Below are 54,764 nucleotides of genomic sequence, written 5' to 3' on the forward strand. Positions count from 1 at the left end.
TCCCGTCGGTGGAGCAGCCCCCGGCCTCCTGACACCGGTCCGCTCCGCACCCTTGACCCCGGGCCGCCGCTGTCCTCATATGAGAGCGGGTCCCGCACCGTACGGCGTTTTTCCGTCTCGTACCGGACGGGGCCGCGAGGAGCTTCGGGACGCGTCGGGGTGCTCAGGGGGTGAGGCGCGGTGCGTGATCGGCGGCTGTCCCACGGTGCCCGCCGGGCCCGGGAGTTCGAGGCGTTCGTCGCGGGCGCGGCCGGACGCCTGCTGCACACCGCCACGCTGCTCACCGCGGAGCCGCCGGACGCCAACCCGCGCGCGCGGCGCCTGCTGGCCCTGTCCCTCGCCCACACCTACGCCGACTGGGACCGGCGGTCGGGTGAGGATCCCTACGACGACGCCCGCCAGTACCTGGCGACGCGTTTCGCGCGCGCGATCTGGTACCGGTACGGCGGCGCTCCGGGCCGCGTCCGGCCGCCGGACCCCCGGCACCCGCTCGCCGAACTCACGCCCCAGGAACGGCTGATCGTCGTACTGCGGCTGTACGAGGGAGTGGCCGAGGAACAGGCCGCAGCCCTGCTCGGGCTGCCCGCGGAACGCGTGCGCGCCATCTGCGCCCGCGCGGTGTCCACGCTGCTGCACCCGGCCCACCGGGCCGCCCCGCGCGGGGCGGGAGGCACGGGCCCGGTCAGCGGCGCCGGTGCGAAGGCGGCAACGCCGTGAGAGGGGGGTCACGGGGTATCGGCGTCGTGAGACGGGGGGTACGGGGTGCCAGCGCCGCGATACGGGGGCTGAGGGGTGCCAGCGCCATGAGACGGCTCGCGCCGGGCGCGGAACCACGGCCCGCGTGGGGTCCGCGGCGAGCGGGCGGGGCGCGGTGAACCGGGCCGAGCGTGAGGGGGCGGTACGGCGGCTCATGGAGCGGGTGTCGCCGCCGGTGCCCCTGGACGTGTACCCGGAGGCGGTACGGCGCGGCGAGCGCCTCTTGCGACGCCGGCGCCTCGCCCGCCGGGTGCTGTGGCTGCTGGCCTGCGCGGCGGTCGTGGCGTTCACGGTGTGGGCGGCGCGGACGCATCCCTGGGTGGAGCCGCCTTCGCAGACGACCCCACCGCTCGACGGCTGGTGAGCCTGCGGCCGGCTAGCCGAGGGCCTGCTGCAGATCCTCCAGCAGGTCGTCGGCGTTCTCGATGCCGACGGACAGCCGCACCAGGTCGGCCGGCACCTCCAGCGCCGAACCGGCCACGGAGGCGTGCGTCATCCGGCCCGGGTGCTCGATCAGGGACTCGACGCCGCCGAGCGACTCACCGAGGGTGAACACCTTGGCGCGGTTGCACACCTCGACGGCCGCCTCCTCGCCGCCCTCGACCCGGAACGACACCATGCCGCCGAACGCCCGCATCTGCTTGGCGGCGACCTCGTGACCGGGGTGCTCGGGCAGGCCCGGGTACAGCACGCTCGTCACGCGCGCGTGCCGGGTCAGCATGTCGGCGACCTTCGTGGCGTTCTCGCTGTGCCGGTCCATGCGCACCGCGAGGGTCTTGGTGCCGCGCAGCACCAGCCAGGAGTCGAACGGCCCGGCGACCGCGCCCATCGCGTTCTGGTGGTAGGCCAGCTCCTCGCCGAGCGTCTGGTCGGAGACGATCAGCGCGCCGCCGACGACGTCCGAGTGACCGCCCATGTACTTGGTCAGGGAGTGCACGACGACGTCCGCCCCGAGCGACAGCGGCTGCTGGAGGTAGGGCGTGGCGAAGGTGTTGTCCACCACGAGCTTGGCGCCCGCGGCGTGGGCGACCTGGGCGAGGGCCGCGATGTCGGTGATGCCGAGCAGCGGGTTGGAGGGGGTCTCCACCCAGACGGCCTTGGTGCGCGGGGTGAGCGCGGCCCGCACCGCGGCCGGGTCGCTGGTGTCGGCGACCGACCACTCCACGCCCCAGCGGGTGGCGACCTTGGCGAAGAGGCGGAAGGTGCCGCCGTAGGCGTCGTTCGGGATGACGACATGGTCGCCGGGGGTGAGGAGCGTCCGCAACAGCGTGTCCTCGGCGGCCAGGCCGGACGCGAAGGCGAGACCTCGGCGGCCGCCCTCCAGCGCGGCGAGGTTCTCCTCCAGGGCGGTACGGGTCGGGTTGGCGCTGCGGCTGTACTCGTAGCCGCCGCGCAGCCCGCCGACGCCGTCCTGCTTGTAGGTCGAGACCTGGTAGATCGGCGGGACGACCGCGCCGGTGAGGGGATCCGCGGTGTTGCCCGCGTGGATCGCGAGGGTCTCGAAGTGCTGACTGATGTGCCTGTCGCTCATGGGCACCGAGCGTAATGCGCCCGGCCGGATGCTGACGTCCCCCCGAGGCCGACAGGCACGGGCCGAAGGGATTTCCCTACGCGGACGGGCACCGTCATTGCCAAGGCCTTGGACCCCGTCCTGTCATGACCAGATCCGGAGTTTTCCACAGGTCGGCGGAGGGTTGGCCAAGTGTCGGCGATGTCTGGTTCGCTTGGGGCATGGCGATTCTCTGGCTGCTGATGGCGCTGCTCATGCTGAGCTTCGTCCTGCTCCCCTTCCTGCGGCGCAGGCGCGGGGCGATCGGGCTGGTCCACCCCGGCCACCCGGACGCCGCCGACCCGGCGGACTACGGCTTCGTGCGCCAGGAGGAGCTGGACCTACGCGTGCCGGGCCCGGACAAGGACCTGATGGACGTCCTGGAGCTGGTACAGCGCACAGGGGACCACCGGGCCGCGGCCCAGTTGCTGGCCGGCACCGAGGCCGAGGGCGAGCAGCGCTGGCAGCGGGTGCAGGCCTTCGCGGGCGCCGCGTCGCTGGAGCTGGCGCAGCGCCCCGGCGGGATACACGAGACACCGGGCGGCCAGTGGCTGCGCGTCTGGCGGGCCGAGCAGCCCAAGGATCCGGGCGGCGCCGCCGTCCACGCCGAGTTCCTGGTGCAGCAGGCCTGGCGTACGTCGACACCGGGCACGGACGACTTCCGGATCATCATGGAGGAGGCCCGCGACGCCTGCGCCCAGGCCGGGCTGCTGGCGCCGGGCGATCCGGTGCCGTGCGTCGTGGAGCTGTCCATCGCCCGCGGACTGTCCTACCCGCAGGCCGAGTTCGAGCAGCTCTGGCTGAAGATCCTGGACCGGGCCCCGCACCACATGGGCGCCCACCTCGCCGCGCTGCACTACTGGTGCGAGAAGTGGCACGGCTCCCGTACCCAGGCGTACGCCTTCGCCGAGGCCGCCGCGGCCCGCGCCCCGCAGGGCTCGCTGCTGGCCGCGCTGCCGCTGTTCGCGGTCTTCGAGCACCTGCCGGAAGTGAACCTGGTCACGGGTTTCTACCAGAGCGAGGTGGTCACCAAGGCGATACACGGCGCACTGCACGCGGTGCACGCGGCCCGGCCCGACGACCCGATGCTCGCGCACGTACGGCACCTGCTGGTCTTCTTCCTGGTGCGCGCCGAGCGCTGGGCGGAGGCCATGCAGCAGCTGGTCCACGTCGACGGCCATGTGGGCGCCCTGCCCTGGACCCTGTCGGCCGACCCGGCCGCCGAGTTCGCCGTCTACCGCGCGCTGGCCGTCGCCGGCTACGAGGCCAACGGCGGCAACCCGGCGACCCTCCCCGGCTGAGCGGGCCGCACGACCGGCGCCGGTACGACAGTGGAGGGCGGCGGGCGGCGCTAGCCCAACGGCAGGGCGTCCTGGTAGCCGTTGGTCGGCCGGTGGACCTTGGTGACGGTGCGGGCATCGAGCGCGACCGGCGCGGTCCTGGTGCCGAGCTTGCCGCCCGGGTGCCAGGCTCCCGTCACCGCCACCCAGGTGTCGGCGGGCAGGGCCGGGCCGCCGTAGACCCGTACCTTCACCGACTGGGCGTCGGCCGCGCAGCAGTTGATGATGATGCGGGTCAGGTCCCAGCCGCCGCCGGCGCCCTTGCCGCGGGGCGTGACGATGCCGGTCATGCGGATGACGCGGCCCTTGAGGGACTGCGCGCGGTCCTGCTGGACCCGGCTGGTGAAGTCGGAGAGGGTCATCGGCAGCGGCGAGGTGCGCGGCAGCGGATCGAAGTCGCTGCGCGCGGCGACGGGCTTGGGCGGCTGCCGGGCGGCGGTGTAGGCGCCGAGGGCGGGCGGGGCGTAGCAGAGCAGGCTGAGCGCGGGCAGCAGGAGCAGCCAGGCGACGCGGGGCACGGCGGAGTGGTCGTGCCCGTGGCCTCCGGTCCCCTCCGTGCCGTGACCGTCGTCTCCGCTCCCCTCCTCGCCGTGGCCGTGCCCCTCGCTCCCGTGCTCCCCGTGGCCGTGGTCCCGTCGTCCCCGGTCGATGACGGCGCCGGCCAGCCCCAGCAGGAGCAGGACGGCACCGGAGGCGATCAGCAGCGGCCGCATGCCCTCCTTGACGTAGCGCAGGCACAGGTCCGTGAAGAGGGAGACGTGCAGCAGCCCCAGACCGCACAGCACGAGCAGCCCCGCCTGAAGGATCCGCTTCACAGCAGCACACCACCGATCAGCGAGGCGGACGCGATGGCGACGACGACGGTGGCGGCGGAGAACCGTACGGCGAAGGCCCGTCCGAACGTACCCGCCTGGAGGGCGATCAGCTTCAGGTCCACCATGGGCCCGACCACCATGAACGCCAGCCGGGCGACGGGCGGGAACCCGGTCAGCGAGGCGGCGAGGAAGGCGTCGGCCTCGGAGCACACGGCGAGCAGGACGGCGAGCGCGGCCAGGAAGAGCACGGCCAGCCAGGGCGCGCCGGCGAAGGTGTCGAGCACGGAGCGGGGGACGACGACGTTGAAGGTGGCCGCGGCCATCGCGCCGAGGACGAGGTATCCGCCGGCGTGCAGGAAGTCGTGCTGGAAGGCGAGCCGGAACTCGTCCAGGCGGCTCCCGCCGTGCCGGTGCCCGGTGTGCCGTACGGCGGGCCGCAGCCACTCGGCCCGGCCGAACCGCAGCCACAGCCAGCCCATGACGACGGCGGTGGCGAGGGAGGCGAGCAGCCGGGCCAGCACCATCGCGGGGTCGCCGGGGAAGGCGATGGCGGTCGCGGTGAGCACGACCGGGTTGATCGCCGGGGCGGACAGCAGGAAGGCGAAGGCGGCGGCCGGGGCGACCCCGCGCCCGATGAGACTGCTCGCGACCGGCACGGAGGCGCACTCGCAGCCGGGCAGGACGACCCCGGCGACCCCGGCCACGGGCACGGCGAGCGCGGGCCGGCGCGGCAGCACGCGCGTGAACACCCGTTCCGGCACGAAGGCGTTGATCGCGCCGGACAGGGCCGTGCCGAGCAGCAGGAACGGCAGCGCCTGCACGGTCACCGCGAGGCACACGGTCCGCCACGCCTGCACGGCCGGGGCGTCCCCCCACCGCCCGAGCAGCACGACGGCCGTGCCGGGCACGACGGCGGCACCGATGAGCAGCAGCGGCCAGTGCCGGGGCGGTTCCGCGCGCGGGGCGTCCGCTTCCGGTCGGGCGCCGACCAGCTCACGCGTCTCGCGCGTCTCCAGCATGCCGACTCCCCTGTCGAGGTCCGGCAGCCCGGACCGAAGCGATGGCCCCGAAGATATCGGCCGCCGCTGTGAGCCCGTGCGGGCCCCCGGGGGCTCTCTCACTTTTGTCAGCGCCCGGCAGTACGGTGTCCCCCATGCGCCCCGACACGCCTGCCGAGAACGTCGACCACGCCAACGAGGCGGCACGCCTGGAGCGGACCGCCGGACTGTACCCCGAGGACGCCGAGGCCCTGCTGCTGCGCGCGGCGGCCCACCGGGAACTCGCCGGCGACCGCCCCGCGGCCACCGCGCTCTACGACCGGCTGCTCTCGTCCGCCGAGGGCCTGGACAACCCGCCCCTGATCCGCGCCCTGAAGGCGTCGAACCTGTGGGAGTACGGCCACGAGGCGGAAGCGCGGGCGATCATCGACGGCGTCCGCGCGACCGCGCCCCGCGACCCGGCGCCCTGGGTGATCGTGGCGGAGGCCCTGGAGTCGCACGACGAGCTGGAGGCGGCGGCGGAGACCTTCACGGAGGCCGCTCGCCTGCTGCTGGCCGACGGCACCGAGCCCCCGGCCGCCACCCACCCCCTCCTCTACGGCCGTCACCGCGTCCGCCGCCTGCAGGGCCTGCCGCACGACGACTGGGACACCCTCGCCGACACCCTCCACGCCTCCCCGGTCTCCCTGGACGAACTCCACGACCCGAAGCGGGTGTGGTCACTGGGCTCGGAGAACCCGGCGGAACTCCAGGCCGAGATCGCCCGCCTGCACGCGGAACTGGGCGCCTACCGAGAGGCCCTCTCCCGCCCCTTCCCGGTGGCGGTCCTGCACTGGCCGGCCCCGGAACTGACCGAACTCCTCACGGCGTATCCGGCCCTGTCCGCGGAGTACCCCTCCCACGAGGAGCACCTGTCGACCATAGAGTCCTCCCTCCGCGAACTCGCCACCTCCGGCACCCCCAACCTCGGCATCGTCACCGGCACGGTCCCGTCCTACGAGGCCTTCGCCGCCTCGGAATCCACACCCCCCACCGACCCGACCCTCCTCCCCCAGTACGCGACGACCCTGGCGGCCCGGGGACGCGCGGTGGCTTGGCCTCCGGAGCGGGGGGCGGGGTGTTGGTGTGGGATGGGGGAGGCGTACGCGGAGTGTCACGGCGCTGTCTCGCCGTACAGCTGAAATTCCCGGTGTCAGCGGTGGTTAATGCGTCCCCGGGCTTTGCGGCAGACCGTCGGTGTCTGGGCGTCCAGCCGCAACGCTAGGCTCGGGAACGTGCCTGAAGACGAAGCTCCCGAGTGGACAGCACCAGAGGGATCATGGGCCTCCTCCGCTGCCCGCCGCCGGAACATGCAGGCGATTCGTAGCCGCGATACAAAGCCCGAGTGGCTAATCCGCCGTCTGGTACACGCTCAGGGTCTGCGCTACCGCGTCGCGGCGCGGCCACTGCCCGACCTGCGCCGTACGGCGGACATGGTGTTCCGTACGGCGAAGGTCGCGGTGTTCGTCGACGGCTGCTACTGGCATGGCTGCCCTGAACACTACGTCCCACCGAAAACCAACTCGGGATACTGGTCAGAGAAAGTCGTTCGCAACGTCAAGCGCGACCGGGATACCGACAGAAGACTCACGGAAGCCGGGTGGCTCGTGCTCCGCTTCTGGGAGCACGAGCTGTCATCCGCGTGTGCCGACGTAATTGCCGCGACGGTCCTTGCGCGCCGCACGGGCTTGGGGAGGACTTGAGACGGGCAAAATCATCTGCTCAGGTCCACCCTGAACAGACCCATTGCCCTCGCAGTCCATTTCGTAGTCCGAAAGGAGGTCCTCGCGCATTTCCGGTCGCAGCACCGCAGCAATCGCCCTGCCAACTGCCTCAGCAACCGGAGGCGGAAAGGCATTCCCCACCTGCCGATATTGAGCTGTTTTGCCTCCCTGGAACCTCCACTTTTCCGGGAAACCCTGAATGATTGCCGCTTGTTCAACTGTCAGCATGGGGCCGGTTTTACGGAAGAGGTCCCGCTCTGGATCACAGTCAGCTGGGTCATTGGCGACCCCCATAGCGTCAACGCCCAGATCGGCCCAGGCACGCTTGGCTCTGGTCGGCCCCAGATCGGCTCCACCATGCTTCCTCGAACCGCCCACCAGGGTCGGCGCGATGCGCTTCCCGGCAGCTGCGGCTTGCGAGGCCTTGTGGTGCCAGTCGTGGTAGATGTCCTTGCCAGTCCGTTCACCAGGAGCCGCTGGCTCCCCCTTGTAGTTCTTGTTCCAGAACTGCTTGCAACGCCTTAGCATGGTGGGGTTGAGCTGGTCTACGACCGTCACTTCCTGGGTACCCTTGAGCCGGCTAGGCCAGACGAACTCGGCACCGCTCTCCTCAAGAATATCTTTGCGAATAGCCACAAGGATCGCGCGCGGTCGCAGCTGAGGCACACCGTAATCACTCGCGTCAAGCCTTCGCCAAACGGCCCTCATTGCCAGGTCCTGCTTTTCCGGCAGCCAGTGGTCCTCGACGGCCGGCACCTCGTAACCGAGGTCGTGCAGATTGTTCAGGATGTCCCGGCGGTAGTCAATGAAAACCTCGGGCGGCTCAAGAATGCCCCGGACATTCTCGATCATGACGGCTTTAGGCCTGAGCACCTTCACGATATCGAGTGCGGCAGGAAACAGGTCACGTTCGTCGTCCTTCCCCAGCCGCTTTCCGGCCAGGGAGAACGGCGGGCAGGGGACCCCGCCTGCGAGCAGGTCGAGATCCCCTTCTCCCAGGTCAAGGCCAGCAAGGGTCTGTGAGGCGAGGAAGTCCTTCACGTCCATCGGCCGAAGCGCTTCTGCACGCGCCTTGTTCCACTCAGGCCACCCCCCGACGTTCTTGCTGAGAGTCCGCACGGCGTGCGCGTCCCACTCAACAAGGGCCAGGTGATCGAACCCGGCATAGTGCAGACCGACGGCTTGGCCGCCCGCGCCCGCACAGATCTCTACCGAGGTCAGCGGCGGGGTGAACTGCGGACGTGCTCGGCCGCTGGGGCGCATGGCGCTCCTTCCGGGATGACTGAAAAGCTGTGTCATGTTACAGAGGCGATGGTCGGCCACCGCCCCTTAGTCACATCAGTCTCCCACTACCACAGCCTTGCGTGCCCGAGGGCTCTCGCCGAGCAGCGAAACTAGCGGCTCCCCATGTGACGCAGCAGCGCCTCAATGTCCGCGGGCGCCAGACCAGCAGCCACTGACGGCTCCTCCTGCAGGTCGGCAAGCTGCTGAACCGTGGGGTCGTCAAGGATCTTTCCCATGAACTCCAGCTTCTGGTCCAGCCGCGCTGCCACGACTTCGTCAATGGTGTTCCGGACCCCCAGAACCGTGACTCGCGTGTCGGTCCCGGGCGCGAGGCCAAGGCGGTGGATCCTGTCGAGGCTCTGCAGGAACCGGCCTGCCATGAAGTCCCGGTCCACGTATACGGCGTCGTGGCATACGTGATGAAGGCTGATTCCCTCACCCAGTGTCGCCGGATTGGAGATCAGCACCATGCAGCCCGGATCCTCGCGGAAGCGGCGGAGCTGCTCCTCGCGATCGGGCGTCCCCCCGTAGACAACGGCCGGGCTGTACTTCCCGAGCATCTGCTCCAGAGTCGTGAGGCTACGGACGAAGGTCGTCCATACGAGCGTCTTACGGCCTCGCGCCGCGTTCTCGGCGATGATCGCCACCGCTTCCTTGAACTTCGGTGACAGCTCGTAGTCCGGCAGGTTCTGCATCAGCGAGTACAGGGAACTGCCCTGCGGGATGTCCAGCGGTGGCAACTGGTAGGCGAGCGGCTCGTAGCGGCTTCCGCCCTCCAGGAGCAGAGCAGGGCTCGTAGCCGCCATGAGCAGCCGAAGGGCTGTTTTGCCGAGCGAGCTGAGATCTTCCCGCCCAGCTCCCCTGCTCATGCCGCCCACCAGCGAGCTGTAGATCTCATTGTGCAGCGGCGGCATGTCCACGTAGCGCATCTTGAGCTGCACGGGCGGCAGACCCAGTTCCTGCTTGGTCGTACGGCTGAACAGGGGACGCAGCACGGAACTGGCGTAGCTGAGATCGCCACCGGCCACTGCCTGGACGACAGTGCGCTGACCGTGCCCAGGCCACACGAAACCCAGAAGGTTCTCCAAGTCCTTTGAACCGTTAGGTGCAGGTGTACCCGTGAGAATCATGCGCCGCTCGGCTAGCGGGCCAAGCGCCATGCAGGCAGCACCGTATGTACCGCGTGCACCGAGCTTCATCCGGTGGGCCTCATCCAGGATGATCATCGACGGCCCGGCTTTCAGCCAGCTGGCCAGCGTGGCCAGAGAGCGGTCCAGCCGCTCATAGTTGACGATGAGCACCTCAGCCCACTGGTCCATTGACCCGTCGAGGACGTGGGTGCGAAGTGGATAGCTGAAGCACACCGCTGTCTCGTGACGCCAGGACTCGTATGCCGACTTGGGACACACCACCAGGACCCGGCTCACTCGCCCCTGGCTCCTTTGGGCGGCATAGACCGCCAGAGCCACTCGGGTTTTGCCGGCGCCGGGAACACTGAAGTTCGCGCCATGCTGAAGCGACAGCAGCTTGGCGATGTCACGGAGCTGGAACGTGCTGAGCTCTCCGGTCCAGGAATCGCCCAGCATGCCAGGCACGTCACTGGCCGAGACCTCGCCCTGCGGCTGCCCACCGCTGAGCCGCTCCTTGACCGTATTGGCGTCTTTGACCACCCCCGCAACAAGATTGCGCAGTTCCGGGGCCCATTCCACGCCCTCGCGGTGGGGCCAGCTGCTGAGGACGGTGAGACCGGCGAGCAGTTCATCCAAGGCGATGGACGCGGTCAGCGGGCCGAGTTGGCCGCCCGTACGGAAACGGGCGGCCAACTGGACAAGATCCTGCTGGTAGGCGCTGGTGGTCCGCAGCACAACGCGCGTGCGCGTCTCATCGAACCCCAGATGCAGGGAGGCCCCGGTCGCGGCGTCAGTCACCGAGAACCCTCCGTGGCAGCGGCTTCCAGCAGCCAGGACACACCATCGCCCGGGTTCGGGAGGCCCCGGCCGGCTTGCTGCGCAAGCTTCCGGAGGCTGCTGCGCAACTTCATGACGGCTTCGTCGAAGGCCTCTTCGTCGAGGCTGTGCGAGGTGCGTGCCTGGACCACATCCATGACGCACTGGTCAATGCTGGCGCAGGCCTCGGCCAGCCGCGCCGGCGCCAACTGCTTGCGCTTGCGCAGGCGGGCACTGCGGCCGGCGGCTTCAATAGCCGCATCAAAAGCCTTCTTGGCACCGTCAAGCACGGCCTGTTCCTGTGCCATGTCGCTATCGGCCAGTTCCGGCTTCTTGCTGCGCACGGCAGCACTCGCGCGCAGGATCTGGTCGTTCAGTGCCCGCGCCTCCGAGACAGCCGAGGGCGCTGCCGGAACCGAGAGATCGAGGCCCGGGATAAGCACCTCGTCCGGCTGCTGCGGTCCCGGACCACTGCCGGCCAGAGCGGGGGGAAGGGCCTGGCTGAGCTGGCCGTCCTTCAGGAACTCCTCGTCAATGTGCCGCACGTCCGTCTTGGAGAAGTCCAGAAGGATCGCGGCAAGACGCCACTCCTTCAGTACCTCGGCCTGGTCACGGTCGACGGTCTCCAGCTTGGTGTAGAGCCGGTGGAGTTCCTTCAGACGCTCCTGCGCGCCCTCCCAGTCGACGAGCCTGAGTGCAACGCCTCCACCGCTCTTGCTGCGGTCGATCAGTTCACGGATGGTACTGAGGATCCACCGCTCCTGGTGGTAGGTCTTCACCTGGATACGGAACTCCTTGGCGATCTGCTCAGGCGTGCGTCCGAGCGATGCCTGCTCCTCCATCGCCAGGAGCCGGTTGATGTACGAGTAGTCCCGGCGATGGTCCTTGCGGAGCTGCAGGGTCAGCTCCACGGCGTTGACGTCCGCCCAGGTGAACGACTCGGGCAGAACACCGACGCGCATCGACTGCGCCCCCAGTTCCCGCAGGGCGGCAGCGCGCGTGTTCCCGTTCACCAGCACACCGTGGTGCGTCACGAGACCGGGATCATTCTGGCCGAACTGATCCAGGCTCTCCTTCAGCTTGTCGAACTCTGGGTCGCGCACGTTCGGATCGGTCGGGGATGCCTGGAGCAGGAATTTCAGGTAGTCCTGGCTCTCCCCGCTCCACGGGTCCTTCTCAAGCGCCTCATCGCGGGTGGCGTTGTGGGTACGCTGGGCACGGATGCGGTGAGTGCCGGGATTGAAGTACAGCCCGCTGATCGGCAGGTCGATGACTTCTACGTTGGTCTGCTGGTCGTTCCAGTCGACCTTGACCGTCTCCCTCGTGCCTCCGCCGGCCCTTACCTCCTCAACCTTCTTCTTGATCTGTTCGCTGAACTCGGCCGCCCGCGGCGGCGGCGGGAACTCCCGCAGCATGATGTGTCTCCGTTCCCGTACTTCGCCTAGTCGTCAATCTCGTCGAGGGCCTGAGCGACAGCCTTCCGGGAGTCTTCCGGGAGGGTGCGGATCATTCCCCACAGCTTGTCCAGCGGGCTGAGCGTGCGCTGGTCGGCAGCCAGCCAGCCGGCCAGCGTCTTACGTTCGATGACCGACAGGTTCTCCACCATCTCCAGCACCACTTCCTGGTCGACCTCGCGCTCGGAGCTTCCCGCGATGCACCGCGTGCACTCGGTGATGAACTGGTACTCGGTGTCTCCGCTGGGAAGGATCACCTTGCGGCGGGCCACGTTCAGCTGTGCCTGCTCGACGCCATCCCCGTACTCCTCGCCCGACCCGATCCCGCACGTACGGCACAGGAAGTTGTCCGCCTGGAAAATTTTCGTGCGCTGGGCGGCCGTCAGGCTGTTCTTGTGCTTGGGAGCCTTCGCCTGTCCCGGAATCCAGACCTCGGCTCCCCTGGTCACGAACCGCTGCTCTTCCTGCTTCAGCGAAGCGTCCTCGCGGCTCGTGAGAATGCCCCAGCCGTGCGTCCGGAGTTCGCGGATCCGCCGGTCGATCTGCGACACGTCTGGGAAGGCTTCACGCAGCTCGGCCTTGGTGAAGATGCCGTCCTCGCCCACCTTGGCCACCAGCCAGAGCGCGGCCCGCGCCTTGCTCCCCAGCTTCTTGTCCTGCCACGACGGCAGCGTCATGTAGCGCCTCCGGTCAACTCATGCGGCGGGCATGCCGCATACCGTCGCCATGAGGGGGAAACCCCCATAAACGACATACACCGCCCCCCGTTTGTCGGGCGGTCCAACTTCCCCTAGTCGACACCAGCACCGAATGAAAGTCCACCACTGGAACACTTGCTCCAGAATTAGCAAGAACTCCAACTCTCATCCCGTCATGCACAATTGGCTGACCAGCAGGTACTTCAAAGCTAGCGGGGGTTATGGACATGAGCACGACAATTGAGGCGGCACCAGCCAACCGGAGCTGGATAAACAAGCAATTCCGCAGTGACGTTCCTCCTGCCAAGCGAGCCCTGGCCGTCGCCCTGCAGGAGGTATGTCGCCACATCACTCCGGATAAATCATCAAGAAACCGGATCACTCAGGCGACGGCGGCTGCGCACCTGGGCTGTAGTGAGAGTTCCCTGTCCCGCTTCCTCAGCGGGCAGTCACTCCCGGCTCTGCCGCTGGTGGAGAACTTCTACAAGCGCGCTTGCGCGGACGCTGGCGGCACAGAACTTATTGGGGTGACCCTTGCTGAGCTGCGAGAACTTCACAGCGAGGCGGAGGCCGAGAAGTGCTATGCCTGTGTCGGACTGACCACAGAAGTCGCCCTGCTCAAGCAGCAGCTGCAGGTGGCGGAGGCCGAGTGCAGTGCTCTCCGCGAGGAGGTCGCCCAGGTGGAGCCGTTGAGGCGGGATCTGGCCAGTCAGCGAGCCATCGTCGCGAAGTTGAAGGCGGCCAAAGCCGGCTTGGAAGCGCCTCTCGCCCTCCACGCACCTTCAGCTCCGCTGCCGGTCCCCCGCCGACGGGGGGACCGGCAGCGGACGCAGAACGATGTGTCGGCGGCACGCCAGCTGGCGAAGCAGGCCGGAGACCTCAGCCGAACCGAAGGCCCCAATGTGGCGCTGACGCTCCTGCGCCAGAACACCGGTGGTCTCAGTCCGCAGGAGATGGCGGCACTGCTGCTCCTGCTCCGGCGGCAGCGCGACGATCAGCTCGCCGACGACGTCATCCACATCTACGGCCGCGATCAGAAGAACGAGGACATCCTGCACGCGACCCTGGCACTCCATGAGCGTGGGGCGACCGATGACGCCGGCGCCATGCTCAGGGCAGCGCTGCGATGACGCCGGCGTCCGCACAGCGGCAGCACGGATGCGCGTCACGGGCGAGCAGTCATGGCGACGGGCGCCCGCCGTGGAACCGGGGGGCGCCCGCTGGAAACTGCGCTGGGAAGGGTTCAGCCCGCAGCCATCAACTCCCCCCGCCCGAACAGCAACGCATACCCCCGCGGAAGCCCAGCCAGTACACGTGTCGTCAGCGGTTCGCCGATGTGGGCTGCCAAGGTGCTGAGGACCGAGCTGACGTGCCAGCGGGCCGTGGGTGGGGTGGGGCTGCCGAGGGAGGTGGCGGTCGAGTTGACGAACTCGCGGGCCGTCAGTGGGTGGGTGGCCGGGATCTGGGAGGCGATCAGGTGGCCGGCCTCCTGGGGGAGGGCCTGGGCCAGGGCCACGCGTTCGTCGCCGGTGACGTGGGTGCCCAGGGCCGACAGGACGGCCCGGGTGACGCGTTCCGCCTCTGCCCTCGTCGGGTACTGGCCCGCCTCGCGGACCGCCTCGGTCAGTCGCAGCCAGCCGGTGTCCTCGGCGCGCGGTGACAGGGGCACCGTGGGGATGGTCGTTCTCGGCTGCGGGGTCGTCACCGTCATCGTGCTGGCTCCTCCTGCGGGGCTCTTCGGGGCACCCGATGCCCGGTGCCCCGTAACCGGGTGAGCATGGGCGGGAGTTGGGGGCACTTGGCCGAGGCGTCCCGCGTCCGTCTTCGTGCGTCTTCGTGCGCGGACGCGGGACGTCTCGGTAGTGCCAGCCGGTGTCAGGCGGTGTCAGCCGCTGATCTGCCTGCGGTCGCTGCCGCCCGCGATCCGGATGCGGCGGGGCTTGGCCTGTTCGGCCACCGGGATGCGCAGGGTCAGGACGCCGACCTCGTACGACGCGTCGATGCGCTCCGTGTCGAGGGAGTCGCCGAGGAAGAGCTGGCGGGTGAAGGTGCCCGCGGGGCGTTCGGCGACGAGGACCTCGGCGCCCTCCGGTGCGGGGGTGCGGCGCTCGGCGCGGACGTTGAGGACGTTGCGCTCGACGTCCAGCTCGATCGTCTCGGGGTCGACGCCCGGCAGGTCGAAGTGGACGAGGAAGTCGTCACCCGACCGGTACGCGTCCATCGGCATCGCCGACGTCCGGGCGGTACCTCCGAAGACCTGCTGCGCGAGACGGTCGAATTCGCGGAACGGGTCGGTACGCATGAGCATCACTGTCATCTCCTCACTTCTGGAACTGGGTGCGATGCCCTACGACTTCTTATATAGCTCGCTGCCGGAAAATTGACAAGCCTCGACTCAGGTTCGCCCCACCGGTCCTGGCTGTCGTTAGCCTTCGACTCGACCTCGGGGTTGGCACACGGGACACAGGAGGCAGTCATGGCCAGGGTTCCCAGCGCGGTCGTCGCCGCGACCGGGCTCGTCGGCGGTTACGGCGTCGCCCGCTGGACGAAGAAGCGGCAGCTGGGCGGGGCCGTCCTGGCCGTCGCCGGGGCCGCCGCGGCGCGGCAGTGGCGGGCCCGGGCCGGCGGGAAGGCCGCGGGCGCGCTGGCCGCCGCCTACGTCGCCGGGTTCGCCGGCTCCCACCCGCTCGCCAAGAAGGTCGGCGCCTGGCCGTCCGTCCTCGGCGTCGCCGGCGCCGTCGCCCTCGCCTCCTGGGTCGTCGCCGACCGCCGCGAGGCCTGACGGGGCTGCGGAAAGACGGGAAGACGGGGCGGCAGACGCGGAAAGCGCCGTCCGCATTACTTCCGTCCACCAACCTCCCTTACGACACCCCCGCCCGGAACGACCGTCGATACGCCTGTGGGCTCGTCCCCACCACCCTCCGGAAGCGTTCCCGGAACGCCGTCGGGGAGCCGAAGCCGGCCTGGGCGGCGATGCGTTCGACCGGGTGCGCCGTGGTCTCCAGGAGGTGCTGGGCCCGCCGTACCCGAGCCCGGTGCAGCCATTGCAGGGGCGTCGTACCGGTCTGTTCCCGGAAGCGGCGGTTGAGGGTGCGCGCGCTCATGCCCGCCCGCGCCGCGATCTCGTCCAGGGCGAGGTCGCGGTCGCAGTGGTCCTCCAGCCAGCGCAACAGCGGCTCCAGGGCCGCGCCCGCCGGGGCCGGCGGCAGGTCGTGGACGATGAACTGGGCCTGTCCGCCCTCCCGTTCCAGCGGCATCACCGCCATCCGGGCCGCGTGCGCGGCGACCGCGGAGCCGAAGTCCCCGCGGATCATGTGCAGGCACATGTCCAGCGCCGCCGCCGCGCCGGCCGAGGTGAGGAACTGGCCGTTGTCGACGTAGAGCACGTTCGGGTCGACGGTCACCTCCGGGTGGCGCTCGGCCAGGTCCGGGGCGGCGGCCCAGTGGGTCGTCGCGCGCAGGCCGTCCAGCAGGCCGGTAGCCGCGAGGAGGAACGCGCCGACACAGACCGAGGCGATGCGCGTCCCGTTCGCCGCCGCCGCGCGCAGCGCCCGCGTGACCTCCGGCGGCAGCGTCCTCGGCGGCTCGACAACCCCCGGCAGGATGATCGTGTCCGCCTCCGCGAGCGCCTCCAGGCCGTACGGCGCCCGGACCGTGAAGGCGCCCGCGCTCACCTCGTCCCGGACCGAGCAGACCCGTACCCGGTACGGCGCCCGGCCGTCCGGCAGCCGCGCCCAGCCGAACGTGTCGACGGGGGCGGAGAGGTCGAGGGGGATGACGCCGTCCAGCGCCAGTACGGCCACCATGTGCATGGCCAGAACCTACGCTCCCGACGAGTTCTCGCCAACCGTGTCATACGCAGGTCCGTCAGGGCTCATGGTGGCTGTGGTGGCTACGGCCGTCTGGCGGGAATCCGTTGGGGACTGGCAAACCCGCCACTTCTCCCCCGTCTTCCCCGCCCCTACCGTCTCCGCCGTGACCAAGTTCCTCCTCGCCGTCCACGTCCTCGCCGCGATCGTCGCCGTCGGGCCCGTCACCGTCGCCGCGAGCATGTTCCCGGCCGCCGGCCGCCGCGTCCGAGAAGACGGCAACCCGGCGGCCGACACTCCCGCGGCCATCGCCCCTGCGACCGGCACCCTCCACCTGCTCCACCGCATCTGCCGCGTCTACGCCGTCGTCGGCGTCGTCGTCCCCGTTTTCGGGTTCGCCGTGGCGAAGGAAATGGGCGTGCTCGGCAGTGCCTGGCTGATCGTGTCGATCGGGCTGACGGTGCTCGCCGCGGTCGTTCTCGGTGCGCTGGTGCTGCCCGGGCAGGCCGTGTTCCTGGAGGGTGGCGGCACGGTCCGGCGGGCGGCGCGGCTCGCCATGGTGACGGGGGTGTTCAACCTGCTGTGGGCCGCCGTGACGGTGCTGATGATCGTCCGGCCGGGGTCCACCACCGGGGCGTGAACCGAACCGGCCGGACCACCGCGTCAGGGCCTGCTCGCCGCCGGCGGTGCCGGCGGGTTCTGGGACGGGCCCATGTTCTTCGTCGCCGCCTTCGCCCGGCTCGCCGCCGCCGTCAGCGGGCGGGCGATGTCCTCCAGGGAGCGGCGTTCGGCGTTCACCGCGAGGAAGGCCGCGACCAGGCCCGCCGCGCACATCAGCGCCGCGCCGATGGAGAAGGCCAGGACCGTGTCGCCGACCTTGCCGGTGCCGGTGAGGTCGGCGAAGAGCACCGGGCCGCTGATGCCGCCGGCGGCGGTGCCGAGGGCGTAGAAGAAGGCGATCGACATCGCCCGTGTCTCCATCGGGAAGATCTCGGAGACCGTGAGGTAGGCGCTGGAGGCGCCCGCCGAGGCGAAGAACAGCACCGCGCACCAGCAGGCCGTCAGGGTGGCCGCGCTCAGTGTGCCCCGGTCGAACAGCCAGGCCGTGCCGAACAGCAGCAGGCCCGAGAGCAGGTAGGTCGAGGAGATCATCACCCGGCGGCCGACCGTGTCGAACAGCTTGCCCAGCAGCAGCGGGCCGCAGAAGTTGCCGACCGCGATCACCGCGAAGTAGTACCCGGTGTGGTTGGCGGGCACGTCGTAGAACTTGGTGAGGATGGCGCCGAAGCCGAAGGTGATCGCGTTGTAGAGGAACGCCTGGCCGATGAAGAGGGAGAAGCCGAGCACCGCGCGCCGGGTGTACGTGCCGAAGACGGTCCGGGCGATCTCCAGGAAGCTCACGCTCTTGCGCTGGTGGATCTCCAGCTCGCCCTGCGGCTCCGCCAGCGCGGCACCGGTCTCCCGCTCCACCTCGCGCTCGATGCCGGTGACGATCTCCTCGGCCTCCTCGTCCCGCCCGTGGATCAGCAGCCAGCGCGGGCTCTCCGGGACGTGCCGTCGGACCAGCAGGATGACCAGGGCGAGTACGGCGCCCAGGGCGAAGGTCAGCCGCCAGCCGACGTCGGCGGCCAGCAGGGAGGTGTCGAGCGCGACGATGGAGAGCAGGGAGCCGCCGACCGCGCCGAGCCAGAAGCTGCCGTTGATGAGCAGGTCGACCCGGCCCCGGTAGTTCGCCGGGATCAGCTCGTCGATCGCGGAGTTGATCGCCGCGTACTCACCGCCGATGCCGAAGCCGGTGAGGAAGCGGAACAGGAAGAACCACCAGGCCTCCCAGGAGACCGCCGTCAGCGCCGTGGCCGCGAGATAGACCATCAGGGTGATCATGAACAGCTTCTTGCGGCCGAAGCGGTCCGTCAGGCGGCCCCAGAACAGGGCGCCGCTGCACGCGCCGGCCACGTACAGGGCGGCGGCGGTGCCGGTGACCTGCCCGGAGCTGATCGACAGGCCGCTGCCGGACTCGGACAGCCGGCCCGCGATGTTGCCGACGACCGTGACCTCCAGGCCGTCGAGGATCCACACGGTGCCCAGGCCGATCACGATCGTCCAGTGCCAGCGGGACCAGGGCAGTCGGTCGAGCCGGGCGGGGATGTTCGTGGTGATGGTCCGGCCGGTTCCCGGCGACGGTGCCTCGGCAGTGGTCATGGGCTCCCTCCTCGTCGAAGGACGTCCCCCCAGGCGCGGGGACGGCTGAACGGGTGCCCCTGTCCTGCGGTTTCAGGCCGGGCGGGCGGACGTACCGGCCCTGAGCGCCGGGAAGCCGTGGCGCGAGGTGCCGTCAGGCGCCCACCGCCCGTGACACCACGTGGATCAGCAGTCCCGCCAGTGATCCCACCACCGTGCCATTGATCCGGATGAACTGCAGATCGCGGCCGATGTGCGCCTCGATCTTGCGGGTGGTGTGCTCGGCGTCCCAGCCGGCCACGGTGTCGGTGATCAGGGAGGTGATCTCCGCGCGGTAGGTGGTCACGACGTGCACCGCCGCGCCCTCCACCCAGCTGTCGACCTTGTTCTGCATCTTCGGCTCGGTCGCCATCCGGGTGCCCAGGGAGAGCAGCGCGGCCCGCACCCGCTGCCGCAGCTCGCTGCGCTCGTCCTCGGCCGCCGCGACGATCATGGACCGTACGGCCGTCCAGGTGGACGCGATGAGGTCCTGCACCTCGCCGCGGCCCAGCACCTCGCTCTTCAGGCGCTCCACCCGCGCCCGGGTCTCGGTGTCGGACTGGAGGTCGGAGGCGAAGTCGGTGAGGAACCGGTCGAGCGCCCCGCGCGCCGGGTGGGAGGGCATGTCCCGCATCTCGGTGACGAACCGCAGCAGCTCCTTGTAGACCCGCTCGCCGACCCTGCGGTCCACGAACCGCGGGGTCCAGCCGGGCGCGCCGCCCTCGACGGCGACCATCACGTCGGCCCGGTGCAGTTCCAGCCAGTCGTGGGCGCGGGCCACCACCAGGTCGACCGCGCGCCGGTGCCCGCCGTCGGCGACGATCCTTTCCAGCAGCTTGCCGATGCCCGGCGCGATCTCCCGGGCGCTCGCCCGCCGGGTGATGGCCTCGCCGACGACGGCCTGCACGTCGGCGTCGCGCAGCACGGTCAGGGCGCCGCGCAGCGCGTTCCCCAGTTCGGCCGTCACCCGGTCGGCGTGCTCGGGCTCGGCCAGCCAGGCGCCGAGCCGGCTGCCGATGCCGACGGCGCGCAGCCGCTGCCGTACGACGTCCCGGGAGAGGAAGTTCTCGCCGACGAACTCGCCCAGCGAGACGCCGAGCTGGTCCTTCTTGGTGGGGATGATCGCGGTGTGCGGGATGGGCAGCCCGAGCGGGTGCCGGAACAGCGCGGTGACCGCGAACCAGTCCGCGAGCGCGCCGACCATGCCGGCCTCGGCCGCCGCCGAGACGTACTCCGCCCAGGCGCCGGCGCCGTGGTGGGCGGCCACCTCGGCGAGGGCGTAGACCACCGCGACGAACAGCAGCAGCCCGGTCGCGGTGAGCTTCATGCGCCGTACCCCGGCCCGGCGTTCCTCGTCGGCCGGGGTGAAGGCGGTCATGGTGCGGTACGACGCCGCGCGCGCCGGCGCCGCGTCCGTCCGCGCTGTTCGCGTCTCGGTAGGTTCCATCAGCTCCACCCGTCGGTGATCCCGCACACAATTGTCCCTTCCTGACCGACTCCCGGAACAGAACGAGAGTTCCCGGCGTCTGTCTGTACGGGGGCTGCCGGGCAGGGCCCTGTCGGACCGCCCCCTGTCACACCTCCCCCGCCCATGCCGCATCATGGGTTCATCGGATCGGAGCCCGAGGCTCCCATCTACCGAGGAGAACAACACAAGCGTGACCAAGCGTCATGACGGTGGCGCGGGACCTTCCCGTGCCCGCTACGGTGCGATGATCGCCGCCCTCGTCGCCCTCGTCGTCACGGTGTCCGCCGGCCTCTACGTCACCACGACGGCCGGCGACGACACCTCCCGCGGCACCCTCTCCGACAGCCGTCCCCACCGGGACCCCGCCGCCGCGCCCGCCTCCACGGGCAGCTGGGTGGGCTCCTGGGCCACCGCGCCCGTGGCCGGCGAACCGGGCACGGAGACGACCGGCCTCGCGGGCCGTTCGGTGCGCAACGTGGTCCACGCGGCCATCGGTGGCACGGGTGCCCGCATCACGCTGTCCAACCTCTACGGCCAGTCCCCGCTGACCGTCACGCACGCCTCCCTCGCCCTCGCGGCGGGCGACGGCGGCGCGGCGGCCGACGCGACGACGATGCGGCGGCTCACCTTCGACGGCGCCACCGGCGTGGTCATACCCACCGGCCGACAGGTCGTCAGCGACGCGGTGCGCGTGGTCGTGCCGCGCGGCGCCGACGTGCTGGTCACCACCTACTCCCCCACCGCGTCCGGGCCGGTCACCTACCACCCGCACGCCCGGCAGGTCTCCTACGTCGCCGCCGGTGACCGCACCGAGGACGCGACCGGGACGCCGTACACCCAACAGACCCCGTACTGGCGGTATCTGACGGGCCTGGACGTGCTGAGCAACGAGGCCGACGGCACTGTCGTCGTCTTCGGCGACTCCATCACCGACGGCATCACCGCGACCGTGGGCGCCAACCGGCGCTGGCCCGACGTGCTGTCCGGGCGGCTGCGCGGGGCGCTCCGGCAGGGCGACCGGCTGCCGCGCTACAGCGTGGTCAACGAGGGCATCAGCGGCAACCAGGTACTGGCCGACGGGCTCGGCCGGCCCGCGGAGAACCAGAGCGGGATCGGCCGGTTCGAGCGGGACGCGCTGTCCCGCACCAACGTCAAGGTCGTCGTCATCGACCTCGGCGTCAACGACATCCTGCGCAACCCGAGGCTCGCCGACCCGAAGCGCGTCACGGACGGCCTGCGCACCCTGGTCCGCCAGGCGCACGCCCGCGGTCTGAAGGTCATCGGCGCCACCCTGATGCCCTTCGAGGGGCACCGCGGCTACACCCCGGCCCGGGAGGCGGTACGGCAGCAGGTCAACGCGGAGATCCGGGCGGGCGGGGTGTACGACGCGGTGGTCGACTTCGACCGCGCGCTGCGCGACCCGTACGACCCGCGCCGGCTGCGCGCCATGTACGACTCCGGCGACCATCTGCACCCCAGCGACCTCGGCTTCGCCAAGATGGCCGAGACGTTCGACCTGAACACCCTCAAGGGCGCGGGCCAGGCCGAGCTGTAGCCGACGGCACCTGCCGGCCGGGACAGTACCGGGCGGCAGGAATACTGGGGGCATGACTCGCTTGATCCTCGCCACCCGTAACGTCGGCAAGCTCACCGAACTGCGGGCGATCCTCGCCGAGGCCGGTCTCGCGCACGAGCTGGTCGGTGCCGACGCCTTCCCTGAGGTCCCCGACGTCAAGGAGACCGGTGTCACCTTCGCCGAGAACGCCCTGCTCAAGGCGCACGCTCTCGCCCAGGCCACCGGTCTGCCCGCCGTCGCCGACGACTCGGGCCTGTGCGTGGACGTCCTGAACGGCGCCCCGGGCATTTTCTCCGCCCGCTGGGCGGGCCGGCACGGCGACGACCAGGCCAACCTGGACCTGCTGCTCGCCCAGCTCTCCGACATCGCCGACGAGCACCGGGGCGCCCACTTCGCCTGCGCCGCCGCGCTCGCGCTGCCGGACGGCACGGAGCGGGTGGTGGAGGGACAGCTGCGCGGCACCCTGCGGCAGGCCCCGGCCGGCACGAACGGCTTCGGCTACGACCCGGTGCTCCAGCCGGAGGGCGAGGACCGGACCTGCGCGGAGCTGAGCCCCGCCGAGAAGAACGCGATCAGCCACCGGGGCAAGGCGTTCCGGGCGCTGGTGCCGGTGGTGCGGGACCTGCTCGGCTGAAGCCGGTCGGGGCCCACGGGTCGAACTCTGGTGCGGCCGGAGGGACTCGAACCCTCACGGGAGTTACCCCACTGGGACCTAAACCCAGCGTGACTGCCAATTCCACCACGGCCGCCTGGTGCTGCCCGGCCATGCTAGCGGCCGGGCAGCGGGTTCAGATGCCCAGATCCTTGATGATCTTGGCCACGTGGCCGGTCGCCCGGACGTTGTACAGCGCCCGCTCGACGTTGCCCTCCTCGTCCACGACGATCGTGGAGCGGATGACGCCCAGGTAGGTCTTGCCGTAGTTCTTCTTCTCGCCGAAGGCGCCGTAGGCCTCGGTGACCTTCTTGTCCGGGTCGGCCAGCAGCGTGACCTTCAGGGACTCCTTCTCGCGGAACTTCGCCAGCTTCTCCGGCTCGTCCGGGGAGATGCCGATGACGTCGTAGCCGGCGCCGGCCAGCACGTCGAGGTTGTCCGTGAAGTCGCAGGCCTGCTTGGTGCAGCCCGGGGTAAGGGCGGCGGGGTAGAAGTAGACGATGACCTTGCGGCCCTTGTGGTCCGCCAGGGACACCTCGTGGCCGTCGGCGTCGGGGAGGGTGAAGGCGGGGGCCACGTCCCCCGGCTGGAGTCGCTCGCTCATCGGGCCAGCGTAACCGGGGGGCCTTGCGGTGCGGCGGGGCCATGAGCTGACAGACTGTCCGGAACAGCATCACAAGACTTCGGAGGCCGTACGGTGGCGGACACCTCGGACACGAGAACCCCGGCGCAGATCGAGGCGGACATCAGGCGCCGCCGCGAGGTGCTGGCCGAGACGCTCGACGAGATCGGGGTGCGGGTGCACCCGAAGACGATCGTCGGTGATGCCAGAGCGAAGGTCGTCGCCAACCTCGACCACACGGTCGGCCGGGCGTATGTGCAGGTCAACCGGATGGTGACCGAGGTCAGGGGGCAGTTCGTGAACCAGGAGGGCGCGCTGCGGCTGGAGCGGGTCGTGCCGGTCGCGCTGCTCGCCGTCGGCGTCGTCGGGCTGCTCACCGTGGGCGGCAGGCGGCGCAAGGGCTGACCCGGACGGGCACGGGCCGGGCGAGGACAGGTAGGTTCAGGGCGTGAGCGCCAAGAGAAACGAGCACAGCACCCCCCACCACGACAAGCTCCCCATCCGGATGCTGCACGACCGTGTGCTGGTCAAGCAGGAGACGGGCGAGGGCGAGCGGCGGTCGGGCGGGGGCATCCTGATCCCCGCCACCGCGGCGGTCGGGCGGCGGCTGGCCTGGGCCGAGGTCGTCGCCGTCGGCCAGAACGTACGGACCGTGGAACCGGGCGACCGCGTCCTGTTCGACCCGGAGGACCGGGCCGAGGTCGAGGTGCGGGGCGTGGCGTACGTGCTCATGCGGGAACGCGACCTGCACGCCGTGGCGGCGGACCGCTTCGAGGGGTCGGAGGACTCCACGGGCCTGTACTTGTAGACCTGTAGGCAGAGAGGGGCCGGTGACGATCGTCACCGGCCCCTCTCGCGCGCTTGTTGCTATGTTCGGAAGGAAGCCCGACGAGACGCGCCGTACCGGGACGCAGGCAAAGACGACGCACCGGAGAAGACCGGAGAAGAGCCGTCACGTCTCGGAGGTGCCTGTCATGGCCTGGGTTCTGCTGATCGTCGCCGGACTGCTGGAAGTCGGCTGGTCGGTCGGGATGAAGTACAGCGAGGGTTTCACCCGCCCCGTCCCCAGTCTGCTCACCGGCGCCGGCATCGTCGCCAGCATGCTGCTGCTGTCGTACGCCGCGAAGACCCTGCCCATCGGTACCGCCTACGGCGTCTGGGTGGGCATCGGGGCGGCCGGGGCGGCGGTGCTCGGCATGCTGGTGCTGGGTGAGCCGGTCACCGCCGCCCGGGTGTTCTTCGTGTGCCTGCTGCTGGTCGCCGTGGTGGGGCTGAAGGCGACCAGCGGGCACTGACGTCCCGCGTCCTCCCGCGCGGGCGTCCTGCTTCCTACGGCTACTGCACGGGGCGCCGGCCGGTGAGCTGCGTGCCGCCGACGCCGCCGCCGGGGAGGCCGCCGCCGTCCGCGGCACCGCCGTCGGCGCCGCCGGCGTTCGCGCCGCCATCGTTCGCGCCGCCGCCGTTCGCACCCCCGTCCGCCGCACCGCCGCCGTCGGCCGCTCCGCCGCCGTCGACGGCACCGCCCGCGGCGCCGCCGTCGGTGGGCGTGGTGCCGCCGTCCGCGGCACCGCCGCCGTCCGCCGCACCGCCGGCGTCGCCGGGAGTGCCGGTGGCCGCGCCGCCGTCGGTGGGCGTGCTGGTGGCGCCGCCGTCGTTCTGGCCGCCGCCGGTGGCGGTGGCGGTGCCGCCGTCCTGGCCACCCGTGCCGGGCTCGGTCGTGCCGGAGGCCGGGGGCTGCTGGATCTTGTCGGCGCCCTGCTGCAGCTGGAGGTCGAAGTCCGCGACCGGCTTGCCCTTGAGCGCGCCGCGCGTGTACTGGGCCCAGATCTGGGTCGGCGGGCCACCGCCGTTCATCCGCGCCTGCCCGAGGGCGCCGTACAGCGGCTTGTGGCCGGCCGTGACCGGGTCCTGGCCCATGACGGAGACGACCGTGGCCAGGTCCGGGGTGTAGCCGGCGAACCAGGCGGCGGTGTCGTTCTCGGCGGTGCCGGTCTTGCCGGCCGCCGGACGGCCCGCGGCCTGGGCGGCGGTGGCGGTGCCGTTGTCGACGACGCTGCGCAGGATCGACGTGGTGGTGTCGGCGGCCTCCCGGCTGACGGCCTGCTTGACCCCACGGTCGGGCAGCTCGACGTCGTCCGTGTTGTCCTTGGTGATCTTCTTGATCATCGTGTACGTGCCGTGCTTGCCGTGGTTGGCGAGCGTCGCGTAGGCCTCCGCCATGTCCAGCACGCTGGCGTTGGCGGTGCCGAGGGCGATGGACGGGTACGGCTGGAGGTCCTTGGTGTCCTCGGGGATGCCGAGGTCGACCGCGGTCTGCTTGACCTTGGCGGGGCCGACGTCGACGGCCATCTGCGCGTACACCGAGTTCACCGACAGGTCGGTGGCCTTGGTGACGGTGATCTGGCCGTACGACTTCTGGTCCTCGTTCTCCGGGGCGTACGCGCCGCCGCTCCAGCCCTGCACGGGACGGGTGTTGGTGCCGTCGTACACCGTGTTCGGGGTGATGGTGCGGCCGTCCTGGGTGGTCGAGCCGTTCTGCACCGCCGAGGTGAACACGAAGGGCTTGAACGTCGAGCCGACCTGGAAGTCACCCCGGGTCGCGCCGTTGGTGTACTGCTTGACGTAGTCGATGCCGCCGTACATCGCGACGACCTCGCCGGTCTTCGGGTCGACGGAGGCGCCGCCCGCGCGGACGTAGCTGTCGGCCTTGCGGTTCTTCTTGTCCAGCTTGGAGATCAGCTGGTCATTGACCGCCTTGACGAAGGCGTCCTGCCGGGGCTTCCGGATGGTGGTGGTGATCCGGTAGCCGCCCGCCTCCAGCTGGTCGGCCGTGATGATCTTGTTGCTGATCAGGTAGTGCTTGACCGCCTCGACGAGATAGCCGCGCTGACCGGACAGGCCGGTGGAGACCGTCTGCTCCTTCGGCATGGGGAACTTCAGACCGGTCCGCTCGGACTGGGCGAGCCAGCCCTTGCTGACCATGCCGTCCAGCACGTAGTTCCAGCGGGCGAGTGCGGCGTTCTTGTTCTCGGGGTGGGCGACGACGTCGTACTCGCTGGGCGCGTTGACGAGCGCGGCGAGGTAGGCGGCGCGGGCCGGGTCGAGGTCGTCGGCGTCGCGGCCGTAGTAGGCCTGGGCGGCGGCCTGGATGCCGTAGGCGTTGCGGCCGAAGTAGCTCGTGTTGAGGTAGCCCCCCAGGATCTCGCTCTTCGACTTCTGCTGGTCCAGCTTGATCGAGATGAAGAACTCCTTGGCCTTGCGGGTGACCGTCTGTTCCTGGGCCAGGTAGTAGTTCTTCACGTACTGCTGGGTGATCGTGGAGCCGGACTGCTTGCCCTTGCCGGTGGCGGTGTTCCACCCGGCGCGGAGCATCGCCTTCGGGTCGACGGCGGACTCGGTGTAGAAGTCGCGGTCCTCGGCGGCGAGTACGGCGTGCTGGGCGGCCTTGGAGACCTGGGAGAGGTTGACGTTCTCGCGGTTGATGTCGCCGTCGCGGGCGAGCTGGGAGCCGTCGGCGTAGAGGTAGACGTTGCCCTGCTTCATCGCGAGCGCGTTGGCCGGCGGGATGTTCACCAGCGAGTAGCCGAGGAAGAACAGGCCGATCAGCAGGAGTATGCCGACGACGAAGGTGCCGAGCACCATGCGCCAGGTGGGGAAGATCCGCCGCCATCCGGTGCGCTTGGGCCGCTTGCCCTTCTTGCCCTTCCCGTCTTTCTCGCCCTTCTCGCCGGAGGCGGGTGCGGCGGCTTCGGTGGCGGTGGCGGCGAGTGCGGTGGTCTCGGCCTCGGCGCCGATCGCGGGCCCCGTGCCGGTCGCGGAGGCGGTACGTCCCCGGGGGCCGCCGGCCGCGGCCGCGGCTCCGGCTCCCGCGGCGCCGGGGATCCGGGTGGTGCGGTCGTCGTCGCCCTGGCGGGGGGCCGGGGTGCGCGGCGTACGGCCGGCTCCCGTCGCGGGGGATCCCGTGGCGCTCTCACCGGCGCGGGGTGCGTTCACGCGCCGCAGCACCTGCGTGGTCTCGGGCGCGCCCGTCCCGGCCGCCTTGCCGGTGCCCTCGGCCGGGGACGACGACTGCGGCGTCCGGGGCGGGGTGATCCGGCGCAGCACCTGGGTGCTCTCGGCGGGCCGGGTCTTCTCGGAGTCGGCGCCCTCCGACTTCCGGGCAGCGGCGTCGCCGGCGCTCGCGGGCGCCGCGTCCTTGCCGCCGGTGTGGGCGGTGCGGGCGGCCTGACGTGCCCGCGCGATGGACGCCGTACGGTCCTGAGCGGAGCCGTCGGCAGCACCGGCCGCCCCCTTGGCCGCGCCGGCCTTCCCGGCGCCGGGCTTCTCCGCCCCCTGAGCGGCGCCCGGCTTCCCGGTGCCCGCGGCGCGGTCCTCCGTCCGAGCGCCCTCCGGCCGAGCCGCCTTCGCGGCACCCTCGGCCGGCCCGGACGCCCCGGACGCTCCGGACGCCCCGGTGTTCTTCGTCCCTGCCGTCCCCGTCCGGTCGGCGGCTTTGTTCGGCGCGGCCTTGGGATCGCCGGGGCGGCCGGTCGCCCGGTTCTTCGGGCCGGCCGGCCGGTTCGCCCCCGGTGTGCCGGGTCCTTCAGCCGGCAGCGGCTTCTGCGGCGGCTCGCCTTCGTTCGGCTGCTGCGGCTGCGGCTCGTCGCTCATGTCGTGCACGGACTCCTGTTTCGCGTCGTACGTTCCCGTACGCCTCGTACGCCATCTGCGCCCCCGAGTGAAGACTCTCGCACCGGGCGTTCCGTTCCCGGATTCCGGCACGCTTCCGACGGAAAACGCGTGGCCGCCCGCCGGGCCTTCGCACTAGGCTCCTGCGCTTCGGTGTCGAGCGGTTCGAGGAGGTCGACTGTCGTGGGCGCGGGACGGTTGTACGTGGCCGTCGCAGTAGGGGGATTCAGACGGTACGCGACCTATCGGGCCGCCACTGCGGCAGGGGTGTTCACGAACACCGTCTTCGGGCTCATCCTGGTCTCCACCTACCGGGCGTTGTGGGACGAGCGGCCGCATCTCGGCGGCTGGGACCAGTCGCAGGTCGTGACCTACGTGTGGCTCGGGCAGGCCTTCCTGTCCACGCTCGCGATCGGCGGGGGCGGGGTCGAGGGCGAGCTGATGGAACGCATCCGTACGGGGGACGTCGCGATCGACCTGTACCGCCCCGCCGACCTGCAGCTGTGGTGGCTGGCGGCGGACCTGGGCCGGGGCTTCTTCCAGTTCCTCGGGCGGGGCCTGGTGCCGTTCGTCTTCGGCGCCCTGTGCTTCCCGGTGTACCTGCCGGCCGACGCCGGCACCTGGCTGGCCTTCCTGGTCGCCGTCCTGCTGGCGATGCTGGTCGGCTTCGGCATCCGGTACCTGCTGGCGCTCAGCGCGTTCTGGCTGCTGGACGGCACGGGCGTGACGCAGATCTCCTGGCTCGCCGGCTACTTCTGCTCGGGCATGCTGCTCCCGCTGAACGTCTTCCCGGGCGCGCTCGGCGAGGTCGTACGCGCCCTGCCGTGGTCCGCGCTGCTCCAGGCGCCGGCCGAGATCCTGCTCGACGACGCGGACCCGTTCGGCACGTATCTCTTCCAGGGGGCCTGGGCGGTGCTGCTGCTGGGCGCCGGGCGGCTGCTCCAGTCGGCGGCGACGCGGCGGGTGGTGGTGCAGGGTGGGTGAGGGCGGGCGGCTGCGCGAGGGCGTCCGGACGTATCTGATGATCGCCGGGATGTGGGTGCGCTCCACGATGGCATACCGCGCCTCGTTCGCGATGACCACGTTCGGGAACTTCGCGGCGACCTTCTTCGACTTCGTCGCGATCATGCTGATGTTCTCCCGGGTGGACATGCTGGCCGGCTGGACGCTGCCCGAGGTGGCGTTCCTGTACGGCCTGTCCGGCACCGCGTTCGGGCTGGCCGACCTGGTGATCGGCTCGATGGAGCGGCTCGGCCGGCGGGTGCGGGACGGCACGCTGGACACGTTGCTGGTGCGGCCCGCGCCGGTGCTGGCGCAGGTGGCCGCCGACCAGTTCGCGCTGCGCCGGCTGGGCCGGGTGACGCAGGGCGCGCTGGTGCTCGGCTGGGCGGTGAGCCGCCTCGACGTCGACTGGACGCTGCCGAAGCTGCTGCTGATGCCGGTGGCGGTGCTGAGCGGCTGCGGGATCTTCTGCGCGGTGTTCGTCACGGGCGCGGCCTTCCAGTTCCTCGCGCAGGACGCGGCGGAGGTGCAGAACGCCTTCACCTACGGCGGTACGACCCTCCTCCAGTACCCGCCGTCGGTGTTCGCGAAGGAGCTGGTCCGCGGGGTGACCTTCGTACTGCCCCTGGCCTTCGTCAACTGGCTGCCCGCGTCCTGGATCCTGGGCCGGCCCTACCCACTGGACCTCCCCGACTGGCTGGCGTTCACGCCGCCGCTGGTGGCGGTGGGCTGCTGCGCGCTGGCGGGGCTGGCTTGGCGGGCGGGGCTTCGGTCGTATCGGAGTACGGGGAGCTAGGTGTGTTGTCCCGGCAGGTTGGTGACGCGGCCGGCTGGTGAGGGCTTCGTCCACTCGGTGACCCGGCCGCGCTTCAGGCGGTCCCGTCGATGAAACGCACCTCTGGATACCTGGGCGACGGTCCGTCGAGTATCCGGGTGCGGCGGTTGTGCAGGTGGAGGTCGAAGTAGGCGAGGAGGAAGCGCCGCTGGATGGCCAGGGCTCGGGTCGCGTCGAGCGGGCCTGTGAACTCGACCAGTTGTTCGTCGGTTGCTCCCAGTCGCGCGGCGACCTGCGGCATGAACGACTCGTAGTCCGTGTAAGAGAAGTGCCGGGTACCGGTCAGCCGGAGCCAGCGGCGCCACCCGCGCAGTCGGGGCCAGATTTCGGGCCAGCTCGGTTTGTTGTCCGCGTCCTCGCTCATCAGGAGGAAGGGCTTGCGCAATCCCCCGGTCACGACCGGGCCGAAGAGACTGCCGTCGAGATTCGCGCCCGCCGCGATCGGCGCCCCGGCCGCCATCGCCGAGGCTGCGGTGGCGCCACCCAGGGAGTGGCCGAACATGGCGGTCCTGGACAGGTCGAGCAGGGCGGCGAGGGCGTGCGGAAGTGGGTGGTGGTGCCCGTGTGCGCACCGTGCCAGTTCCTCCAGTACGAAGTGCGTGTCGGCCACCCGCACGTCGACCGCCTTGAGGATCGTCGCGTCGTCGTCCCCGGTGAGGGGAGGCATCGCGTACTTCTCGACGCGGCCATCCGGGAACTCGACCTGCCCGGCGTCATAGGTGTGGTCGATGGCGGCCACGATGTAGCCGTGACTGCCCAGGTCTTCGATCAGCGCGGTGCTGGAACCGCGGTGCTGGCCGTGCCCGTGGGAGTAGAGGATGACCGGACGCCGTCCCCCGAGCGGGTCCGGCGGTGCTCCGAGACAGGCATGGGTGTTCGGCAGCGTGGCGTACGGGGAGGGGAGATAGCCCGTCTGCTGGAAGACCCTGGCGGCGTTCGCGCTCATCCAGGGCGCCCTGGGCAGACCGGCGACGGGGCGCGCGGGATACCAGAGCTGGACCATCAGCTCCCGTACCGGCCGCGCGGCCACCCAGGGGTCCCGGCGGCTGCGGTCCCGCAGGTGCAGCGCCACGGTGCCGAGGGCATGGGGACCGGTCGGGCGCGGGAGGGCGAGCCGTACGGGCGGCTGCACCTGGCCTGGCGTGCGGCGGGGCGACGCGGCAACGGCGGAAGATCCATCGACCGCGGGTGCTACGACCACCATGGCGAACGCAGCGCCCGCGGTCACCATCCGTCTCCTGCTGATTCCCACCGGCCTGCTGGTGCCGCCGGTGCTGTTCGACTCGGACGAGGCCAACTGCGGCATGACGCTCTCCTTCGCGGGTCGTGCGCGTGGTGCGTGAGGGCACATGAGGAAGGCTATGAATCACAGGCCGCCGAACTGCTGTGATCACTCATCGCTTTCGCTGACGTTTGTCACTCGACCGTTGTCACGAAGCATGGTCCGTTCGCCCGTGCCCCCAGGCTCGGGCAGGGACAGGACCGGTCAGCGGTCACGCGCGGCGTGCCAGGGCACGCCAGTGCACGGCGCGGCACCGCCAGGCGGCCAGGCAGGTTCCCGGCGGCGCGGGCCCTCCCGCTCGGAGAGCGCGGCTTACTCATCGGCCCCCAGGGCGATCCGACCGTAGAGCCGGCCGCCTGGTTGGCGACCCTGAGCCACACCGACCTGAGCCGGATCCGGCGGACGCCGCCTGAGGGGGACGTCTCACGGAAGTCGACGGGCCAGGAAATTGTGTCGCCCGCGGAGTCGACCTTTGAGAAGGTCCTGAGTGCCCTGGAACTGCTGCGAAAGGAAGATCGTGCCGCGTGCTGTCACATTGATTCGCTCTGCCTCGCTGTCCGATGTCGCGGAGTACGCCTACGCGGCCACGGCCCCGGCCGAGTCGCGGCTGATCTTCCTGGCCGGAGCATGTCCCCTGAATGACGATGGCTCCACTGCGGCGATCGGGGACGTCGCGGGACAGGCGGCCAGAGCTGTGGAGAACATGCGGACCGCTCTGACGGACTCGGGCGCTTCACTGCACGATGTCATCAGCACCCGTGTTCTCGTTGCCTCTCACCGGCGGGAGGACCTGGTGACGGCGTGGGAGGTCGTCCGGGACGCGTTCGGTGACCACGACGTGCCCAGCACATTGATGGGCGTCACCGTGCTCGGCTATGACGGCCAGCTCGTAGAGATCGAAGCCATCGCCGCCGTGCTCGACTCCTGAGCCGACGGGCCATCCCGGCCGGGTCACGTCACGTCTCCGCACCGCGCTCGCCGGATCGGCCTGGCGGGCGGGGCTTCGGTCGTATCGGAGTACAGGGAGCTACAGGGAGCTGGGGATGACGGACGACGGTTTCATCGCGCTTCAGGGTGTCGAGAAGGTCTTCGAGGTGCGGAAGAAAGCGGGGTTTCTGAAGCGGGAGCGGCGTGCGGTGCGGGCGGTGGACGGGATCTCGTTCGCGGTGGCGCGGGGTGAGATGGTCGGCTACATCGGGCCGAATGGTGCCGGGAAGTCGACCACGATCAAGATGCTGACCGGCATCCTGACGCCGAGCGCGGGCCGGCTGCGGGTGGCCGGGATCGACCCGTCCCGGGAGCGGCGGCTGCTGGCGCACCGGATCGGGGTGGTGTTCGGGCAGCGGACCACGCTGTGGTGGGACCTGCCGCTGATCGACTCCTACCGGCTCGCGCACCGCATGTACCGCATCCCGGACGCCCGGTACCGCGAGAACCTGGACCGGCTGGTGGAACTGCTGGAGCTGGGCGACCTGTTGGACGTGCCGGTGCGGCAGCTGTCGCTGGGGCAGCGGATGCGCGGGGACATCGCGGCGGCGCTGCTGCACGACCCGGAGGTGCTGTACCTGGACGAGCCGACCATCGGACTGGATGTCGTCTCGAAGGCCAAGGTGCGGGGGTTTTTGAGAGAGTTGAACGCCGAGCGGGGTACTACCGTGCTGCTGACCACGCACGATCTCCAGGACATCGAGCAGTTGTGCTCCCGGGTGATGGTGATCGACCACGGGCGCCTGATGTACGACGGCCCGCTCGCCGGGCTGCACGAGGCCGGGGAGAGCGAGCGCACCCTGGTGGTGGACCTGGAGCGGGAACTACCGCCCGTCGAGGTGGAGTCGGCGCGGGTGGTGCGGGTGGAGGGGCCCCGGCAGTGGCTGGCGTTCCCGGCGGGCCGGTCGGCGGCGCCGCTGGTCGCGCGGCTGGCGGCGGAGTACCCGCTGGTGGACCTGTCGGTGCGGGAACCGGACATCGAGGCCGTCATCGCCAAGATGTACGCGGAGAAGGCCGTCTCGTAGGCTGCTGCCATGACCGACGACGCGAGTCCGGACCTGCGCGCCTCCGATGCCGACCGGGAGCGGGTGGCCGAGGTGCTGCGGGACGCGCTGGCCGAGGGCCGGCTCGACATGGCGGAGTTCGAGGAGCGGCTGGAGACGGCGTACACGGCACGCACGTACGGCGAACTGACCCCGCTCACCCGCGATCTGCCGGCCGGCGGCGCGGTGGCCCCGATGCCGGTGTCCTTCACCAAGTCGCCTGCGGTGAGCGGCCCTTGGGCGGACCGGATCGTCGGGGGCGAGGGTTCCTCGACGGGCGGGGTCGCGATCCTGTCGGGGTTCGAGCGCCGGGGCCGCTGGACGGTGCCGAGGCGGTTCTCGTGCTTCGCCTTCATGGGCGGTGGTGAGATCGACCTGCGCGAGGCGAACTTCGCGGACCGCGAGGTCGTCATCAACTGCGTGGCCGTGATGGGCGGGGTGCAGGTGACCGTGGAGCCGGGCGTCGAGGTCGTCGTGCGCGGCATCGGCGTCATGGGCGGTTTCGAGCACCCCCGTGACGACGGCACCCCGCCCGATCCCGGCGCCCCCCGAGTGGTGATCACCGGCTTCGCCTTCTGGGGCGGGGTCGGCGTGGAGCGCAAGGTGACCCGCGCCGAACGCCGCCGCCTGAAGGAGCAGCGGCGCCTGGAGAAGCTGGAGCGGCGCGAGCAGGAGGGAGAGGGGTGAGCGCGGTCCCTACGCCGTGCACACCTTCGTCAGTTCCCCCGCCGCGTCCGTGACCGGGCCGACGTCCGGCGTGCTGTCCCCGTCCTTGATCGCGGAGCGCACGTGGTCGACGGCCTTGCCCAGGCTGTCGACCGCCTTGTTGACGTCGGTGTCGTCCGTCCGGTCGCCGATCTTCCGCAGGTTCTTCTCGATGGCGTCGAGGGAGGCGTCGGCCTGCCCCGGATCGTTCGCGGCGTTCTCCACGGCCTGCTGGAGGTCGGTGACGCTGTCGGCTATGGCGTCGGCGGTGGTGACGCAGTCGAGCGCCTTGTCCACGGCGTCGCAGCCGGTGGTGAGACCGACGGTGAGTGCGGCGGCGGCCACGGCGGCGGCGATGCTGGTGACGCCACGGCGTCGTCGGCTGGCGGCCATGATGGCGGGTTCCCTCCCCTGGTACGGCTGGCCGGGCGCACCGGTCGGCTGGACCGGGCGCCCGTACCCGTAGGACGCCGTCCGGGGGTGGCGGGGTTGCCCGCGCGGGGACGGTTTCTTGGCCGTCCCTTTACCGTCCCGGCGCTGTGACGTCAGCCCTCCGTGCGGGTGGCCTCCAGCGCGGCCCGCTGGAGTCCGGCGAGTTCGGTGCAACCCGTGACGGCGAGGTCGAGCAGGGCGTCGAGTTCGGCGCGGGCGAACGGCTCGGCCTCGGCGGTGCCCTGGACCTCGACGAAGCGGCCGTCGCCGGTGCAGACGACGTTCATGTCGGTCTCGGCGCGCACGTCCTCCTCGTAGCAGAGGTCGAGCAGCGGGACGCCGCCGACGATGCCGACGGAGACGGCGGAGACGGTGCCGGTGAGCGGCTGGCGGCCGGCCTTGATCAGCTTCCGGCCCTGTGCCCAGGCGACGGCGTCGGCGAGGGCGACGTACGCGCCGGTGATGGCGGCGGTGCGGGTGCCGCCGTCGGCCTGGAGGACGTCGCAGTCGAGGACGATGGTGTTCTCGCCGAGCGCCTTGTAGTCGATGACGGCGCGCAGGGAACGGCCGATGAGCCGGGAGATCTCGTGGGTGCGGCCGCCGATCCGGCCCTTGACGGACTCGCGGTCGCCGCGGGTGTTGGTGGCGCGCGGCAGCATGGCGTACTCGGCGGTGACCCAGCCCTCGCCGCTGCCCTTGCGCCAGCGCGGGACGCCTTCGGTGACCGAGGCGGTGCAGAAGACCTTGGTGTCGCCGAAGGAGACGAGGACGGAGCCCTCGGCGTGCTTGCTCCAGCCGCGTTCGATGGTGACGGGGCGGAGCTGATCGGGGGTACGGCCGTCGATGCGAGACATGGCCCCGAGCCTATCCGGAGCGGGGCGAGGGGCTCCTCCCTCGGTGGGAAGAGCCCCTCGCGGGTGAACCGGGGGCCTCGCGGGGAGGCCCGGCGGGCTCACATCATGTCTTCGATCTCCGCGGCGATCGGGTCCGCGTCGGTGCCGATGACGACCTGGATGGCGGTACCCATCCTGACGACGCCGTGGGCGCCGGCGGCCTTCAGCGCGGTCTCGTCGACCAGGGAGGGGTCGTTCACCTCGGTCCGCAGCCGGGTGATGCAGCCCTCGACCTCGTCGATGTTGTCGATGCCGCCGAGCCCGGCGACGATCTTCTCAGCCTTGGTGGCCATGTTCCTTCTCCCTGATCCGAACCGCTTTGTCGCAGTAACCCACAGTTGGCCCATCTTCGCGAGCGGTTGTGCCGTCCGTGCCGAATGATGGCGATCACGACAGCGGAACCGTCCGAGGCTGGTCTACACCACTGCGCGGACGGTCGCCAAACCGCGTCCCGGTCGAGCGCGCCAGGGAGGGCCGCCATGAGCGCCGACAGCACGGTCAGCCCCGCGCGCAGCCGCTGGAACACCCTCTTCGGGGGCCTCCAGAAGATGGGCCGCAGCCTCCAGTTGCCGATCGCGGTGCTGCCGGCGGCGGGCCTGCTGATCGGGCTGGCGCAGCCGGGCGTGGTCGGCGCCGACGGGCTCGGCTGGACGACGGTGGCCAAGGTGATGCAGGGGGCGGGCGGCGCGCTGCTCGACGGTTCCCTCGGGCTGCCGCTGCTGTTCTGCGTGGGTGTGGCGATCGGCATGGCCAGGAAGGCGGACGGCTCGACGGCGCTCGCGGCGGTGGCGGGCTTCCTCGTCTACTACGGCGTGCTGCACCAGTTCCCGGAGGACTGCCCGGGCGGTTCGACGGCGGTGGCGAACGTCGGCTGCCAGGTGCGGGACGGGTCGGTGACGGCGTTCACCTTCCAGAACCCGGGGGTGTTCGGCGGCATCGTGATGGGGCTGCTGGCCGCGTTCTTCTGGGCCCGTTTCCACCGCACCAGGCTGGTGGACTGGCTCGGCTTCTTCAACGGCCGGCGGCTGGTGCCGATCATCATGGCGTTCGTCGCCATCCTGTTCGCGGCGCTGTGCCTGTGGGTGTGGCCGCCCATCGGCGGCGCGCTGGAGAGTTTCAGCCACTGGCTGCGCGACGCCGGGCCCTGGGGCGCGGGGCTGTTCGGCGTGGCCAACCGGGCGCTGCTGGTGGTCGGCCTGCACCAGTTCCTGAACGTGCCCATCTGGTTCCAGTTCGGCAGCTACACCAAGCCGGACGGCTCGGTCGTGCACGGCGACATCAGCATGTTCCTGGCGGGCGACCCGCACGCGGGCCAGTTCACCTCGGGGTTCTTCCCCATCATGATGTTCGCGCTGCCGGCCGCCGCGCTGGCGATCACCCACTGCGCGCGGCCCGAGCGCCGCAAGGAGGTCGGCGGTCTGATGCTGTCGGTGGCGCTGACCTCGTTCGTCACCGGCATCACCGAACCGCTGGAGTACTCGTTCCTGTTCATCGCCCCGTCCCTGTACGCGGTGCACGCGGTGCTCACCGGGGTGTCGATGGCGGTGACCTGGGCGCTCGGGGTGCACGACGGGTTCAGCTTCTCGGCCGGGCTGATCGACTACGTCATCAACTGGCACCTGGCGACCAAGCCGTGGCTGATCGTCCCGATCGGGCTGTGCTTCGCGGTGGTGTACTACGCCGTCTTCCGGTTCGCCATCACGCGCTTCGACCTGAAGACGCCGGGCCGGGAACCGGCCGACGAGGTCGAGGACGTCACCAAGGTCTGACCGCCCCTGACTACGACTGCTCCTGAGCGCTTCTGTCAAGGCGCGCGGGCACACAGCGCGTAGCGCCGCCGTAGCGGATTTCGTGGTTCCTTATCCCGCCTTCATCGTGCTACAACAGGTCTACACCACTGAGTGGTGTAGACCAGAGACGCTGCCGTCCCCTGCCATGGTTCCCGGGCGGCGCCTTGCCCGATGGAGGACCTCGTGACCACGGCCACCACCGCACCCGCGGCCGACAAGAAGAAGGGCGCCGGAGTCATGGCGGTGCTCCAGCGCATCGGCCGGAGCCTGATGCTGCCGGTCGCCGTGCTGCCCGCCGCCGCCCTCCTGGTGCGCCTCGGCAACGACGACATGCTGGGCAGGCCCGACTTCCCCGCCTTCCTCACGAAGATAGCCTCCTTCATGGCGGCCGGCGGAAACGCGATCCTCGACAACATGCCGCTGCTCTTCGCGGTCGGCATCGCGATCGGCTTCGCGAAGAAGTCGGACGGCTCGACCGCCCTCGCCGCGGTCGTCGGCTACCTGGTCTTCAAGAACGTGCTCGGTACGTTCACGGACAAGAACCTGCCCAAGGTCGCGACCGTCGTCGACGGCAAGATCGTGATGGTGAACGCCCCGGTGGACGCCAAGGTCCTCGGCGGTGTCGTGATGGGCATCGTGGTGGCCCTGCTCTACCAGCGCTTCCACCGCACCAAGCTGCCCGACTGGGCGGGCTTCTTCGGCGGCCGTCGCCTGGTGCCGATCCTGTCGGCCCTCGCCGGTCTCGTCATCGGCATCGTGTTCGGCTACATCTGGCCGGTCCTCGGCACCGGTCTGCACAACTTCGGTGAGTGGCTGGTCGGCTCGGGCGCGGTCGGCGCCGGCATCTTCGGTGTCGCCAACCGCGCGCTGATCCCGATCGGCATGCACCACCTGCTGAACTCCTTCCCGTGGTTCCAGGCCGGCGAGTACCACGGCAAGAGCGGCGACATCGGGCGCTTCCTGGCCGGCGACCCGACCGCGGGCCAGTTCATGACCGGCTTCTTCCCGATCATGATGTTCGCCCTGCCGGCCGCCTGCCTCGCGATCGTGCACTGCGCCCGCCCCGAGCGCCGCAAGGTCGTCGGCGGCATGATGTTCTCGCTGGCCCTGACGTCCTTCGTCACCGGTGTCACCGAGCCCATCGAGTTCACGTTCATGTTCATCGCGCCGGTCCTGTACGCGATCCACGCGGTCCTCACCGGTGTCTCCCTCGCGCTCACCTGGGCGCTGGGCATGAAGGACGGCTTCGGCTTCTCGGCCGGCGCGGTCGACTTCTTCCTCAACCTGGGCATCGCCAGCAACCCGTGGGGCCTGGTGCTGGTCGGCCTGTGCTTCGCGGCCGTCTACTACGTCGTCTTCCGCTTCGCCATCACGAAGTTCAACCTGCCCACCCCGGGCCGCGAGTCCGACGAGGAACTCGCCGAACTCCAGAAGGCGGAGGCCAAGTAGTCTCCCCCGCGCGACAGGAGAGGGCCCGGTCCATGGGGACCGGGCCCTCTTCGTCGTCCGCGGGGGCGGGGCGTCAGATCTCGTAGACCGCGCGCGGTGCCGCCAGTTCCACCGGGCCGGTGAAGGCGTCGCGGGCGTCGCGGAGGTTGGTCTCCGGGTCCGTCCACGGCGGGATGTGGGTGAGGACCAGGCGGCGGGCGCCCGCGCGGGCCGCGGTCTCGCCGGCCTCGCGGCCGTTGAGGTGCAGGTCCGGGATGCTCTCCTTGCCGTGCGTGAACGCGGCCTCGCACAGGAACAGGTCGGCGTCCCGGGCCAGCTCGTCCAGCGCCTCGGTGACACCCGTGTCGCCGGAGTAGACGAGGGTCCGGCCGCCGTGCTCGATCCGGATGCCGTACGCCTCCACGGGATGGCGGACCCGGTCGGTGTGCACCGTGAACGGGCCGATCTCGAAGGTGGAGGGCTTGACCGTGTGGAAGTCGAAGACCTCGCTCATCGAGGAGGCGGAGGGGGTGTCGGCGTAGGCCGTGGTCAGGCGGTGTTCGGTGCCCTCGGGGCCGTAGACCGGCAGCGGGTCGCAGCGTCCGCCCTCGTGGCGGTAGTAGCGCGCGACGAAGTACGCGAGCATGTCGATGCAGTGGTCGGCGTGCAGATGGCTGAGGTAGATCGCGTCGAGGTCGTAGAGACCGCAGTGGCGCTGCAGCTCGCCGAGGGCGCCGTTGCCCATGTCGAGGAGCAGCCGGAAGCCGTCGGCCTCGACGAGGTAGCTCGAACAGGCCGATTCCGCGGACGGGAACGACCCCGAGCAGCCGACGACGGTGAGCTTCATGAAGCAGAAACCTCCGTGGGCGGGAGATGCCGGTGGGCGGGACGAGGCCTCGGGGAGGGGGCCTCGCGACAGGGGGTGACGGGGGTCGTGCGGTCCGTCGAGCGTAAGGCGCGACAGCGCGGGTCGCTCCTTCGCCAGGGGCCGTTGTGGGCGAACTCACCTGTGCTGTCACCGGTTCGGCTGGACCGGGGGCGCATTCGGATCGCCGAAGGGCGCGCGCTCGTCGGCGCGCGCCGGTAACGTCGTCGTATGGACACGTCCTGGTGGCTGGCGCTCGCGGCGGTGGTACTCCTCGCGCTGGTCGCCACGCTGGTCGACGGCTGGGGACGGAGCCGCCGACCCGCCGGACGGCGGCTGCGGCCACCGGGCCGGCCCGGCACCCGGGGCGCGCGGACCGGACGGCCGGCCCCCGGCGACATCTGGTGGGCGAACGTGCCCTACGAGGACCGGCCCGACGCGAAGGACCGGCCCTGTCTGGTGCTGGCGGTGCGCGGCGACCGGGCGACGGTCGCGAAGATCACCAGCAAGTTCCACGACGAGCGGGCCGGGGTCATCCCGCTGCCGCCGGGCGCGGTGGGCGACGCCCGGGGCCGCCCGAGCTTCCTGGAGACCGACGAGCTGCGCGTGGTCCCGGTGGGCGACTTCCGGCGCCGGGTGGGCGTCGTCGACCCGGTCCTGTGGGACCAGGTACGGCACCTGGCCGGCTAGCCGACCCGCACGGTGACCCGCCACTCCTCGATGCCCTTGCAGGAGACCTGGTCCGTGGCGGTGGGTTCGGCGCACAGCGGGCGGGAGGACGTCAGGACCGCGTCCCCGCTGGTCACCGCCTGGAAGGCGGCGGTGGCGTCGCCGGGCCGCAGGACGAGGCCGGCGTTGATCGCCTTCAGGGTGCCGCCGCTCGCCGTGACCGGCTTCCAGGGGCGGCCCTCGGTGCCGTCGAGGGTGAGCCGGATCTCGCCGCCTTTGGTGAGGCAGACGCTGTGGCCGTTGTCGGCCGCGGTCAGGTCCGCACGGTCGGTGCAGGCGCCCCGCGAGGCGCTGGCGGAGTCGGACGGCGGCGTCGGTGACGGCGACACCTTGCCGTTGTCGCCGCTGCCCGTGCTCCCGCTCTGGGAGCCGCAGCCGGTGAGGAGCAGCGCTGTCGCCGCGAGGGCGGTGAGCGTCGTACGGCGCATGGGTCGTCCGCCTTTCTGCCGGGGGCGGCCGGCCGGGTCCGGGCCGGTTCGCTGGTACGGATGTGACGTACCACCGGCGCGGACGGATCCCGCACGCGGAGACGGACTTTCCGCGTGCGGGACCACGGGGGGTCGCTCAGCTGGTCGTCAGGGAGGTGTCGTCCACGACGAAGCTGGTCTGGAGCGAGGAGTCCTCGACCCCGTTGAACTTCAGGGTGACCGTCTGGCCCGCCAGCGAGGACAGGTCGAAGGTCTTCTGCGCGTACCCGGAGGCCTTGTTGGTGTTGGAGTAGGTCGCCAGGGTGGTCGAGCCCGCGGTCACCGTCAGCTTGTCGTAGGCGGTGCTACCGGTCTCGGCGGTGTCGATGTGCAGGTAGAAGCTGAGCGTGGCCTTGCAGCCGGCCGGGATCGTCACCGACTGGGAGAGCGTGTCGGTGTGCGAGGAGCCGTACCCGTCGAGCCAGGCCTTGTAGGAGCCGCCGTGCGCCGCCTCACCGCTGTCGGTGGTGATGACGCCGCTGGAGCCGGTCCAGCCGGTGTTGCCCGACTCGAAGCCCGGGTTGGCCAGCAGCTGGGACGAGGAGCAGGTGCCGCCACCGCCGGAGCCGACCGTCCAGGTGAAGGAGGTGGAGCCGGTGGCGCCGGTGGAGTCCTTGGCGGTGACGGTGACCTGGTAGGTGCCGGCGGTGGACGCCGTACCGGAGATCAGGCCGGTGGAGCTGTTGATGGACAGGCCGGTGGGCAGGCCGGTGGCGCTGTAGGTGAGGGCCGCGCCCGCGCTGTCGGTGGCCGTGATCTGCAGGCTCGCCGAACCGCCGGTGGTGGTGGACTGGCTGCCCGGGTTGGTGACGCTCACGGTGGTGCCGGTGCCGCCGCCCGAGGTGAAGGCGGTGGTGCCGTTCGGGGTGCCCCAGCCGGTCGGGCCGTCGTAGCCGGCGGTCGCGGTGCAGAAGTACGACGGCGAGCAGGAGCCGTTGTTGCCGCTGGTCACGTCGTACAGGTTGGCGGTGTGGGAGTACGGGTACTTCGCCGGGTAGTCGCTCGCGCCCGGGGTGCCGGCGAGGGCGTAGACGCCGGCGATGATCGGCGAGGAGGCGCTGGTGCCGCCGTAGACCGCCCAGCCGGAGCCGCCGTAGGTGTCGTAGACCGCGACGCCGGTGGCCGGGTCGGCGACCGCGGAGACGTCGGCCTCCATGCGCTTGGAGCAGCCGGTGTCGGTCTGCCAGCTCGGCTTCGGGTCGTAGGCCGAGCAGCCGGAGCCGGTGCCCTCGGTGGAGTTGGTCTTCCAGACCGACTCGCTCCAGCCGCGGGAGTTGGAGGCGGTGCTCAGCGCGGTGCCGCCGACGGCGGTCACGTACTGCGAGGTCGCCGGGTACTCGGCACCGTAGGCGGAGTCACCGGAGGAGACGGTGATCGCGACGCCCGGGTGCTTGAAGTACTGGGTGTCCTCGGTGGTCTGGTTGGACGCCTCGTCGCCGCCCCAGCTGTTGGAGACGAACTTGGCGCCGAGCGAGACGGCCTCGTTCTCGGCGATGCCGAGGTCGGTGTCGTTGGCGGAGTTCGCCTCGACCAGGTCGATGTCGCAGTTGGGGCAGACCGCGCTGACCATGTCGATGTCGAGCGCCTCCTCACCCGCCCAGCCGCTGTCGTTCGTCGGCAGGGAGCTGGTGGAGCCGGTCTGGCTGACCTGCTTGAAGCAGCCGTTGGCCTTGGTGCAGGCGGACAGGCCGAACTGCGAGCGGTAGGTGGCCAGGTCGGACTCGGCGTTGGGGTCGTTGTAGGCGTCGACCACCGCGACCGTCAGGCCGGAGCCGCCGGTGCTGGGCAGGTTGTAGGCGCTGTGCAGGTTGGCCGGGGAGAGACCGGAGGGCGCGGCGGCGGCGAGCGCGGAGGCGAGCCGCTGCTTGATGTCGGTGCGCCGCTGGGCGAAGCAGGAGGCCTCGCCGTGCTGGGCGGTGGCGCACAGGTGGGTCGTGGGGACCTGCTGGCCGGCCTTGCCGGTCGCGTGGAAGGTCTGCCGCTCGGGGGCGGTCAGCGCCTTGGCGTTCTGGGTGGCCTTGGTCGTGTGGGGGTGCGCGGCGGCGGGCTGGGCCGCCCCCGCCGTCGGGGCCGCGGCGAAGCCGGCGACCGTGAGGGCGAGGGCGGGGAAGGCGACGGCGAGGAGTCGGCGGGGACTCCGTCTCCGGCTGCTCGGGCGTGACTCACGCATGGGGGTACTGCCTCCGTTGACGTGGGGTTGCGCACTGATGGGGCAGCCCGTGACGCGCGTAGCGGCGGCGGAACCGCGCAGTCATGAGCATGACATTCCACACCCCTGCCACTAGGGTGATCGTGACATGACAGGGTGCGCCTGGAACGTAGCCCCGGGTCACCGGGAGGCGGCAGTGCCGGAGGGATTTCTTTGCCCCTCCATAGGATGAGATTGGCCCCCTCATGGAGGGGGCTGGGACGTGCTTGAGGGGTTCTAGGCCCAGAGCTGACCGTGCAGCGTCTCGATGGCCTCCTCGGTGGTGGCCGCCGTGTAGACGCCGGTGGACAGGTACTTCCAGCCGCCGTCGGCGACCACGAAGACGATGTCGGCGCTCTCCCCCGCCGCGACCGCCTTCCTCCCGACGCCGATCGCCGCGTGCAGCGCGGCACCGGTGGAGACGCCCGCGAAGATGCCCTCCTGCTGGAGGAGTTCCCGGGTGCGGGTGACCGCGTCGGCCGAGCCGACCGAGAAACGGGTGGTGAGCACGGAGGCGTCGTACAGCTCGGGGACGAAGCCCTCGTCGAGGTTGCGCAGTCCGTAGACCAGGTCGTCGTAGCGCGGCTCGGCGGCCACGATCCTCACGTCCGGCTTGTGCTCACGCAGATAGCGGCCGACGCCCATGAGCGTGCCGGTGGTGCCGAGGCCCGCCACGAAGTGGGTGACCGAGGGCAGGTCGGCGAGGATCTCCGGGCCGGTGCCGGCGTAGTGCGCGCCCGCGTTGTCCGGGTTGCCGTACTGGTAGAGCATCACCCAGTCCGGGTGCTCGGCGGCCAGTTCCTTGGCCACGCGTACGGCGGTGTTGGAGCCGCCCGCGGCCGGTGAGGGGATGATCTCCGCGCCCCACATGCCGAGCAGGTCCCGGCGCTCCCGCGAGGTGTTCTCGGGCATCACGCACACCATGCGGTAGCCCTTGAGCTTGGCCGCCATCGCGAGCGAGATGCCGGTGTTGCCGGAGGTGGGCTCCAGGATGGTGCGGCCCGGGGTGAGCCGGCCGTCCTTCTCGGCCTGCTCGATCATGTGCAGGGCGGGGCGGTCCTTGACCGAGCCGGTCGGGTTGCGGTCCTCCAGCTTGGCCCAGATCGAGACCTCGGGGGACGGCGACAGCCGCGGCAGGCGCACCAGAGGGGTGTTGCCCACCGCGGCCAGCGGGGAGTCGTAGCGCATCGCGGTGCGGCGGCCGGTCAGCGCATGCCGCCGGCGACGGCCGGCAGGATCGTCACGGTGTCGCCGTCGGTCAGCTTGGTGTCGATGCCGTCGAGGAAGCGGACGTCCTCGTCGTTCAGGTACACGTTGACGAAGCGGCGCAGCTGGCCGCCGTCCACGACGCGGCCCTGGATGCCCGCGTGCCGGGTGTCGAGGTCGGCGAACAGCTCGGCGAGGGTGTTCCCGGTGCCCTCCACCGCCTTCCGGCCGTCGGTGTAGGTGCGGAGGATGGTGGGGATGCGGACCTCGATGGCCATGGTTGCGGGCTCCTGTCGGAAGTGTCGTCGGGGCTGCGGACTCGGTACGTCAGCAGAAGGCGCGCACCACAGTCGAAACCATGGGCTCATCGTATCGATTCCCGGTCCGCCTTCCGGAAGACGATCCCACATGGCGGACGGGATTCGACCGTACCGTGAGATCAGTACGCGTCCACAACCTTGACCTCCTCCTCCGTGACCTCGCCGTCCAGGATGCGGAAGGAACGGAACTGGAACTCGCCGAGGCCGTCGGCGTCCGCGGTGGAGACCAGCACGTAGTGGGCACCGGGCTCGTTCGCGTAGCCGATGTCGGTGCGGGAGGGGTAGGCCTCGGTGGCGGTGTGCGAGTGGTAGATGACCACCGGCTCCTCGTCGCGGTCGTCGAGATCGCGGTAGAGCCTGAGCAGGTCCTGCGAGTCGAACTCGTAGAAGGTGGGCGAGCGGGCCGCGTTCAGCATCGGGACGAAGCGCTCGGGGCGGTCGGTGCCCGCCGGTCCGGCCAGCACGCCGCACGCCTCGTCGGGGTGGTCCGCGCGCGCGTGGGCGACGATCCGGTCGTACAGGGCCTGGGTCAGGGTCAGCATGCGGGCCAGGATAAGCACAGGGCAGCCCCGTACCGAGGGGTGGTACGGGGCTGCCCATATGGCGGACGTCCCGGGGTGGTTCTGCCGGTGGTCAGCCCACCTTTTCCAGCTCCGGCGCGCCGCGCTCGCCGATCTCCGGGTTGCGGTTCTTGAGCACCATCCAGCCGACGCCCAGCGCGAGCGCCCAGACCGCCATCACGTACAGGCAGATACGGGAGTCGGCGTCGTACGCGATCAGGCCGGTGACGAAGAGCAGGAAGGCTATGGCCACGTACGAGCACTTCGCGCCGCCCGGCGCCGGGAAGGACGAGGCGGGCAGCCGCCCCGCGTCCACCGCGCGGCGGTACCGGACGTGGCTGACCAGGATCATCAGCCAGGTCCAGATGCCGGCCGCGGTGGCGACGGAGGTGACGTAGCCGAAGGCCTTCTCCGGGACGACGTAGTTCAGGATCACGCCGATGCCCATGAACAGCACCGAGACGGTGATGCCGAGGGCGGGGGTCTTGGTGGAGGACAGCTTGGAGAAGACGCGCGGGGCCTCGCCGTTGTCCGCGAGGGTGCGCAGCATGCGGCCGGTGGAGTACATGCCGGAGTTGCACGAGGACAGGGCCGCGGTGAGCACCACGAAGTTGACGATGCCGGCGCCGGCCGGGATGCCGATGACGGCGAACGCCTTCACGAAGGGGCTCACCCCGTCGGCGAACTCGGTCCACTTCACCACGCACAGGATGACCGAGAGGGCACCGACGTAGAACAGCGCGATGCGCCAGGGCAGGGTGTTGATCGCCTTCGGGAGGGTCTTCTCCGGGTTCTCCGACTCGCCCGCGGTGACGCCGACCAGCTCGACGGCGAGGTAGGCGAACATCACGCCCTGGAGGGTCATCAGCGAGGAGCCGACGCCCTTGGGGAAGAAGCCGTCGAACTGCCACAGGTTCGACACCGTGGCGGTGTCGCCGGCGGCGCTGAAGCCGAAGGTGAGCACGCCAAGACCGATCACGATCATGCCGATGAGGGCGGTGACCTTGACCATCGAGAACCAGAACTCGATCTCGCCGAACAGCTTGACGGAGATCAGGTTGGCCACGAACAGGACCACGAGGAAGACCAGGGCCGTCACCCACTGCGGGACGCCCGGGAACCAGTAGTTGACGTAGATGGCGGCGGCGGTCAGCTCGGCCATGCCGGTGACCACCCACATCAGCCAGTACGTCCAGCCGGTGAAGTAACCGAAGAACGGGCCGAGGAACTCACGCGAGTACTCCGCGAAGGACCCGGAGACCGGGCGGTAGAGCAGCAGCTCGCCCAGGGCCCGCATGATGAAGAAGATGATCAGGCCCGCGAGGGCGTACATGAGGATCAGGCTGGGGCCGGCCTTGGCGATGTTCGCCCCGGCTCCCAGGAACAGGCCGACGCCGATCGCGCCGCCGATCGCGATCATCTGGACCTGACGGCTGCCGAGCCCGCGCTCGTAGCCCTCCTCAGGGGCTTCGGTGACCTTCTCAGAGGTCATGTGTGGTGCGCCTTTCTCCATGCCGATCCGGGCCTTTCGTCGGCCTCGGATCGGGTTTCGATCCCCCCGGATGATGGAGCTGTTGCCTGGCCGACGGTCGCCGGCTCGGTGGCGCACCCGGCCTGGACATGGGTGGTGTCGGCCGGGCGGTCGTGAAGATTTATCACGGCCGCAATATTGATCACAGAGGGGCGTTGTGGCGCATTACACAGGGAAAAGCGGACAAAGAGCGCCCGATCGCGGCAAACCCGACCACAACGGTGACGGGATCGTTATCCGGATTTGAGCGTCCGCTGAGCGAACTACATAAGGGGAATTCCAGCCATTCACGGCATGAGGGTGGTCACCAGGGTCTCCTGGAGGCCGCCCAGCCACAGATAGGCCATCACCATGGGCTTGCGCGGGTCGTCGTCCGGGAGCCGGTAGAGCAGTTCCGTGTCGTCCTCGTCGCCGATCTCCAGCCGCGCGCCGATCGCGAGCCGCAGGTCGTTCAGGGAGCCGAGCCACTGCCGGGACTCCTCCGGGGTCAGCTTGAGCACCGCCCCGCCCGCGTCCACCGGCGCGAGCGCGTCCAGGGTGCGGACCACCGCGAGCGCGTTCTCCCGCTTGCCGGCCCTGAGGTCGTTCTCGGTGTAGCGGCGGAACTCGGCGGAGTGCGCCTGCCGCTCCGCCGCCTCGGCGGGCGAGCCGGGGGTCTGCTCCGGGTCGCTGTAGGCGTCCGGGAAGAGCCGGCGCAGCACCGGGTCGGCGGGGGGCTCGCTCGGCCCCTCCGCGAACAGCTCGGCGAGCGGGTCGGCGGGCGTGTCGGCGCCCGGGCCGGGTCCGACCAGCTCCAGGAGCTGGACCGCCAGCGAGCGGATGATGGAGATCTCGACGTCGTCGAGGGCGACGGCCGCGCCGCCGCCGGGAAGCGGTTCGAAGTGTCCGGGCATCAGGGTGCGTCGCTACTTCCGGTCCTGCTGGAGGGTGGCCCACAGACCGTAGCCGTGCATCGCCTGCACGTCGCGCTCCATCTCCTCGCGGCTCCCGCTGGAGACGACCGCCCGGCCCTTGTGGTGGACGTCGAGCATGAGCTTGGTGGCCTTGTCCTTGGAGTAGCCGAAGTACGACTGGAAGACGTACGTCACATAGCTCATGAGGTTGACCGGGTCGTTGTGCACGAGGGTGACCCAGGGGACGTCGGGCTCGGGTACGGCGAAGACCTCCTCCGCCGACTCGGTGCGTTCGATCTCTACGGGCGCGGGTGACGTCACGGTGACCATGCTGCCACGGCGGGCGAAAATCGTCACACTGACGAAATGGGGGTAGCATCCTCGTCATGAACACAGCGGACCTTGGGCTGCCGGTGGATGTTCCCTCGACGGCACTCTTCACCGACCAGTACGAGCTGACCATGTTGCGGGCCGCGCTGAAGGCCGGTACGGCCGAGCGGCGCAGCGTGTTCGAGGTCTTCACCCGGCGGCTGCCGGACGGACGGCGCTACGGCGTGGTGGCCGGCACCGGGCGCGTCCTGGACGCGGTGGAGAACTTCCGCTTCGACGAGGACGTGCTCCGCTTCCTGCGCGAGCGGGAGATCGTCGACGAGGCGACGCTGGACTACCTGGCCGGCTACCGGTTCACCGGCGACATCTGGGGCTATCCCGAGGGCGAGGTCTACTTCCCGGGCTCGCCGGTCATGCGGGTCGAGGGCAGCTTCGCCGAGTGCGTGCTGCTGGAGACCGTGATCCTTTCCATCCTCAACCACGACTCCGCGATCGCGGCCGCCGCCTCCCGGATGGCCTCCGCCGCCGGCGACCGCCCGCTGATCGAGATGGGCGCCCGCCGCACCCACGAACTGGCGGCCGTCGCCGCCGCCCGCGCCGCCTATGTCGGCGGTTTCGCCACCACCTCCGACCTCGCGGCCGGCTTCCGCTACGGCATCCCGACCGTCGGCACCTCCGCGCACGCCTTCACCCTGCTGCACGACCGCGAGCGGGACGCCTTCCAGGCCCAGGTGGACGCCCTGGGCCGGGGCACGACCCTGCTGGTGGACACCTACGACGTCACCGAGGCCGTCCGTACGGCCGTGGAGGTGGCCGGGCCCGAGCTGGGCGCCGTCCGCATCGACTCCGGCGACCTGCTGCTGGTGGCGCACCGGGTCCGCCAGCAGCTCGACGAGCTGGGGGCGCGGGACACGAAGATCGTGGTCACCTCCGACCTGGACGAGTACGCCATCGCCTCGCTGGCCGCCGCGCCGGTGGACGCGTACGGCGTCGGCACCCAGCTCGTGACCGGCTCCGGGCATCCGACCGCGTCCATGGTCTACAAGCTGGTCGCCCGCGCCGAGACCGCCGACCCGGGGGCGCCGCTGGTGCCGGTGGCGAAGAAGTCGAGCGGCGGGAAGACCTCGGTGGGCGGCCGCAAGTGGGCGGCGCGCCGGGTGGACGGGCACGGAATCGCGGAGGCCGAGGTCGTCGGCACCGGGCCGGTCCCCGCGGAGCTGGCCGACCGGCAGCTGCTGGTCGAGCTGGTCAAGGGCGGCGAGGTGACCGCCCGGGAGTCGCTGGACGTGCCGCGTGACCGGCACATCGCCGCCCGCGCCCGGCTGCCCCTGTCCGCGACCCAGCTCTCCCGCGGGGAACCCGTCCTTCCGACGGAGTACGCGCACCGGCGCTCGGGTAGCTAGCGCGCGACCGCCGTCCGCCCCTGCGAGCGCCCCCTCCCGCACGGGCCCGGAAGTCTCTAGGCTCAGTTACTTCACTCACCGTCGAAGGACACCCAGCATGCGCCGCGCCTTGATCGTCGTAGACGTGCAGAACGACTTCTGCGAGGGGGGCAGTCTCGCCGTGGCCGGGGGTGCCGACGTGGCCGCCGCCATCACCGAGCTGATCGGGCAGGCGGCGGGCACCGGATACCGGCACGTGGTGGCCACCCGCGATCACCACATCGCCCCCGGCGGCCACTTCGCGGACAACCCCGACTACGTCCGGTCCTGGCCCGCGCACTGCGTCGCCGGCACCGAGGGCGTGGGCTTCCACCCGAACTTCGCCCCGGCCGTCGCCTCCGGCGCGGTCGACGCCGTCTTCGACAAGGGCGCGTACTCGGCGGCCTACAGCGGCTTCGAGGGCGCCGACGAGAACGGCGTCACGCTGGCCGACTGGCTGCGCGAGCGGGAGATCACCGAGGTGGACGTGGTCGGCATCGCCACCGACCACTGCGTACGCGCCACCGCCCTGGACGCCGCCCGCGAGGGCTTCCGCACACAGGTCCTGCTGGACCTGACGGCGGGGGTGTCGGCGGCGACCACGGAGCGCGCCCTGGAGGAGCTGCGCGGCGCCGGCGTGAAACTGACGGGCAAGCCGGTGGTGAGCGGCTAGGCGGTCGGCTAGGAGGCCGCTTCCACCGGGCCGGGTGGTCTTCGCAGGAGGGCCCGGATCGGGTGCCACAGTTCCGGCGCGGTGACACCGTTGTCGTCGGGTGCGGTGCGCCATATCAGGCCGTCCGGGTGGTGCAGTACAGCGGTGATCTCGTCCGGCGTCGGAGGCACGGCGTTGCCCCGGAGGTAGATCGCGCGCAGCCCCAGGTTGCGGAGCCTGGTCAGGGCCCGGGCCCGGTTGCGGGCGTGCACGAGGACCCGCACCCCGGCGGGGTCGTAGGGCAGGTTCAGCGCCACCACGACCGTGCCGTTCGGCAGCTTGCAGAAGCCTCCAGCGGCCATGCGGTCACATCCCCGTTCCGGTCGGTGTCAATAAGCGGTTCACAGGACGCACCTAAACACGATCGGCGGCAACCCGCCAAGGGGCTGCCGCCGATACGCCTGTGACCTGCGGTTTTGTGGACTACTTCACCGCGGGGCCGACCTTGAGCTGGATCGTGGAGCCGTCCTTGGCCTCCTTGACGATCGTTATCTTGGTGTTGGTGTCAGTGACCTTCACCGCACCGGTGGGGTTCGCCGGGTCCCAGTAGGTGCTGGTGTGGTCGTTGAACACCGAGACGCCCTTGGACGCCTTGACCTTCAGCGCGACGTCGGCCTTGTGCAGCGTGATGCCGTCCGTGCCGTAGAGGCTGAACGGGGAGTCGTAGGCCTGGACGCGGTTGCGCAGCAGCGTGCCGTCGGCCCACTTCAGCAGCTTCGGGTGCGAGTCGATCGGCAGGATCAGGCCGGTGCCCGGGTGACCGCCGGGGTTCGCGTTGGTGTTGTTGTCCGCCTGGGAGGTGTCCCACTTCCAGATCAGCAGGCCGTTCTGGTACGGGTAGTGCTCCACCCAGTCGGGGCGCTTGGCCGAACCGAAGTTGTACGGGCCGGTCTTGAGCTGCTTGTCGTACGACACGTACTGCCGGTTCTCGGCGATGTAGTACTGCTTGTAGTCCTTGGTGAAGGACGCGCCGATGCGGGAGAAGCCGGCCGCGGTCCAGGCGGCGTCCTGCGTCTCGGCGTTGTCCGAGAACACCGGGGTGCCGTCCGCGGTCACGCTGATCTGGTCGGCCGTGAAGCCGGCCTCGGCGACACCGCCGTCGGAGGTGTAGCGGAAGCGCAGGTCGATCTTCTTGCCGGCGTAGGCGTCGAGCGGGAACGACAGCTTCTTGTGGGTCCCCGAGAAGCCGGTGAGCACGGGCTTGCCGCTGCCGTCACGCGGCACGGCCTGGCCGTCCGCCGTGCCGTCCAGGGCGGTCCAGTTGGCGCCGCCGTCGGTGGACACCTCGGTGTAGAGGTAGTCGTAGCCGTCCTCGATGGCCCACCAGCCGTCCAGGTCCAGCTTCGCCGAGGACTTGCCGGTCAGGTCGACGGAACGGGTCAGCGTGTTCTTGAGGTTGTCACCGCTGCCGCTCCACCACTGGGTCGCACCCTCGGCGGGCTGGGTGATCGTGGTGGTGACCGCCTTGTCGGGCAGGTTGACCACGAGGGCCTGCTTGTCCCAGGTGTTGTACTCGGCGGGGCCCAGCTTGTGCGTGGACTGCTTGCCGGCCTTGGCGGTGTCGTAGTTCAGCCAGCCGAGCTGCAGCTTGTCCCAGGCGTTCATGTCGCCGGGCAGGTCGCCGATGGACTCCTTGCCGGTGCCCAGCCAGGAACCGGAGGACATCAGGGTCCAGAAGCCGGTGGAGTTCTCGCCGCCCGCGGTGTCGTACTCGTCCGGCAGGCCGAGGTCGTGGCCGTACTCGTGGGCGAAGACGCCGAGGCCGCCGTTCTCGGGCTGGATGGTGTAGTCACCGACCCAGACACCGGTGTTGCCGACCGGCGCGCCGCCGAGCTTGTTGCCCGACGGACCGGTGGCGCCGGCGTCGGTGCCGAAGGCGTACCAGCGGTGGGCCCAGATCGCGTCCTTGCCCTGGGCACCGCCGCCCGCGGACTCGTCCTCACCGGCGTGCACGATCTGGAAGTGGTCGACGTAGCCGTCCGGCTCGTTGAAGTTGCCGTCGCCGTCGTAGTCGTAGCGGTCCCACTGGTCGTACTTGGCCAGGTCCGTCTTGATCGCGGCGTCCGACTTGCCGGCCGCCTTCTGCTGGGCGACCCAGGCGTTCAGGCCGTCGCTGACGACGTTCCACACGGTGTTGCAGTTGGTCTGACCGCAGGCGTTGTTGCCGTAACGGGCCTCGTTGTAGGGGACCTTGACCCAGTTCGAGACCTCGCCGGAGACCGAGTAGCGGCCCGAGGACTGCTTCTCGTAGTACTTCTTCAGCGACTCGGTCTTCTTGCCGGTGCCGAAGTAGAGGTCCTGGTAGTGCTTCTGGTTGTAGTCCTTCTGCCAGGCCGTGGAGTTGTCCTTCTTGCGGTCCGGCGCGGCGATCTTGTTGTGCAGCGGGCCGGCGGTGCCGCCGTACTTGGGGTCGGTCTGGTTGCCGAACTCCACCAGGATCGTGAAGATCTTGTCGGTCTTCTCGCGGCTCAGCTCGACGTACTTGCTCTGGCCCTTGCGGCTCGCGAGCTTGACGACCTTCGAGCCGTTGCGCTCCTCGGCCTTGGCCTTGCCCGATATGAGCTGGTTGAGGGCTTCCTCGCGCTGGGCGTCCTGCGTCTTGCTCAGCGGGCCGTCGAGGTCGTGCTTCTGCTGCTTCACCGGTGCCGGGTCGTGCCGGTTGACGGCCGCGCTCCCGGTGCTGGTGCTCGCCTCCGCGACGGCGAAGGTGGCGAACGTGGCGGAGGCCGCCGCGAGCGTCACGCCGATGGCCGCCGCTCTGAACGTCCAGGATCTGCTGGTCACTTGATTCCTCCCCCGCGCCGCGGGCACGGACAGGGGGTCCCGGAGTCATGGAGGGTTCCGTGCGCGCACGATCAACGCGTGTTCAAGTGACGTCATTTGACTAGAGGTTTAGAAGAAAAGACAGACCTTGACTTGAGCAGGACAAGTGCACTATGCGGAGCCGACGTCCGCTTTGCGAACGGGGGAACACGTGAGCCCCGGTCGAGCCACCGGGGCCATGACTCCGTGCGCCCCCTGTGCACCGGTACCGTGGGTTAGGTCGTGCTTACCGGGCAGGTGGCTCGGGCATGCAGGCGAAGAGAGTCGTCCGGCACCTCCCCCGAAATCTTCCGAGGACACGATTGCCATGCCTCGTCCGACCGCCGCACAGCTCGCCTACGGTTCCTGCACCGTGATCCTCTCGACGCTCGCCATGCTGCTGCTGTCCGAGACGAGTTCGGGCGTCGGGATCGCGGTCATCGCCCTCGCGGCCCTGGCACTGGGCATCCTGGTCGCCATGACGGTCCCGGCACCCAGGGCCACCGCGTCCCCCGCCGGGGCCGAGGAGAAGGAGCGCGTCCCCACGGCCCTGTGAGCGCCGGTCGCCCTGTGCGGATCGGACGCCCTGCGCGGATCGGCTAACGGGTGCTGACCTCCACCGTCTTGGCCGCCTTGTCGTGCAGGCCCTGCTTGTACGGCTTGTCGAAGAAGCTCCAGCCGCCGCAGATGACCGTCCAGACGCAGGCGCAGCAGAAGGCGAACGGCAGCCACAGCACGAGGGCGCGGACCAGCGACGTCTGCATGGAGGGCGTCGCGCCGTCGGACAGGTTGGCCACGCGCATGCCGAGCCACTTCTTGCCGAGGGTCTGGCCGGTGCGGCCGATCAGGAAGGTGTCGTAGGCGATGTAGAGGACGGCCGCGACGACGGACTGGCCGATCGACCGGCCGACCTCGATGTTGTCGCCGTCGACGCTGTACTCGCGGACGCCGAACGCCCAGGTGAGCAGCCAGACGACGATACCGACCAGGATCATGTCGATGATCCGCGCGAGCGTCCGCCGGCCGCTGTCGGCGAGCGGGGGCATACCGGCCAGCGGGTCGCCCGGATGACCGCCGGCCCCGCCCCCGTAGGGGCCGCCGCCGGGGGGACCCTCCCCGTAGGGGCTCCCGCCGTAGGGGCTCCCGCCGTAGGGGGGCGGCTGCTGGCCCCCGTACGGGTGTCCCGGGGGCGGGGGCTGCTGGGCACCGCCGTACGGGGCGTCGTACGGCGAGCCCGACCCCTGGCCCGGCTGGTCCGACGGGGGCCGCTTCCTGAACGGGTCGTCCTCGGGGGGCTGTGCTCCGGAGCCGGGGGGCGGTTCGCTGCTCATGGCCCGAGTGGAACCCGAACGCCCCGGCTCCGCATCCGCCGGGCGTCCGTCCGGAGTACCCGCCCCGCCGGGTCAGTCCGCGACGAAGGTGTGGGCGGCCTTGTCGTGCCAGCACTGGCGCCAGGGCCGGTCGAACAGGCACCACAGGACACCGATGACACCGATGCCGAGCAGCCCGGGCACGCTGTAGACCAGCCAGCGGCGCAGCGCGGCGCCGAAGGCCGGCGGCTCGTGCGCCTCGATGTCCCGCACCTCGATGCCGCACAGCCGCTTGCCGAGGGTGCGGCCCCACTTGGCGGTGGGCAGCGCCTCGTAGAGCACGCCGGCCACGAGGAACACGGCGAGGACGATGCCGAGGCTGGTGCCGGTCGTGCCGTCGAGCAGCCAGACGGTGACGGTACGGCCGGACAGCCGGGCCTCGTCGATCTTCTGCTGGATGTGGTCGGCGGCCCGCGCCCCGAGCGGTACGGCAGCGGCGGCGGTCACGGCACCCACGACCACGCTGTCGACGAGCCGGGCGGCGAACCGCTTGCCGAGCCCGGCCGGGCGGGCGGCGGCCTGCCGGCGGGCGGCGGCCTGGAAGATGTCGTCGACGGGCGGCTTCCAGGGCGCGACCGGCTCGTCCGCTCCCCCGGCGCCCCCGGCGCCCCCGGCCAGTTGGTGCACCTGCTGCGCCCAGGAGGACTGGCCCCCGCCGGGCCCCGCGGTGAGCGGCGACCCGGAGCCGCCCTGCTGCGGCACCGAGGGGGCGACGGCGGCGGGGGCCGGGAAGCCCTGGGGTGCGGGGGCCGGTGCGGCCGGTGACGGTGAGGCGGCGGGCGGCTGGGGCGCGGGCTGCTGCGGTGCCGGCGCGGATGGGGCGACCGGTGCGAGCGGGGCCGCCTGGGCGTGCTGGGCATGCTGGGCGCCCTGCGGCGCGTCGGCCGCGGCGCGGGCGGCGGCGGCCTTGCCGGCACCGAAGCCGGGGCCCGCACCCGGTCCCGCACCCGGGCCGGCGGGTGCGGGCCGCCCCGCCGGGGGCGACGCCTGCGCGGGCACGCCGACGGGCCCCTGCGCACCGAACCCGGCGGCCTCGGCCGGGCCGGAACCGGGCGCGCCGAAGCCGGCACCCGCGCCGGCTGCCGGAGCCGCCCCCGCGTCGTCACCGCGCCCCGGACCCTGACCGAACGTCGGGGTGCCCTCGGCCGGGACCGCGGCCGGCCCCGGGACCGGGCGGCGGAAGAGGAAGGTGCCCCCGTCGGGGGCGTCGCCGCCGGGCTCCGGGGCCCCGGGCGCGCCCTCGGCCGGGAGGCGGGGGTCGGCATGGCTCCCGTAGGGGGACGCGGCGGCCCGGGGGTCGGTGCCCCAGGCGTGGCCCGCGCCGCGCGGGTCGGCGCCGGCCCCCCGCGCCCCGG

At 70.8% G+C, this 54,764-nt stretch carries 57 protein-coding genes, 1 tRNA gene and 1 riboswitch (2 of these 59 running past the window's edge); of the genes, 26 read left to right on the forward strand and 32 right to left on the reverse strand.

Annotated elements, in window-relative coordinates:
* From NX794_RS14645 to NX794_RS14655, 3 genes are all read left to right on the forward strand, one after another.
* Positions 1-32, forward strand: the final stretch of a protein-coding gene (locus NX794_RS14645; protein ID WP_258779108.1) for a MarR family winged helix-turn-helix transcriptional regulator. 472 nt of this gene lie to the left of the window's left edge; only the last 32 of its 504 coding nucleotides appear in the window; its start codon lies beyond the left edge, outside the window; it ends in the stop codon at positions 30-32.
* A gap of 148 nt (positions 33-180) precedes the next feature.
* Entirely contained in the window at positions 181-717 is a 537-nt protein-coding gene (locus NX794_RS14650; protein WP_258778955.1) for a sigma factor-like helix-turn-helix DNA-binding protein, read from the forward strand.
* A 154-nt stretch (positions 718-871) separates the two neighbouring features.
* Positions 872-1,120, forward strand: a complete 249-nt coding sequence (locus tag NX794_RS14655; RefSeq protein WP_258779109.1) for a hypothetical protein — start codon at positions 872-874, stop codon at positions 1,118-1,120.
* 12 nt (positions 1,121-1,132) lie between these two features.
* On the opposite strand, the gene NX794_RS14660 is transcribed toward NX794_RS14655, so the two are convergent.
* On the reverse strand, positions 1,133-2,287 hold the full coding sequence (locus NX794_RS14660; RefSeq protein ID WP_258778956.1) for a cystathionine gamma-synthase: 1,155 nt from the start codon (positions 2,285-2,287) through the stop codon (positions 1,133-1,135).
* A 200-nt stretch (positions 2,288-2,487) separates the two neighbouring features.
* Here NX794_RS14660 and NX794_RS14665 point away from each other — a divergent pair, with 200 nt between their 5' ends.
* On the forward strand, positions 2,488-3,606 hold the full coding sequence (locus NX794_RS14665; protein ID WP_258778957.1) for a hypothetical protein: 1,119 nt from the start codon (positions 2,488-2,490) through the stop codon (positions 3,604-3,606).
* A 50-nt stretch (positions 3,607-3,656) separates the two neighbouring features.
* On the opposite strand, the gene NX794_RS14670 is transcribed toward NX794_RS14665, so the two are convergent.
* Both NX794_RS14670 and NX794_RS14675 read right to left on the reverse strand, forming a co-directional pair.
* Positions 3,657-4,460, reverse strand: a complete 804-nt coding sequence (locus NX794_RS14670; RefSeq protein ID WP_258778958.1) for a TIGR03943 family putative permease subunit — start codon at positions 4,458-4,460, stop codon at positions 3,657-3,659.
* Entirely contained in the window at positions 4,457-5,479 is a 1,023-nt protein-coding gene (locus NX794_RS14675; protein ID WP_258778959.1) for a permease, read from the reverse strand. The genes NX794_RS14670 and NX794_RS14675 overlap by 4 nt, the downstream gene beginning before the upstream one ends.
* Before the next feature lie 134 nt (positions 5,480-5,613).
* Here NX794_RS14675 and NX794_RS14680 point away from each other — a divergent pair, with 134 nt between their 5' ends.
* A complete protein-coding gene (locus NX794_RS14680; protein WP_258778960.1) occupies positions 5,614-6,639 on the forward strand; it encodes a hypothetical protein in 1,026 nt (341 codons plus the stop codon).
* Between the two features lie 93 nt (positions 6,640-6,732).
* Positions 6,733-7,200 carry a very short patch repair endonuclease gene (locus NX794_RS14685; protein WP_258778961.1) on the forward strand — a complete coding sequence of 156 codons (468 nt, stop codon included), beginning with the start codon at positions 6,733-6,735 and terminating at the stop codon, positions 7,198-7,200.
* Here NX794_RS14685 and NX794_RS14690 read toward each other — a convergent pair.
* The 4 genes from NX794_RS14690 to NX794_RS14705 all read right to left on the reverse strand — a co-directional run bounded on the left by NX794_RS14690 (position 7,132) and on the right by NX794_RS14705 (position 12,582).
* Entirely contained in the window at positions 7,132-8,484 is a 1,353-nt protein-coding gene (locus tag NX794_RS14690; protein ID WP_428985909.1) for a DNA cytosine methyltransferase, read from the reverse strand. The two genes, NX794_RS14685 and NX794_RS14690, sit on opposite strands and share 69 nt — an antisense overlap.
* A 131-nt stretch (positions 8,485-8,615) precedes the next feature.
* Positions 8,616-10,433 carry a DEAD/DEAH box helicase gene (locus NX794_RS14695; RefSeq protein ID WP_258778963.1) on the reverse strand — a complete coding sequence of 606 codons (1,818 nt, stop codon included), beginning with the start codon at positions 10,431-10,433 and terminating at the stop codon, positions 8,616-8,618.
* A complete protein-coding gene (locus NX794_RS14700; RefSeq protein WP_258778964.1) occupies positions 10,430-11,866 on the reverse strand; it encodes a ParB N-terminal domain-containing protein in 1,437 nt (478 codons plus the stop codon). The genes NX794_RS14695 and NX794_RS14700 overlap by 4 nt, the downstream gene beginning before the upstream one ends.
* 26 nt (positions 11,867-11,892) lie before the next feature.
* Positions 11,893-12,582, reverse strand: a complete 690-nt coding sequence (locus NX794_RS14705; protein WP_258778965.1) for a hypothetical protein — start codon at positions 12,580-12,582, stop codon at positions 11,893-11,895.
* Between the two features lie 248 nt (positions 12,583-12,830).
* Here NX794_RS14705 and NX794_RS14710 point away from each other — a divergent pair, with 248 nt between their 5' ends.
* Complete coding sequence (locus NX794_RS14710) at positions 12,831-13,733, forward strand: hypothetical protein (protein WP_258778966.1); 903 nt, start codon at positions 12,831-12,833, stop codon at positions 13,731-13,733.
* A gap of 113 nt (positions 13,734-13,846) precedes the next feature.
* On the opposite strand, the gene NX794_RS14715 is transcribed toward NX794_RS14710, so the two are convergent.
* Complete coding sequence (locus NX794_RS14715) at positions 13,847-14,314, reverse strand: DUF2267 domain-containing protein (protein ID WP_258778967.1); 468 nt, start codon at positions 14,312-14,314, stop codon at positions 13,847-13,849.
* 174 nt (positions 14,315-14,488) lie between these two features.
* A complete protein-coding gene (locus tag NX794_RS14720) occupies positions 14,489-14,911 on the reverse strand; it encodes an Hsp20/alpha crystallin family protein (protein WP_258778968.1) in 423 nt (140 codons plus the stop codon).
* 168 nt (positions 14,912-15,079) lie between these two features.
* Here NX794_RS14720 and NX794_RS14725 point away from each other — a divergent pair, with 168 nt between their 5' ends.
* Entirely contained in the window at positions 15,080-15,385 is a 306-nt protein-coding gene (locus NX794_RS14725; protein ID WP_258778969.1) for a hypothetical protein, read from the forward strand.
* Between the two features lie 79 nt (positions 15,386-15,464).
* Here NX794_RS14725 and NX794_RS14730 read toward each other — a convergent pair whose 3' ends face one another.
* Positions 15,465-16,415 carry a GlxA family transcriptional regulator gene (locus NX794_RS14730; RefSeq protein ID WP_258778970.1) on the reverse strand — a complete coding sequence of 317 codons (951 nt, stop codon included), beginning with the start codon at positions 16,413-16,415 and terminating at the stop codon, positions 15,465-15,467.
* Between the two features lie 163 nt (positions 16,416-16,578).
* Here NX794_RS14730 and NX794_RS14735 point away from each other — a divergent pair, with 163 nt between their 5' ends.
* Positions 16,579-17,052 (forward strand): hypothetical protein, encoded by a 474-nt coding sequence (locus NX794_RS14735; RefSeq protein WP_258778971.1) that lies wholly within the window; start codon positions 16,579-16,581, stop codon positions 17,050-17,052.
* Positions 17,053-17,075: 23 nt separating this feature from the next.
* On the opposite strand, the gene NX794_RS14740 is transcribed toward NX794_RS14735, so the two are convergent.
* Positions 17,076-18,614 (reverse strand): MFS transporter, encoded by a 1,539-nt coding sequence (locus NX794_RS14740; RefSeq protein WP_258778972.1) that lies wholly within the window; start codon positions 18,612-18,614, stop codon positions 17,076-17,078.
* Between the two features lie 133 nt (positions 18,615-18,747).
* Positions 18,748-20,010, reverse strand: coding sequence for a DUF445 domain-containing protein (locus tag NX794_RS14745; protein WP_428985910.1), 1,263 nt, complete (start codon positions 20,008-20,010; stop codon positions 18,748-18,750).
* A 280-nt stretch (positions 20,011-20,290) separates the two neighbouring features.
* On the opposite strand from NX794_RS14745, the gene NX794_RS14750 reads away from it, so the two are divergent.
* Together NX794_RS14750 and rdgB are read left to right on the forward strand one after the other, a co-directional pair.
* Positions 20,291-21,655 carry an SGNH/GDSL hydrolase family protein gene (locus NX794_RS14750; RefSeq protein ID WP_258778974.1) on the forward strand — a complete coding sequence of 455 codons (1,365 nt, stop codon included), beginning with the start codon at positions 20,291-20,293 and terminating at the stop codon, positions 21,653-21,655.
* Positions 21,656-21,707: 52 nt separating this feature from the next.
* Complete coding sequence (gene rdgB, locus NX794_RS14755) at positions 21,708-22,310, forward strand: RdgB/HAM1 family non-canonical purine NTP pyrophosphatase (RefSeq protein ID WP_258778975.1); 603 nt, start codon at positions 21,708-21,710, stop codon at positions 22,308-22,310.
* 28 nt (positions 22,311-22,338) lie between these two features.
* Here the strand turns inward: rdgB and NX794_RS14760 are convergent.
* Together NX794_RS14760 and bcp are read right to left on the reverse strand one after the other, a co-directional pair.
* A tRNA-Leu gene (locus NX794_RS14760) sits at positions 22,339-22,425 on the reverse strand.
* 39 nt (positions 22,426-22,464) lie between these two features.
* A complete protein-coding gene (bcp, locus tag NX794_RS14765; protein ID WP_258778976.1) occupies positions 22,465-22,932 on the reverse strand; it encodes a thioredoxin-dependent thiol peroxidase in 468 nt (155 codons plus the stop codon).
* A 93-nt stretch (positions 22,933-23,025) separates the two neighbouring features.
* Here bcp and NX794_RS14770 point away from each other — a divergent pair, with 93 nt between their 5' ends.
* The 3 genes from NX794_RS14770 (at position 23,026) to NX794_RS14780 (ending at position 24,245) form a co-directional block, all read left to right on the forward strand.
* Positions 23,026-23,355, forward strand: coding sequence for a DUF3618 domain-containing protein (locus tag NX794_RS14770; protein WP_258778977.1), 330 nt, complete (start codon positions 23,026-23,028; stop codon positions 23,353-23,355).
* Positions 23,356-23,398: 43 nt separating this feature from the next.
* On the forward strand, positions 23,399-23,758 hold the full coding sequence (locus NX794_RS14775; RefSeq protein WP_190013464.1) for a GroES family chaperonin: 360 nt from the start codon (positions 23,399-23,401) through the stop codon (positions 23,756-23,758).
* Between the two features lie 60 nt (positions 23,759-23,818).
* A riboswitch (guanidine-III (ykkC-III) riboswitch) is annotated at positions 23,819-23,880 on the forward strand.
* A gap of 44 nt (positions 23,881-23,924) precedes the next feature.
* Entirely contained in the window at positions 23,925-24,245 is a 321-nt protein-coding gene (locus NX794_RS14780; protein ID WP_258778978.1) for a DMT family transporter, read from the forward strand.
* Between the two features lie 40 nt (positions 24,246-24,285).
* Here NX794_RS14780 and NX794_RS14785 read toward each other — a convergent pair whose 3' ends face one another.
* Positions 24,286-27,054, reverse strand: a complete 2,769-nt coding sequence (locus NX794_RS14785) for a transglycosylase domain-containing protein (RefSeq protein ID WP_258779110.1) — start codon at positions 27,052-27,054, stop codon at positions 24,286-24,288.
* Positions 27,055-27,801: 747 nt separating this feature from the next.
* On the opposite strand from NX794_RS14785, the gene NX794_RS14790 reads away from it, so the two are divergent.
* Both NX794_RS14790 and NX794_RS14795 read left to right on the forward strand, forming a co-directional pair.
* A complete protein-coding gene (locus tag NX794_RS14790; protein ID WP_258778979.1) occupies positions 27,802-28,602 on the forward strand; it encodes an ABC transporter permease in 801 nt (266 codons plus the stop codon).
* Between the two features lie 37 nt (positions 28,603-28,639).
* A complete protein-coding gene (locus NX794_RS14795; protein WP_258779111.1) occupies positions 28,640-29,416 on the forward strand; it encodes an ABC transporter permease in 777 nt (258 codons plus the stop codon).
* Between the two features lie 73 nt (positions 29,417-29,489).
* On the opposite strand, the gene NX794_RS14800 is transcribed toward NX794_RS14795, so the two are convergent.
* Positions 29,490-30,587 (reverse strand): alpha/beta hydrolase family protein, encoded by a 1,098-nt coding sequence (locus NX794_RS14800; protein WP_258778980.1) that lies wholly within the window; start codon positions 30,585-30,587, stop codon positions 29,490-29,492.
* A gap of 70 nt (positions 30,588-30,657) precedes the next feature.
* Here NX794_RS14800 and NX794_RS14805 point away from each other — a divergent pair, with 70 nt between their 5' ends.
* From NX794_RS14805 to NX794_RS14820, 4 genes are all read left to right on the forward strand, one after another.
* On the forward strand, positions 30,658-30,798 hold the full coding sequence (locus tag NX794_RS14805; protein WP_258778981.1) for a hypothetical protein: 141 nt from the start codon (positions 30,658-30,660) through the stop codon (positions 30,796-30,798).
* Between the two features lie 456 nt (positions 30,799-31,254).
* A complete protein-coding gene (locus tag NX794_RS14810) occupies positions 31,255-31,665 on the forward strand; it encodes a RidA family protein (RefSeq protein ID WP_258778982.1) in 411 nt (136 codons plus the stop codon).
* Between the two features lie 115 nt (positions 31,666-31,780).
* A complete protein-coding gene (locus NX794_RS14815; protein WP_258778983.1) occupies positions 31,781-32,749 on the forward strand; it encodes an ABC transporter ATP-binding protein in 969 nt (322 codons plus the stop codon).
* 9 nt (positions 32,750-32,758) lie between these two features.
* Positions 32,759-33,454: a DUF1707 SHOCT-like domain-containing protein gene (locus NX794_RS14820; protein WP_258778984.1), complete on the forward strand. Its 696-nt coding sequence runs from the start codon at positions 32,759-32,761 to the stop codon at positions 33,452-33,454.
* A gap of 9 nt (positions 33,455-33,463) precedes the next feature.
* Here the strand turns inward: NX794_RS14820 and NX794_RS14825 are convergent, their stop codons facing one another.
* The 3 genes from NX794_RS14825 to NX794_RS14835 all read right to left on the reverse strand — a co-directional run bounded on the left by NX794_RS14825 (position 33,464) and on the right by NX794_RS14835 (position 35,090).
* Complete coding sequence (locus tag NX794_RS14825; protein ID WP_258778985.1) at positions 33,464-33,865, reverse strand: prefoldin domain-containing protein; 402 nt, start codon at positions 33,863-33,865, stop codon at positions 33,464-33,466.
* A 152-nt stretch (positions 33,866-34,017) separates the two neighbouring features.
* A complete protein-coding gene (gene rph, locus NX794_RS14830; protein WP_258778986.1) occupies positions 34,018-34,758 on the reverse strand; it encodes a ribonuclease PH in 741 nt (246 codons plus the stop codon).
* 98 nt (positions 34,759-34,856) lie between these two features.
* Entirely contained in the window at positions 34,857-35,090 is a 234-nt protein-coding gene (locus NX794_RS14835; protein WP_258778987.1) for a PTS sugar transporter subunit IIB, read from the reverse strand.
* Between the two features lie 186 nt (positions 35,091-35,276).
* Between NX794_RS14835 and NX794_RS14840 the strand changes: the two genes are divergently transcribed.
* Complete coding sequence (locus NX794_RS14840) at positions 35,277-36,566, forward strand: PTS transporter subunit EIIC (protein ID WP_258778988.1); 1,290 nt, start codon at positions 35,277-35,279, stop codon at positions 36,564-36,566.
* Between the two features lie 204 nt (positions 36,567-36,770).
* Entirely contained in the window at positions 36,771-38,036 is a 1,266-nt protein-coding gene (locus NX794_RS14845) for a PTS transporter subunit EIIC (protein ID WP_258778989.1), read from the forward strand.
* Positions 38,037-38,109: 73 nt separating this feature from the next.
* Here NX794_RS14845 and NX794_RS14850 read toward each other — a convergent pair whose 3' ends face one another.
* On the reverse strand, positions 38,110-38,862 hold the full coding sequence (locus tag NX794_RS14850) for an MBL fold metallo-hydrolase (RefSeq protein WP_258778990.1): 753 nt from the start codon (positions 38,860-38,862) through the stop codon (positions 38,110-38,112).
* A 249-nt stretch (positions 38,863-39,111) separates the two neighbouring features.
* Here NX794_RS14850 and NX794_RS14855 point away from each other — a divergent pair, with 249 nt between their 5' ends.
* Positions 39,112-39,570 carry a type II toxin-antitoxin system PemK/MazF family toxin gene (locus NX794_RS14855; protein WP_258778991.1) on the forward strand — a complete coding sequence of 153 codons (459 nt, stop codon included), beginning with the start codon at positions 39,112-39,114 and terminating at the stop codon, positions 39,568-39,570.
* Here the strand turns inward: NX794_RS14855 and NX794_RS14860 are convergent.
* The 8 genes from NX794_RS14860 to clpS all read right to left on the reverse strand — a co-directional run bounded on the left by NX794_RS14860 (position 39,567) and on the right by clpS (position 47,104).
* A complete protein-coding gene (locus NX794_RS14860) occupies positions 39,567-40,037 on the reverse strand; it encodes a hypothetical protein (RefSeq protein ID WP_258778992.1) in 471 nt (156 codons plus the stop codon). The two genes, NX794_RS14855 and NX794_RS14860, sit on opposite strands and share 4 nt — an antisense overlap.
* Before the next feature lie 136 nt (positions 40,038-40,173).
* Positions 40,174-42,246: a putative Ig domain-containing protein gene (locus NX794_RS14865; RefSeq protein WP_258778993.1), complete on the reverse strand. Its 2,073-nt coding sequence runs from the start codon at positions 42,244-42,246 to the stop codon at positions 40,174-40,176.
* A gap of 255 nt (positions 42,247-42,501) precedes the next feature.
* Complete coding sequence (locus NX794_RS14870; protein WP_258778994.1) at positions 42,502-43,452, reverse strand: PLP-dependent cysteine synthase family protein; 951 nt, start codon at positions 43,450-43,452, stop codon at positions 42,502-42,504.
* Between the two features lie 17 nt (positions 43,453-43,469).
* Positions 43,470-43,748: a MoaD/ThiS family protein gene (locus tag NX794_RS14875; protein ID WP_258778995.1), complete on the reverse strand. Its 279-nt coding sequence runs from the start codon at positions 43,746-43,748 to the stop codon at positions 43,470-43,472.
* Positions 43,749-43,909: 161 nt separating this feature from the next.
* On the reverse strand, positions 43,910-44,332 hold the full coding sequence (locus NX794_RS14880) for a M67 family metallopeptidase (RefSeq protein WP_258778996.1): 423 nt from the start codon (positions 44,330-44,332) through the stop codon (positions 43,910-43,912).
* Between the two features lie 91 nt (positions 44,333-44,423).
* The gene (locus NX794_RS14885) at positions 44,424-45,842 is read right to left on the reverse strand and encodes an amino acid permease (protein ID WP_258778997.1); all 1,419 of its coding nucleotides are present in this window, start codon (positions 45,840-45,842) and stop codon (positions 44,424-44,426) included.
* 326 nt (positions 45,843-46,168) lie between these two features.
* On the reverse strand, positions 46,169-46,774 hold the full coding sequence (locus NX794_RS14890) for a DUF2017 domain-containing protein (protein WP_258778998.1): 606 nt from the start codon (positions 46,772-46,774) through the stop codon (positions 46,169-46,171).
* A gap of 12 nt (positions 46,775-46,786) precedes the next feature.
* A complete protein-coding gene (gene clpS / locus NX794_RS14895; protein ID WP_258778999.1) occupies positions 46,787-47,104 on the reverse strand; it encodes an ATP-dependent Clp protease adapter ClpS in 318 nt (105 codons plus the stop codon).
* Positions 47,105-47,160: 56 nt separating this feature from the next.
* On the opposite strand from clpS, the gene NX794_RS14900 reads away from it, so the two are divergent.
* Both NX794_RS14900 and NX794_RS14905 read left to right on the forward strand, forming a co-directional pair.
* Complete coding sequence (locus NX794_RS14900) at positions 47,161-48,507, forward strand: nicotinate phosphoribosyltransferase (protein WP_258779000.1); 1,347 nt, start codon at positions 47,161-47,163, stop codon at positions 48,505-48,507.
* Positions 48,508-48,604: 97 nt separating this feature from the next.
* Positions 48,605-49,198 (forward strand): isochorismatase family protein, encoded by a 594-nt coding sequence (locus NX794_RS14905; protein WP_258779001.1) that lies wholly within the window; start codon positions 48,605-48,607, stop codon positions 49,196-49,198.
* Positions 49,199-49,206: 8 nt separating this feature from the next.
* On the opposite strand, the gene NX794_RS14910 is transcribed toward NX794_RS14905, so the two are convergent.
* Together NX794_RS14910 and NX794_RS14915 are read right to left on the reverse strand one after the other, a co-directional pair.
* Complete coding sequence (locus NX794_RS14910; RefSeq protein ID WP_258779002.1) at positions 49,207-49,539, reverse strand: hypothetical protein; 333 nt, start codon at positions 49,537-49,539, stop codon at positions 49,207-49,209.
* A 121-nt stretch (positions 49,540-49,660) separates the two neighbouring features.
* Positions 49,661-52,021, reverse strand: coding sequence for an immune inhibitor A domain-containing protein (locus NX794_RS14915; RefSeq protein WP_258779003.1), 2,361 nt, complete (start codon positions 52,019-52,021; stop codon positions 49,661-49,663).
* A gap of 346 nt (positions 52,022-52,367) precedes the next feature.
* On the opposite strand from NX794_RS14915, the gene NX794_RS14920 reads away from it, so the two are divergent.
* Positions 52,368-52,595 (forward strand): hypothetical protein, encoded by a 228-nt coding sequence (locus NX794_RS14920; RefSeq protein WP_258779004.1) that lies wholly within the window; start codon positions 52,368-52,370, stop codon positions 52,593-52,595.
* Between the two features lie 43 nt (positions 52,596-52,638).
* On the opposite strand, the gene NX794_RS14925 is transcribed toward NX794_RS14920, so the two are convergent.
* Positions 52,639-53,370: an RDD family protein gene (locus tag NX794_RS14925; protein ID WP_258779005.1), complete on the reverse strand. Its 732-nt coding sequence runs from the start codon at positions 53,368-53,370 to the stop codon at positions 52,639-52,641.
* Between the two features lie 72 nt (positions 53,371-53,442).
* Positions 53,443-54,764, reverse strand: partial view of an RDD family protein gene (locus NX794_RS14930; protein WP_258779006.1) — the 3' portion only. Its footprint extends 277 nt past the window's final position; only the last 1,322 of its 1,599 coding nucleotides appear in the window; the start codon falls outside the window, past its right edge; it ends in the stop codon at positions 53,443-53,445.

Source organism: Streptomyces pyxinicus, assembly GCF_024753135.1.
GTDB lineage: Bacteria > Actinomycetota > Actinomycetes > Streptomycetales > Streptomycetaceae > Streptomyces > Streptomyces pyxinicus.

Bases quoted from the DNA above. Each gene is read 5' to 3' on its own strand.
- NX794_RS14660 (WP_258778956.1), bottom strand. From the start codon at position 2,287: ATGAGCGACAGGCACATCAGTCAGCACTTCGAGACCCTCGCGATCCAC.
- NX794_RS14665 (WP_258778957.1), top strand. From the start codon at position 2,488: ATGGCGATTCTCTGGCTGCTGATGGCGCTGCTCATGCTGAGCTTCGTC.
- NX794_RS14675 (WP_258778959.1), bottom strand. From the start codon at position 5,479: ATGCTGGAGACGCGCGAGACGCGTGAGCTGGTCGGCGCCCGACCGGAA.
- NX794_RS14680 (WP_258778960.1), top strand. From the start codon at position 5,614: ATGCGCCCCGACACGCCTGCCGAGAACGTCGACCACGCCAACGAGGCG.
- NX794_RS14690 (WP_428985909.1), bottom strand. From the start codon at position 8,484: ATGCGCCCCAGCGGCCGAGCACGTCCGCAGTTCACCCCGCCGCTGACC.
- NX794_RS14700 (WP_258778964.1), bottom strand. From the start codon at position 11,866: ATGCTGCGGGAGTTCCCGCCGCCGCCGCGGGCGGCCGAGTTCAGCGAA.
- NX794_RS14705 (WP_258778965.1), bottom strand. From the start codon at position 12,582: ATGACGCTGCCGTCGTGGCAGGACAAGAAGCTGGGGAGCAAGGCGCGG.
- NX794_RS14710 (WP_258778966.1), top strand. From the start codon at position 12,831: ATGAGCACGACAATTGAGGCGGCACCAGCCAACCGGAGCTGGATAAAC.
- NX794_RS14715 (WP_258778967.1), bottom strand. From the start codon at position 14,314: ATGACGGTGACGACCCCGCAGCCGAGAACGACCATCCCCACGGTGCCC.
- NX794_RS14720 (WP_258778968.1), bottom strand. From the start codon at position 14,911: ATGCTCATGCGTACCGACCCGTTCCGCGAATTCGACCGTCTCGCGCAG.
- NX794_RS14725 (WP_258778969.1), top strand. From the start codon at position 15,080: ATGGCCAGGGTTCCCAGCGCGGTCGTCGCCGCGACCGGGCTCGTCGGC.
- NX794_RS14730 (WP_258778970.1), bottom strand. From the start codon at position 16,415: ATGCACATGGTGGCCGTACTGGCGCTGGACGGCGTCATCCCCCTCGAC.
- NX794_RS14740 (WP_258778972.1), bottom strand. From the start codon at position 18,614: ATGACCACTGCCGAGGCACCGTCGCCGGGAACCGGCCGGACCATCACC.
- NX794_RS14745 (WP_428985910.1), bottom strand. From the start codon at position 20,010: ATGACCGCCTTCACCCCGGCCGACGAGGAACGCCGGGCCGGGGTACGG.
- rdgB (WP_258778975.1), top strand. From the start codon at position 21,708: ATGACTCGCTTGATCCTCGCCACCCGTAACGTCGGCAAGCTCACCGAA.
- bcp (WP_258778976.1), bottom strand. From the start codon at position 22,932: ATGAGCGAGCGACTCCAGCCGGGGGACGTGGCCCCCGCCTTCACCCTC.
- NX794_RS14780 (WP_258778978.1), top strand. From the start codon at position 23,925: ATGGCCTGGGTTCTGCTGATCGTCGCCGGACTGCTGGAAGTCGGCTGG.
- NX794_RS14795 (WP_258779111.1), top strand. From the start codon at position 28,640: ATGATCGCCGGGATGTGGGTGCGCTCCACGATGGCATACCGCGCCTCG.
- NX794_RS14805 (WP_258778981.1), top strand. From the start codon at position 30,658: ATGGCGAACGCAGCGCCCGCGGTCACCATCCGTCTCCTGCTGATTCCC.
- NX794_RS14815 (WP_258778983.1), top strand. From the start codon at position 31,781: ATGACGGACGACGGTTTCATCGCGCTTCAGGGTGTCGAGAAGGTCTTC.
- NX794_RS14820 (WP_258778984.1), top strand. From the start codon at position 32,759: ATGACCGACGACGCGAGTCCGGACCTGCGCGCCTCCGATGCCGACCGG.
- NX794_RS14825 (WP_258778985.1), bottom strand. From the start codon at position 33,865: ATGGCCGCCAGCCGACGACGCCGTGGCGTCACCAGCATCGCCGCCGCC.
- rph (WP_258778986.1), bottom strand. From the start codon at position 34,758: ATGTCTCGCATCGACGGCCGTACCCCCGATCAGCTCCGCCCCGTCACC.
- NX794_RS14835 (WP_258778987.1), bottom strand. From the start codon at position 35,090: ATGGCCACCAAGGCTGAGAAGATCGTCGCCGGGCTCGGCGGCATCGAC.
- NX794_RS14840 (WP_258778988.1), top strand. From the start codon at position 35,277: ATGAGCGCCGACAGCACGGTCAGCCCCGCGCGCAGCCGCTGGAACACC.
- NX794_RS14850 (WP_258778990.1), bottom strand. From the start codon at position 38,862: ATGAAGCTCACCGTCGTCGGCTGCTCGGGGTCGTTCCCGTCCGCGGAA.
- NX794_RS14855 (WP_258778991.1), top strand. From the start codon at position 39,112: ATGGACACGTCCTGGTGGCTGGCGCTCGCGGCGGTGGTACTCCTCGCG.
- NX794_RS14860 (WP_258778992.1), bottom strand. From the start codon at position 40,037: ATGCGCCGTACGACGCTCACCGCCCTCGCGGCGACAGCGCTGCTCCTC.
- NX794_RS14865 (WP_258778993.1), bottom strand. From the start codon at position 42,246: ATGCGTGAGTCACGCCCGAGCAGCCGGAGACGGAGTCCCCGCCGACTC.
- NX794_RS14870 (WP_258778994.1), bottom strand. From the start codon at position 43,452: ATGCGCTACGACTCCCCGCTGGCCGCGGTGGGCAACACCCCTCTGGTG.
- NX794_RS14875 (WP_258778995.1), bottom strand. From the start codon at position 43,748: ATGGCCATCGAGGTCCGCATCCCCACCATCCTCCGCACCTACACCGAC.
- NX794_RS14880 (WP_258778996.1), bottom strand. From the start codon at position 44,332: ATGCTGACCCTGACCCAGGCCCTGTACGACCGGATCGTCGCCCACGCG.
- NX794_RS14885 (WP_258778997.1), bottom strand. From the start codon at position 45,842: ATGACCTCTGAGAAGGTCACCGAAGCCCCTGAGGAGGGCTACGAGCGC.
- NX794_RS14890 (WP_258778998.1), bottom strand. From the start codon at position 46,774: ATGCCCGGACACTTCGAACCGCTTCCCGGCGGCGGCGCGGCCGTCGCC.
- clpS (WP_258778999.1), bottom strand. From the start codon at position 47,104: ATGGTCACCGTGACGTCACCCGCGCCCGTAGAGATCGAACGCACCGAG.
- NX794_RS14900 (WP_258779000.1), top strand. From the start codon at position 47,161: ATGAACACAGCGGACCTTGGGCTGCCGGTGGATGTTCCCTCGACGGCA.
- NX794_RS14905 (WP_258779001.1), top strand. From the start codon at position 48,605: ATGCGCCGCGCCTTGATCGTCGTAGACGTGCAGAACGACTTCTGCGAG.
- NX794_RS14910 (WP_258779002.1), bottom strand. From the start codon at position 49,539: ATGGCCGCTGGAGGCTTCTGCAAGCTGCCGAACGGCACGGTCGTGGTG.
- NX794_RS14920 (WP_258779004.1), top strand. From the start codon at position 52,368: ATGCCTCGTCCGACCGCCGCACAGCTCGCCTACGGTTCCTGCACCGTG.
- NX794_RS14925 (WP_258779005.1), bottom strand. From the start codon at position 53,370: ATGAGCAGCGAACCGCCCCCCGGCTCCGGAGCACAGCCCCCCGAGGAC.